The organism is Corynebacterium sp. S7, assembly GCF_054401105.1.
In genome coordinates, this window is sequence record NZ_CM136760.1 from 626,169 (window position 1) to 681,296 (window position 55,128).

General features: G+C 58.0%; 56 protein-coding genes (1 of these 56 cut by a window edge). 32 read left to right on the plus strand and 24 right to left on the minus strand.

Annotated elements, in window-relative coordinates:
- The first annotated feature begins 589 nt into the window (after positions 1 to 589).
- Together ACXZ66_RS03100 and ACXZ66_RS03105 are read left to right on the plus strand one after the other, a co-directional pair.
- Positions 590 to 1,186 (plus strand): sigma-70 family RNA polymerase sigma factor, encoded by a 597-nt coding sequence (locus ACXZ66_RS03100; protein ID WP_458750417.1) that lies wholly within the window; start codon positions 590 to 592, stop codon positions 1,184 to 1,186.
- Complete coding sequence (locus ACXZ66_RS03105; protein WP_458750419.1) at positions 1,183 to 2,112, plus strand: hypothetical protein; 930 nt, start codon at positions 1,183 to 1,185, stop codon at positions 2,110 to 2,112. The genes ACXZ66_RS03100 and ACXZ66_RS03105 overlap by 4 nt, the downstream gene beginning before the upstream one ends.
- A gap of 19 nt (positions 2,113 to 2,131) precedes the next feature.
- Here ACXZ66_RS03105 and ACXZ66_RS03110 read toward each other — a convergent pair whose 3' ends face one another.
- On the minus strand, positions 2,132 to 2,500 hold the full coding sequence (locus tag ACXZ66_RS03110; RefSeq protein WP_458750420.1) for a DUF5319 domain-containing protein: 369 nt from the start codon (positions 2,498 to 2,500) through the stop codon (positions 2,132 to 2,134).
- A gap of 145 nt (positions 2,501 to 2,645) precedes the next feature.
- Here ACXZ66_RS03110 and guaB point away from each other — a divergent pair, with 145 nt between their 5' ends.
- From guaB to guaA, 4 genes are all read left to right on the plus strand, one after another.
- A complete protein-coding gene (gene guaB, locus ACXZ66_RS03115; protein ID WP_458750422.1) occupies positions 2,646 to 4,169 on the plus strand; it encodes an IMP dehydrogenase in 1,524 nt (507 codons plus the stop codon).
- A gap of 120 nt (positions 4,170 to 4,289) precedes the next feature.
- On the plus strand, positions 4,290 to 5,423 hold the full coding sequence (locus ACXZ66_RS03120) for a GuaB3 family IMP dehydrogenase-related protein (protein ID WP_458750424.1): 1,134 nt from the start codon (positions 4,290 to 4,292) through the stop codon (positions 5,421 to 5,423).
- A 45-nt stretch (positions 5,424 to 5,468) separates the two neighbouring features.
- Entirely contained in the window at positions 5,469 to 7,340 is a 1,872-nt protein-coding gene (locus ACXZ66_RS03125) for an APC family permease (RefSeq protein WP_458750426.1), read from the plus strand.
- Between the two features lie 23 nt (positions 7,341 to 7,363).
- Positions 7,364 to 8,920, plus strand: a complete 1,557-nt coding sequence (gene guaA / locus ACXZ66_RS03130; protein WP_458750428.1) for a glutamine-hydrolyzing GMP synthase — start codon at positions 7,364 to 7,366, stop codon at positions 8,918 to 8,920.
- A gap of 106 nt (positions 8,921 to 9,026) precedes the next feature.
- On the opposite strand, the gene ACXZ66_RS03135 is transcribed toward guaA, so the two are convergent.
- Positions 9,027 to 10,142, minus strand: coding sequence for a PspC domain-containing protein (locus ACXZ66_RS03135; RefSeq protein WP_458750430.1), 1,116 nt, complete (start codon positions 10,140 to 10,142; stop codon positions 9,027 to 9,029).
- A 111-nt stretch (positions 10,143 to 10,253) separates the two neighbouring features.
- Between ACXZ66_RS03135 and ACXZ66_RS03140 the strand changes: the two genes are divergently transcribed.
- Together ACXZ66_RS03140 and ACXZ66_RS03145 are read left to right on the plus strand one after the other, a co-directional pair.
- Positions 10,254 to 11,450 (plus strand): ATP-binding protein, encoded by a 1,197-nt coding sequence (locus ACXZ66_RS03140; protein WP_458750432.1) that lies wholly within the window; start codon positions 10,254 to 10,256, stop codon positions 11,448 to 11,450.
- Between the two features lie 6 nt (positions 11,451 to 11,456).
- The gene (locus ACXZ66_RS03145; protein WP_458750434.1) at positions 11,457 to 12,107 is read left to right on the plus strand and encodes a LuxR C-terminal-related transcriptional regulator; all 651 of its coding nucleotides are present in this window, start codon (positions 11,457 to 11,459) and stop codon (positions 12,105 to 12,107) included.
- On the opposite strand, the gene ACXZ66_RS03150 is transcribed toward ACXZ66_RS03145, so the two are convergent.
- Positions 12,104 to 12,517 (minus strand): hypothetical protein, encoded by a 414-nt coding sequence (locus ACXZ66_RS03150; protein WP_458750435.1) that lies wholly within the window; start codon positions 12,515 to 12,517, stop codon positions 12,104 to 12,106. The two genes, ACXZ66_RS03145 and ACXZ66_RS03150, sit on opposite strands and share 4 nt — an antisense overlap.
- Before the next feature lie 64 nt (positions 12,518 to 12,581).
- Here ACXZ66_RS03150 and ACXZ66_RS03155 point away from each other — a divergent pair, with 64 nt between their 5' ends.
- Positions 12,582 to 12,899, plus strand: coding sequence for a hypothetical protein (locus ACXZ66_RS03155; RefSeq protein WP_458750437.1), 318 nt, complete (start codon positions 12,582 to 12,584; stop codon positions 12,897 to 12,899).
- Positions 12,900 to 12,905: 6 nt separating this feature from the next.
- Here ACXZ66_RS03155 and ACXZ66_RS03160 read toward each other — a convergent pair whose 3' ends face one another.
- The gene (locus ACXZ66_RS03160; RefSeq protein ID WP_458750439.1) at positions 12,906 to 13,613 is read right to left on the minus strand and encodes a pirin family protein; all 708 of its coding nucleotides are present in this window, start codon (positions 13,611 to 13,613) and stop codon (positions 12,906 to 12,908) included.
- 117 nt (positions 13,614 to 13,730) lie between these two features.
- Between ACXZ66_RS03160 and ACXZ66_RS03165 the strand changes: the two genes are divergently transcribed.
- Positions 13,731 to 14,450: a hypothetical protein gene (locus ACXZ66_RS03165; protein ID WP_458750440.1), complete on the plus strand. Its 720-nt coding sequence runs from the start codon at positions 13,731 to 13,733 to the stop codon at positions 14,448 to 14,450.
- A complete protein-coding gene (locus ACXZ66_RS03170) occupies positions 14,451 to 15,992 on the plus strand; it encodes a Y-family DNA polymerase (RefSeq protein WP_458750441.1) in 1,542 nt (513 codons plus the stop codon).
- A gap of 16 nt (positions 15,993 to 16,008) precedes the next feature.
- On the opposite strand, the gene ACXZ66_RS03175 is transcribed toward ACXZ66_RS03170, so the two are convergent.
- Positions 16,009 to 16,587 (minus strand): AMIN-like domain-containing (lipo)protein, encoded by a 579-nt coding sequence (locus tag ACXZ66_RS03175; protein ID WP_458750442.1) that lies wholly within the window; start codon positions 16,585 to 16,587, stop codon positions 16,009 to 16,011.
- Between the two features lie 312 nt (positions 16,588 to 16,899).
- Between ACXZ66_RS03175 and ACXZ66_RS03180 the strand changes: the two genes are divergently transcribed.
- Both ACXZ66_RS03180 and ACXZ66_RS03185 read left to right on the plus strand, forming a co-directional pair.
- The gene (locus tag ACXZ66_RS03180; protein ID WP_458750443.1) at positions 16,900 to 18,135 is read left to right on the plus strand and encodes an MFS transporter; all 1,236 of its coding nucleotides are present in this window, start codon (positions 16,900 to 16,902) and stop codon (positions 18,133 to 18,135) included.
- Positions 18,136 to 18,375: 240 nt separating this feature from the next.
- Entirely contained in the window at positions 18,376 to 19,317 is a 942-nt protein-coding gene (locus ACXZ66_RS03185) for a sucrase ferredoxin (RefSeq protein ID WP_458750445.1), read from the plus strand.
- On the opposite strand, the gene ACXZ66_RS03190 is transcribed toward ACXZ66_RS03185, so the two are convergent.
- From ACXZ66_RS03190 to ACXZ66_RS03205, 4 genes are read right to left on the minus strand one after another with little or no spacing between them, the layout of a single operon-like run.
- The gene (locus ACXZ66_RS03190) at positions 19,314 to 20,090 is read right to left on the minus strand and encodes an HAD hydrolase family protein (protein WP_458750447.1); all 777 of its coding nucleotides are present in this window, start codon (positions 20,088 to 20,090) and stop codon (positions 19,314 to 19,316) included. The genes ACXZ66_RS03185 and ACXZ66_RS03190 overlap by 4 nt on opposite strands.
- 31 nt (positions 20,091 to 20,121) lie before the next feature.
- On the minus strand, positions 20,122 to 20,802 hold the full coding sequence (locus ACXZ66_RS03195) for a methionine ABC transporter permease (protein ID WP_458750449.1): 681 nt from the start codon (positions 20,800 to 20,802) through the stop codon (positions 20,122 to 20,124).
- Positions 20,799 to 21,827 (minus strand): methionine ABC transporter ATP-binding protein, encoded by a 1,029-nt coding sequence (locus tag ACXZ66_RS03200; protein WP_458750451.1) that lies wholly within the window; start codon positions 21,825 to 21,827, stop codon positions 20,799 to 20,801. The genes ACXZ66_RS03195 and ACXZ66_RS03200 overlap by 4 nt, the downstream gene beginning before the upstream one ends.
- Positions 21,827 to 22,711, minus strand: coding sequence for a MetQ/NlpA family ABC transporter substrate-binding protein (locus ACXZ66_RS03205; protein WP_458750453.1), 885 nt, complete (start codon positions 22,709 to 22,711; stop codon positions 21,827 to 21,829). The genes ACXZ66_RS03200 and ACXZ66_RS03205 overlap by 1 nt, the downstream gene beginning before the upstream one ends.
- 140 nt (positions 22,712 to 22,851) lie before the next feature.
- Between ACXZ66_RS03205 and ACXZ66_RS03210 the strand changes: the two genes are divergently transcribed.
- Positions 22,852 to 25,980 (plus strand): error-prone DNA polymerase, encoded by a 3,129-nt coding sequence (locus ACXZ66_RS03210; RefSeq protein ID WP_458750455.1) that lies wholly within the window; start codon positions 22,852 to 22,854, stop codon positions 25,978 to 25,980.
- Here ACXZ66_RS03210 and ACXZ66_RS03215 read toward each other — a convergent pair.
- From ACXZ66_RS03215 to ACXZ66_RS03230, 4 genes are read right to left on the minus strand one after another with little or no spacing between them, the layout of a single operon-like run.
- Positions 25,977 to 26,879, minus strand: a complete 903-nt coding sequence (locus ACXZ66_RS03215) for a metal ABC transporter permease (protein WP_458750457.1) — start codon at positions 26,877 to 26,879, stop codon at positions 25,977 to 25,979. The two genes, ACXZ66_RS03210 and ACXZ66_RS03215, sit on opposite strands and share 4 nt — an antisense overlap.
- The gene (locus ACXZ66_RS03220) at positions 26,876 to 27,739 is read right to left on the minus strand and encodes a metal ABC transporter permease (RefSeq protein ID WP_458750458.1); all 864 of its coding nucleotides are present in this window, start codon (positions 27,737 to 27,739) and stop codon (positions 26,876 to 26,878) included. The genes ACXZ66_RS03215 and ACXZ66_RS03220 overlap by 4 nt, the downstream gene beginning before the upstream one ends.
- Positions 27,736 to 28,461, minus strand: coding sequence for a metal ABC transporter ATP-binding protein (locus tag ACXZ66_RS03225; RefSeq protein ID WP_458750459.1), 726 nt, complete (start codon positions 28,459 to 28,461; stop codon positions 27,736 to 27,738). Before ACXZ66_RS03225 ends, ACXZ66_RS03220 begins: the two co-directional genes overlap by 4 nt.
- On the minus strand, positions 28,458 to 29,384 hold the full coding sequence (locus ACXZ66_RS03230; protein ID WP_458751248.1) for a metal ABC transporter substrate-binding protein: 927 nt from the start codon (positions 29,382 to 29,384) through the stop codon (positions 28,458 to 28,460). The genes ACXZ66_RS03225 and ACXZ66_RS03230 overlap by 4 nt, the downstream gene beginning before the upstream one ends.
- 113 nt (positions 29,385 to 29,497) lie before the next feature.
- On the opposite strand from ACXZ66_RS03230, the gene ACXZ66_RS03235 reads away from it, so the two are divergent.
- From ACXZ66_RS03235 to ACXZ66_RS03250, 4 genes are read left to right on the plus strand one after another with little or no spacing between them, the layout of a single operon-like run.
- Positions 29,498 to 30,163 (plus strand): metal-dependent transcriptional regulator, encoded by a 666-nt coding sequence (locus tag ACXZ66_RS03235; protein WP_458750460.1) that lies wholly within the window; start codon positions 29,498 to 29,500, stop codon positions 30,161 to 30,163.
- Positions 30,164 to 30,201: 38 nt separating this feature from the next.
- Positions 30,202 to 30,651, plus strand: a complete 450-nt coding sequence (locus ACXZ66_RS03240) for a PH domain-containing protein (protein WP_458751250.1) — start codon at positions 30,202 to 30,204, stop codon at positions 30,649 to 30,651.
- Positions 30,648 to 32,036 (plus strand): PH domain-containing protein, encoded by a 1,389-nt coding sequence (locus tag ACXZ66_RS03245; protein WP_458750461.1) that lies wholly within the window; start codon positions 30,648 to 30,650, stop codon positions 32,034 to 32,036. The genes ACXZ66_RS03240 and ACXZ66_RS03245 overlap by 4 nt, the downstream gene beginning before the upstream one ends.
- A gap of 3 nt (positions 32,037 to 32,039) precedes the next feature.
- Positions 32,040 to 32,702, plus strand: a complete 663-nt coding sequence (locus ACXZ66_RS03250) for an MOSC domain-containing protein (RefSeq protein WP_458750462.1) — start codon at positions 32,040 to 32,042, stop codon at positions 32,700 to 32,702.
- 18 nt (positions 32,703 to 32,720) lie between these two features.
- Here the strand turns inward: ACXZ66_RS03250 and ACXZ66_RS03255 are convergent, their stop codons facing one another.
- On the minus strand, positions 32,721 to 33,191 hold the full coding sequence (locus ACXZ66_RS03255) for a tRNA (cytidine(34)-2'-O)-methyltransferase (RefSeq protein WP_458750463.1): 471 nt from the start codon (positions 33,189 to 33,191) through the stop codon (positions 32,721 to 32,723).
- A gap of 24 nt (positions 33,192 to 33,215) precedes the next feature.
- On the opposite strand from ACXZ66_RS03255, the gene ACXZ66_RS03260 reads away from it, so the two are divergent.
- Together ACXZ66_RS03260 and ACXZ66_RS03265 are read left to right on the plus strand one after the other, a co-directional pair.
- Complete coding sequence (locus ACXZ66_RS03260) at positions 33,216 to 34,076, plus strand: bifunctional methylenetetrahydrofolate dehydrogenase/methenyltetrahydrofolate cyclohydrolase (protein ID WP_458750465.1); 861 nt, start codon at positions 33,216 to 33,218, stop codon at positions 34,074 to 34,076.
- Between the two features lie 2 nt (positions 34,077 to 34,078).
- Complete coding sequence (locus ACXZ66_RS03265) at positions 34,079 to 34,402, plus strand: DUF3017 domain-containing protein (RefSeq protein ID WP_458750466.1); 324 nt, start codon at positions 34,079 to 34,081, stop codon at positions 34,400 to 34,402.
- Between the two features lie 9 nt (positions 34,403 to 34,411).
- Here ACXZ66_RS03265 and metX read toward each other — a convergent pair whose 3' ends face one another.
- Together metX and ACXZ66_RS03275 are read right to left on the minus strand one after the other, a co-directional pair.
- Positions 34,412 to 35,554 (minus strand): homoserine O-acetyltransferase MetX, encoded by a 1,143-nt coding sequence (gene metX / locus ACXZ66_RS03270; protein ID WP_458750467.1) that lies wholly within the window; start codon positions 35,552 to 35,554, stop codon positions 34,412 to 34,414.
- Positions 35,555 to 35,608: 54 nt separating this feature from the next.
- Entirely contained in the window at positions 35,609 to 36,931 is a 1,323-nt protein-coding gene (locus tag ACXZ66_RS03275) for an O-acetylhomoserine/O-acetylserine sulfhydrylase (protein WP_458750468.1), read from the minus strand.
- A gap of 232 nt (positions 36,932 to 37,163) precedes the next feature.
- Here ACXZ66_RS03275 and ACXZ66_RS03280 point away from each other — a divergent pair, with 232 nt between their 5' ends.
- Positions 37,164 to 37,412, plus strand: a complete 249-nt coding sequence (locus ACXZ66_RS03280; protein WP_458750469.1) for a hypothetical protein — start codon at positions 37,164 to 37,166, stop codon at positions 37,410 to 37,412.
- Positions 37,369 to 38,448, plus strand: coding sequence for a hypothetical protein (locus ACXZ66_RS03285; RefSeq protein WP_458750470.1), 1,080 nt, complete (start codon positions 37,369 to 37,371; stop codon positions 38,446 to 38,448). Before ACXZ66_RS03280 ends, ACXZ66_RS03285 begins: the two co-directional genes overlap by 44 nt.
- 40 nt (positions 38,449 to 38,488) lie before the next feature.
- Here the strand turns inward: ACXZ66_RS03285 and ACXZ66_RS03290 are convergent, their stop codons facing one another.
- Positions 38,489 to 39,085 carry an MBL fold metallo-hydrolase gene (locus ACXZ66_RS03290; protein WP_458750471.1) on the minus strand — a complete coding sequence of 199 codons (597 nt, stop codon included), beginning with the start codon at positions 39,083 to 39,085 and terminating at the stop codon, positions 38,489 to 38,491.
- 68 nt (positions 39,086 to 39,153) lie between these two features.
- Entirely contained in the window at positions 39,154 to 41,370 is a 2,217-nt protein-coding gene (locus tag ACXZ66_RS03295; RefSeq protein WP_458750473.1) for an NADP-dependent isocitrate dehydrogenase, read from the minus strand.
- A 206-nt stretch (positions 41,371 to 41,576) separates the two neighbouring features.
- Here ACXZ66_RS03295 and ACXZ66_RS03300 point away from each other — a divergent pair, with 206 nt between their 5' ends.
- Both ACXZ66_RS03300 and ACXZ66_RS03305 read left to right on the plus strand, forming a co-directional pair.
- Positions 41,577 to 42,473: an exodeoxyribonuclease III gene (locus ACXZ66_RS03300; RefSeq protein ID WP_458750474.1), complete on the plus strand. Its 897-nt coding sequence runs from the start codon at positions 41,577 to 41,579 to the stop codon at positions 42,471 to 42,473.
- 73 nt (positions 42,474 to 42,546) lie between these two features.
- Positions 42,547 to 43,353, plus strand: a complete 807-nt coding sequence (locus tag ACXZ66_RS03305) for a trimeric intracellular cation channel family protein (RefSeq protein WP_458750475.1) — start codon at positions 42,547 to 42,549, stop codon at positions 43,351 to 43,353.
- On the opposite strand, the gene ACXZ66_RS03310 is transcribed toward ACXZ66_RS03305, so the two are convergent.
- Positions 43,350 to 44,063 carry a hypothetical protein gene (locus ACXZ66_RS03310; RefSeq protein WP_458750477.1) on the minus strand — a complete coding sequence of 238 codons (714 nt, stop codon included), beginning with the start codon at positions 44,061 to 44,063 and terminating at the stop codon, positions 43,350 to 43,352. The two genes, ACXZ66_RS03305 and ACXZ66_RS03310, sit on opposite strands and share 4 nt — an antisense overlap.
- 173 nt (positions 44,064 to 44,236) lie before the next feature.
- On the opposite strand from ACXZ66_RS03310, the gene ACXZ66_RS03315 reads away from it, so the two are divergent.
- Both ACXZ66_RS03315 and trpS read left to right on the plus strand, forming a co-directional pair.
- A complete protein-coding gene (locus tag ACXZ66_RS03315) occupies positions 44,237 to 44,494 on the plus strand; it encodes a hypothetical protein (RefSeq protein ID WP_458750478.1) in 258 nt (85 codons plus the stop codon).
- A gap of 80 nt (positions 44,495 to 44,574) precedes the next feature.
- Positions 44,575 to 45,585, plus strand: a complete 1,011-nt coding sequence (gene trpS, locus ACXZ66_RS03320) for a tryptophan--tRNA ligase (protein ID WP_458750479.1) — start codon at positions 44,575 to 44,577, stop codon at positions 45,583 to 45,585.
- 29 nt (positions 45,586 to 45,614) lie between these two features.
- On the opposite strand, the gene ACXZ66_RS03325 is transcribed toward trpS, so the two are convergent.
- The gene (locus ACXZ66_RS03325; protein ID WP_458750480.1) at positions 45,615 to 45,911 is read right to left on the minus strand and encodes a hypothetical protein; all 297 of its coding nucleotides are present in this window, start codon (positions 45,909 to 45,911) and stop codon (positions 45,615 to 45,617) included.
- Positions 45,912 to 46,068: 157 nt separating this feature from the next.
- Between ACXZ66_RS03325 and ACXZ66_RS03330 the strand changes: the two genes are divergently transcribed.
- Positions 46,069 to 47,154: a YhjD/YihY/BrkB family envelope integrity protein gene (locus ACXZ66_RS03330; protein ID WP_458750482.1), complete on the plus strand. Its 1,086-nt coding sequence runs from the start codon at positions 46,069 to 46,071 to the stop codon at positions 47,152 to 47,154.
- On the opposite strand, the gene ACXZ66_RS03335 is transcribed toward ACXZ66_RS03330, so the two are convergent.
- Complete coding sequence (locus ACXZ66_RS03335) at positions 47,114 to 48,394, minus strand: D-alanyl-D-alanine carboxypeptidase family protein (protein WP_458750484.1); 1,281 nt, start codon at positions 48,392 to 48,394, stop codon at positions 47,114 to 47,116. The two genes, ACXZ66_RS03330 and ACXZ66_RS03335, sit on opposite strands and share 41 nt — an antisense overlap.
- A gap of 169 nt (positions 48,395 to 48,563) precedes the next feature.
- Between ACXZ66_RS03335 and ACXZ66_RS03340 the strand changes: the two genes are divergently transcribed.
- The gene (locus ACXZ66_RS03340; RefSeq protein WP_458750485.1) at positions 48,564 to 49,280 is read left to right on the plus strand and encodes a VIT1/CCC1 transporter family protein; all 717 of its coding nucleotides are present in this window, start codon (positions 48,564 to 48,566) and stop codon (positions 49,278 to 49,280) included.
- 15 nt (positions 49,281 to 49,295) lie between these two features.
- On the opposite strand, the gene ACXZ66_RS03345 is transcribed toward ACXZ66_RS03340, so the two are convergent.
- From ACXZ66_RS03345 to ACXZ66_RS03355, 3 genes are read right to left on the minus strand one after another with little or no spacing between them, the layout of a single operon-like run.
- Positions 49,296 to 50,534 (minus strand): hypothetical protein, encoded by a 1,239-nt coding sequence (locus ACXZ66_RS03345; RefSeq protein ID WP_458750487.1) that lies wholly within the window; start codon positions 50,532 to 50,534, stop codon positions 49,296 to 49,298.
- Between the two features lie 21 nt (positions 50,535 to 50,555).
- Positions 50,556 to 51,500: a C40 family peptidase gene (locus ACXZ66_RS03350; RefSeq protein WP_458750488.1), complete on the minus strand. Its 945-nt coding sequence runs from the start codon at positions 51,498 to 51,500 to the stop codon at positions 50,556 to 50,558.
- The gene (locus ACXZ66_RS03355) at positions 51,497 to 51,796 is read right to left on the minus strand and encodes a hypothetical protein (protein WP_458750489.1); all 300 of its coding nucleotides are present in this window, start codon (positions 51,794 to 51,796) and stop codon (positions 51,497 to 51,499) included. Before ACXZ66_RS03355 ends, ACXZ66_RS03350 begins: the two co-directional genes overlap by 4 nt.
- 69 nt (positions 51,797 to 51,865) lie before the next feature.
- Here ACXZ66_RS03355 and upp point away from each other — a divergent pair, with 69 nt between their 5' ends.
- The 4 genes from upp to ACXZ66_RS03375 form a co-directional block, all read left to right on the plus strand.
- The gene (gene upp, locus ACXZ66_RS03360; RefSeq protein ID WP_458750490.1) at positions 51,866 to 52,501 is read left to right on the plus strand and encodes a uracil phosphoribosyltransferase; all 636 of its coding nucleotides are present in this window, start codon (positions 51,866 to 51,868) and stop codon (positions 52,499 to 52,501) included.
- A 125-nt stretch (positions 52,502 to 52,626) separates the two neighbouring features.
- On the plus strand, positions 52,627 to 53,061 hold the full coding sequence (locus ACXZ66_RS03365) for a helix-turn-helix domain-containing protein (protein WP_458750492.1): 435 nt from the start codon (positions 52,627 to 52,629) through the stop codon (positions 53,059 to 53,061).
- A gap of 102 nt (positions 53,062 to 53,163) precedes the next feature.
- Positions 53,164 to 54,366, plus strand: coding sequence for a M20 family metallopeptidase (locus ACXZ66_RS03370; RefSeq protein ID WP_458750493.1), 1,203 nt, complete (start codon positions 53,164 to 53,166; stop codon positions 54,364 to 54,366).
- A 59-nt stretch (positions 54,367 to 54,425) separates the two neighbouring features.
- Positions 54,426 to 55,128, plus strand: the 5' end (the start) of a protein-coding gene (locus ACXZ66_RS03375) for an NAD(P)H-quinone dehydrogenase (RefSeq protein ID WP_458750494.1). 704 nt of this gene lie beyond the right edge of the window; only the first 703 of its 1,407 coding nucleotides appear in the window; the start codon lies at positions 54,426 to 54,428; its stop codon lies off the right edge, out of view.

The following is a 55,128-nucleotide window of genomic DNA, read 5'->3' on the forward strand; positions in this document are numbered from 1 at the left end:
ATGTTGATGTGGGCCTTAGGTACTGCAGTGAGCTCACGAGTGTGTTCGCGCTGCGACCCGTGTTGAAGTGTGGTATTTCATGGTTAACAATTGGTTGAATTTTTGTTGCCGGAAGTTTGATAAGGGGTTCCCTAAGCTTGAAAAGCGCTCTTGACCTGCGTGAATATCTCAGGTTAAAGGTGGGTGAACTTTTGGAAATTGCTGGAAAACCCCTCTCAACTGCCTTGTAAAGCGGTCTGCAAATTTTGTTATAGGGGGCTGTGGCAACCCGAGTTGGCACCGGTTGTGTCGCTTTCCGCTAACAATTTGACAACGAGCACCGCTGATTGGGCAGTTCCTACGCAATTCACAGATTTGCGTCATCTCTCGAGCGGGATTTTTTGTCTAGTTCTTCTGCTGGTTTTGCGGCGGGGGAAATTGCGGAAAATGCCTCGAGAGCTGGGAAGATTATGCGGAAGGGGAGCTTCCTTTGTGGTGCAGATAAGGCTTTGTCGAGGCCACAGGGTATGATAAGAACTCGATTTGACTGATTGATTCGTTATATCAATGACCTGAAACAATCATTTCCAGCACCTGTTCATTTCCGAAGATGCAAAGTAGGACTATCGTGTCAGACTCAACCGCCGACGAACGGCTCGCAGAGCTCGTTCCATTGGCCGCCGAAGGTGACCGGCGTGCATTGCAGGAAGTAATTCGTATCGTTTACCCGAAAGTGCTGCGCTATACCCGTGCCAGGATTGGCGGTGGACGTACTCCCACGGCGGAGGACACAGCTCAGGAAATCTGTCTCGCGGTGTCGCAGTCAATCGGGAAGTATGTTGATCGAGGAAAGCCCTTTATGGCTTTCGTGTACGGCATTGCATTCAACAAGGTTGCAGATGCGCATCGAAGCATGTCGCGGGACAAATCTAACCCCACCGAAGAGGTCCCGGATGGGGAATACACGGGGACCACTCCGGAGGAGTCCGCGCTTGTTCAAGATGGAAGTAACAGAGTGAGGGAGTTGCTCGATTCACTAAGTGAGAAGGCCCGCGACATTATTATTCTGAGAGTATTCGTGGGTCTGTCTGCAGAAGAAACTGCGGATGCAGTAGGAAGTACGGCTGGGGCAGTGCGAGTAGCACAGCACCGGGCACTTGCTTCATTACGGCAGTCCTTAGAGCAAGAGAAAGAGTCAAACAAATGACTAAGCGGCGCAATGAGAATGCGAATAGCGACATCTCCGATCAGCTCAAACCGTTGATCGACGATGACGCATTCTTGACGTCCTTGTCGCGCGGGGTGGACCCCTCCGACGGCGAGGACGAATTGGCGCAGCTTCTGTTAGAGCTGCGCAAGGATATCAACGGGCAGATGCCACCTGCACCGGTGATAGAAGGTGCTGAGGAATCCTCTGGGGAAGTAGCCGAGGCAGATTCCGAGGAAGGCGCCGAGGCTGCTCCAGAAAATCGCTCTGAGCGGGGTGGCGCCACTGTCGTGCCAATTGGTTCTGCGTCGAATACTCGCCGAGTGAATCCATGGCTGGCTGGATTTGTTGGCGCAGCAGCGTCGGCAGTAGTTGTTGTTGGTTCCGGTGCTGCGCTCTATAACGCCACCCCGGGTTCCGCACTGTGGCCTGTGTCCTCCGCAATTTACGGTGACCGTACGGCCGTGGTGGAACTCGCGGGCACTTTGGAGGAAATGCAAACCGCTACAGACCAGGGTGATGAACCTCGTGCGCGCGAGTTGTTAAACCAGGCGCGCACCATCGTTGGGGGTATGCAAGAAGTCGCCGACCCGGCAGCGGCTGAACCTCGGACAACTCAGTCCAAGGGGTCGGGTACTTCCGAGACTGTAACGGTCACCGTGACTGAAACGCCACGAAATCCTGCTTCGTCATCGTCGAATGGAACCGCTCCGGCTGTAAATGAACCTTCGGTAGCTACCGTGACCGAGACCGTGGCCCCAGCGCCAGGTACCCCAGCAACTGTGACGCAGACGCAGACCCAAACTCAGGTGCAAACGGTATATGTCGAAGCGCCAGTGCGGGAAAACCCACTGCCAAGTACGTCGGCACCGGTTGAAGTGCCACCGCAGACTCCGGCAGCTCCAGTAGCACCCCAGCAGTACTAACAAGCAGAACTAGCTAGTACTAGCGGGACTCCAACCCGTCGAGGTAGCCCAAGGCGTAGTCCCACGGGACGTACGCGTTGGGGTCCGGCTCCACGCTGGGCTCGTGTACGGGAGGGATCTGGTTACCCAGTGTGGCCACCATGTTGGTTTCCATGATCTCCCAGTCGTAGTAATGCATCTGGTCGCAGTCTTCGCATAAGAAGTAGATTCCCAGAATGCCGCGTGGCTTGAGTACTTGCTGGAATTCGCGCACGTGCCGCAGATCCTCGAGGACTGCGGCGCGTTCATCGTCGCTAAGCGGCTCGATGTGCTCTTCCTCCAAGAACGAGGCCGGATCATTAGGATCGTCGGCAAACGGATCGCGGGGCATCATGGAGTCATAGTTCACACTGGTCACCCTATTGTTTGAAGTGCCATAGGGCAATTTGCCAGCGCACAAGTCGACTTGCATGCGGGCTAGGAAACTTAGGGGGATAGGCACTAAGGTAAGGGCAAGCGAATTGTAGGTGTCTGTGATAGGAGAGCGTAAAGATATGACTGAACCACACGTGTTTACCGGTGGAGATGACCCAACCAAGATTGCATTGCGTGGGCTGACCTTTGATGATGTTCTTCTTTTGCCAGCAGAATCGCACATTGTGCCGGGCGAAGTGAACACCTCTGCGCAACTGACTCGCAAGATCCGCCTGGGCATTCCAGTGGCATCGGCTGCGATGGATACTGTCACCGAGGCACGCATGGCCATCGGCATGGCTCGCCAGGGAGGCATTGGCGTGCTGCACCGCAACCTTTCTGCGGAAGAGCAGGCCGAGCAAGTAGATATTGTGAAGCGTTCCGAGTCCGGCATGGTCACCAACCCAGTTACCGCGCGCCCAGACATGACCATCGAGGAAGTCGATGCATTGTGCGCGCGGTTCCGCATTTCTGGCCTGCCTGTCATCGACGATGAGGGCAAGCTGGTTGGCATTATCACCAACCGTGACATGCGCTTCGAATCGAACTTTGAGCGCAAGGTCTCCGAGGTCATGACCCAGATGCCACTCGTTGTGGCCAACGAGGGCGTGTCCAAGGAAGAAGCACTCGAGCTGCTGAGCACCAACAAGGTGGAGAAGCTGCCGATTATTGATAATGAAGGCAAGCTCACCGGTCTGATCACGGTGAAGGACTTTGTCAAGTCCGAGGCTTACCCGAACGCTTCCAAGGATGACGCGGGTCGCCTCCTTGTCGCAGCAGGCATTGGTACCGGCGAAGATTCTTACTCCCGTGCAGGCCTGTTGGTCGATGCAGGCGTGGACGCGCTCGTGGTTGACTCCGCTCACGCACACAACAACCGCGTCCTGGAAATGGTCGCGCGTGTGAAGAAGGACTTCGGCGCAAACGTCGAGGTCATCGGTGGCAACCTGGCTACCCGTGAGGCATCCCAGGCCATGATCGATGCGGGCGCAGATGCCATCAAGGTCGGTATCGGCCCAGGCTCGATCTGTACCACCCGCGTTGTTGCAGGTGTGGGTGCTCCTCAGATCACCGCGATCCTGGAGGCTTCCGTTCCCGCTCGTGCAGCAGGCGTGCCAATCATCGCCGATGGTGGCATGCAGCACTCCGGCGACATTGCTAAGGCCATCGCGGCTGGCGCATCTACCGTCATGCTCGGTTCGATGCTTGCAGGTACCGCCGAGGCTCCAGGCGACATCGTCGTTGTGGGCGGCAAGCAGTACAAGCGTTACCGCGGCATGGGTTCCATGGGCGCGATGCAGGGCCGTGGCCTCTCCGGCGAGAAGCGCTCCTACTCCAAGGACCGTTACTTCCAGGCTGATGTGACCAGCGAGGACAAGCTGGTTCCAGAAGGCATCGAAGGCCGCGTTCCTTACCGCGGCACGATTGATGCCATCACCCACCAGATCGTTGGTGGCCTGCGCGCTGCAATGGGCTACACCGGTTCTTCGTCCATCGAGGAGCTGCAGACCAAGCAGTTCGTCCAGATCACCACCGCTGGTCTGCGTGAATCGCACCCACACGACATCACCCAGACCGTCGAGGCACCGAACTACCACAGCTAGTTTTTCGCTTCACGACGATTACCAGCCCCCTTCTCGCGCATTCCGCGCAGGAGGGGGTTTCGGTGTTTTGTTTGAGGCCTATCCCACCTGCAGGTGAAGCGGGGCCGTAGAATAGGGCCCATGCGTGATTACGTAGAAATCGGAATTGGGCGCGAAGCCCGCTCAACCTACCACCTCAGCGATATCTCTATCGTGCCTACCCGCCGGACCCGCTCGTCCAAGGACGTGGACACCACCTGGCACATTGACGCCTATACGTTCGATATCCCCGTGGTTGCTCACCCCACCGACGCGGTGGTCAGCCCTGAGTTTGCCATTGAAATGGACAAGCAGGGTGGCTTGGCAGTGCTCAACGCCGAGGGCGTGTACGGCCGCCACGCTGATGCCGATTCCGCAATTGCCAAGATCGCCGAAGCAGTCAAGAAGGGTGACCAGGCTGCAACCCGCGCGCTGCAGGAACTGCACCAGGCACCTATCGATCCTGATCTGCTTACCGAGCGCATCACCCAGATCCGCGAGTCCGGGGCAACTGTTGCCGTGCGTGTGAGCCCACAGTACGCCCGCGAAATCGCACCAGTGGTGATCAAGGCGGGCGCCGAGCTGCTCTTTATTCAAGGCACGATGATTTCCGCCGAGCACGTCCAGGAAGGCGGGGAACCGCTGAACCTGAAGGAGTTCATTGGGTCCTTGGAGATCCCCGTCGTTGCCGGTGGCGTCTCCGACTACACTACTGCGCTGCACCTGATGCGCTCCGGCGCTGCAGGCATCATCGTTGGTTCGGGCGATACCACCTCGGAAGCCGCCCTCGGTATTGGCACCCCAATGGCGACGGCGATTGCCGATGCGTCTGCCGCGCGCCGGGAATACCTGGACGAAACCGGTGGGCGTTACGTTCACATCATCGCCGACGGTGAAATTGCCCTGTCCGGCGATATCGCCCGCGCTATCGCTTGTGGCGCCGACGCCGTCATGCTGGGTGCTCCACTGGCACGTGCCACGGAGGCTGCGGGCAAGGGATTGTACTGGCAGTCCTCGGCAGCACACCCACAGTTCCCTCGCGGTTACGTTGAAATGACCGAGAACTTTGATGCCGACAATGAAGAAAATACGGCATCGCTCGAGCAGATACTCCACGGCCCGTCCTCTGATCCTTTGGGCATGTACAACCTGGTAGGAGGCCTGCGTCGCTCAATGGCCAAGTGCGGATACACCGATGTGAAGCGCTTCCAGAAAGTGCAACTTTCGCTGAACTAGCGGGGCGTATTGTGCGATGGGGCGCATAGGCGTATTTTTCCTTATGTGGCTATTAGAGTAGGCAAGCCCTACCGACAAGTCCGCCGAGATAACTTCACTACGCGGCCCGCTAAAGAGCGGGATTACCCCTGGTGGAAAGTGATGTGCCTTTCTGGCGTTGATTACTTTTCCACCCTTGGCTATCAGCCAAGTATCGCAATTATCGCAGTGGGAGCGTTGGCACCGCCCGCTACGCTGGTTCTCGTTTTGGTGACCTTGTTCTGCGCGGTTCCTGTCTACCGCATGGTTGCTCGGCATTCGCCAAACGGATTGGGATCGATTGCCCTTATCGAGCGCCTGACTCACGGCTGGAGCGGCAAACTGATCGTCCTTGTGCTGTTGGGATTCGCGGCCACTGACTTCATGATCACCATCACGCTTTCTGCGGCTGACGCTTCGGCGCACATCCTGCACACCACGGAATCCTCGTGGCAGCTTCCCCTGACCATCGGCCTGATTGTCTTGCTGGCCTTGGTGTTTATGAAGGGCTTCAAGGAAGCGGTCTCGGTGGCCGTGGTCTTGGTCACCACCTATCTGTCGCTGACTTTGGTTGTGCTCGGCGTTGGAATCTATCAGCTGTTCAAAAATCCAGAACTGGTAAGCAACTGGGCAAACGCGCTGGCACATTCACACGCGAGCCCGTGGGCCATTGTGCTGATCTCGCTGCTCGTGTTTCCGAAGTTGGCACTGGGTCTGTCCGGGTTTGAAACCGGTGTCTCCGTGATGCCACTGATCCGCGCCAAAGATACCGAGGAGCGGATCCACGGTGCACACAAATTGCTCACCACGTCTGCACTGATCATGTCCGTTTTCCTCATCTTGTCCTCCTTCGTGTCGGTGGCCTTGATCCCGGCAACCGAATTCCAGACAGGTGGCGCTGCCGAAGGCCGCGCGCTTGCGTGGGTGGCACACAATTATCTCGGCAGTGGCTTTGGTGCGGTCTACGACATTTCCACCGTGGCCATCTTGTGGTTCGCGGGTGCATCCGCCATGAGTGGTCTGCTCGCCTTGATCCCGAAGTACCTGCCACGCTATGGCATGGCACCTAGGTGGGCGCAACGCTCCCGCCCGATGGTTGGGGTTCTTGCGGCGGCGGCAATCGTCGTCACGCTCGTGTTCCAAGCAAGCGTGACGCAACAGGCCGGGGCGTACGCGACGGGCGTCTTGGTGGTGATCACCTCGGGTGCGATCGCTGTAACGCTGTACTCGCGGGGCAAGGCACGGGCATACTTCGCAGTGGCTTCCGCGATCTTTGTGGCGACGACGGCGGCGAATATTATCGAGCGCCCCGATGGCATCCGCGTCGCAGCCTTCTTCATTGTTTGCATTTTGGTGTTCTCCTTCATCTCGCGAATGTGGAGGGCCTATGAGCTGCGCGACGTTGGTGTTGTCTGGGATGAGAAGGCCGAGGCGATCCTGCAGGCGCACACCACAGGAAGCCGGCTGAATATCATCCCATTCGCTCCCTACCAGGGCGAAGGAAACGAAGCAGATGACCTAAGTGCGAAGGATCGTGAGATCCGAGTGAACAACAATCTCGACGACGAATCCGTGATCTACCTGGAAATCAAGCTCCGCGACCCATCGGCCTTCTCCGGGAAACTCTATGTGCGAGGGTGTACCGACGAGGATGGGCACGCAATCTTGTCGGTTGAAGCCTCCTCGGTGGCAAACTCGCTGGCTGTAATCGCGATCCATATTGCCCGGAGCTTCGATGTCGTGCCGACCCTCTACTTTGATTGGGCGCCTGGCAGCCCACTGTTGCAGACGCTGCGTTACGTCTTTATTGGTAAGGGGCAGGTGGCTACGGAGACACGCGAGATTCTGCGCCGCGCCATACCCGATGAGACGAAACGACCTAGAATTCACGTGGGCTAGGGGCGTGCACTAGACTTTGGGGCGTGAATACACCTAATCCTCGCCCCGTGCTCGTCGTCGATTTCGGCGCACAGTACGCTCAGCTGATTGCTCGCCGTGTGCGTGAGGCCCGAATCTATTCCGAGGTCATCCCGCACACTGCCACTGCAGAAGAAATCAAGGCAAAAAATCCCACCGCTTTGGTTCTCTCTGGTGGTCCATCGTCGGTATATGAGGATGGTGCACCGAAACTAGACCCAGAAATTCTTGAGCTTGGCCTGCCAGTCTTCGGCATTTGCTACGGCTTTCAGTCCATGACGGCAGCCCTCGGCGGTACCGTGGAAAAGACGGGTGCCCGCGAGTACGGCCGTACTCCGCTGACTGTCAAGGGTGGCGTGCTCCACGCTGGCCTGGAGAGCGAGCACTCGGTGTGGATGAGCCACGGCGATTCGGTTACGGAGGCACCAGAAGGCTTCACCGTCACCGCAACTTCGCCTGGTGCGCCGGTGGCTGCGTTCGAGAACGTGGACAAGAAGATGGCCGGTGTGCAGTACCACCCAGAGGTCATGCACTCCCCACACGGCCAGGAAGTGCTTACCCGCTTCCTCACCGAGATCGCTGGCCTTGAGCAGGATTGGACTCCGGCCAATATCGCCGAGCAGCTCATCGAGCAGGTCCGCGAGCAGATCGGTCCTGAGGGCAAGGCCATCTGTGGTCTGTCCGGTGGCGTGGATTCCGCAGTGGCCGCTGCCATCGTGCAGCGCGCCATCGGTGACCGCCTGACCTGTGTATTCGTTGATCATGGCCTGCTGCGCCAAGGCGAGCGCGAGCAGGTAGAAAACGATTACGTGGCTGCTACCGACGTTCGCCTGGTCACCATGGACGAGCGCGAAAACTTCCTGAACAAGCTCGCCGGTGTCACCGACCCAGAAGAAAAGCGCAAGGCTATCGGCGCCGAGTTCATCCGTGCCTTCGAGCGCGCCGTTGCTGGTGTGCTCGAAGGAGAGCAGGTGGATTACCTGGTGCAGGGCACCTTGTACCCAGACGTAGTTGAGTCCGGCGGCGGCACTGGTACCGCGAACATCAAGAGCCACCACAACGTGGGCGGCCTGCCCGACGATGTCGAGTTCGAGCTCGTCGAGCCACTACGCCTGCTGTTCAAGGACGAGGTCCGCGCCGTTGGCCGCGAGCTCGGCCTGCCTGAGGTAATCGTGAACCGCCAGCCATTCCCTGGTCCTGGCCTGGGTATCCGCATTATCGGCGAGGTCACCGGCGAGCGCCTCGAGGTGCTGCGCAAGGCGGATGCCATCGCCCGCGAGGAGCTGACAGCGGCTGGCCTGGACAACACCATCTGGCAGTGCCCAGTCGTGCTTTTGGCAGACGTGCGCTCCGTGGGCGTCCAGGGCGACGGCCGGACCTACGGCCACCCGATCGTGTTGCGCCCTGTGGCCTCCGAGGATGCCATGACCGCGGATTGGGTCCGCGTTCCTTATGACACGTTGGAGACCATCTCTACTCGCATCACCAACGAAGTCGACGAGGTCAACCGCGTGGTGTTGGACATTACCTCCAAGCCACCGGCAACCATTGAGTGGGAGTAAATCGTCGTAAAGCCGCTTTACAACGATGAAGCGCGCCGGGCAGCAGGGGTCTTTCGATCCTTGCTGCCCGGCGCGTTTTTGTGCCTAGAGGAGATTAGTCCGGAGATTAGTTGCGCACCAGGATGTCTCCGAGGCTGTTATCGATGCGCACAGTGAGCGTGCCGCCTGCCGCATCCGGGTTGACCATTCCGGGGCACGAGGCGGTGCCCACGCTGGTGGTGCATTCAAATTGAGTGCGGACTTCTTTCGGCGGGGTGATGGAGGTTTCGCCGAGGCTGTTTTGGATGGTGATCGTGTGATCGGCATCCAGCGGTGGCAAGTCCGCCATGTCCACCGTCAGCTGGCCGAGGCTGTGATTAATGTTGACCAAGTCTGCCTCGCTGGACATGGTGACCATGCGGTCGCCGGTGGTATCGCCGACCTCGACGTTGCTGATGATGCCGAAGCCTGCGGCCGACAGGATCAGAATCACAGCGGTGGTGGTACCGATGATCCAGGCCCAACCGTTCCTGCGCTTCTTCGGAGCTTCCGGCTCCGGCTGCGCTGGCTCGGGCAGATCCCACAGCTCAGGTACGGTGCCCAGCGGGTCCCAGGCAGGAGGCGTGGTGCGCCCGACCTCGGGGTGAGGGTAGCCGTCCACGGGCTTCAGGGTAGAGAAGTCAGGGGTGAAGCTTTGCGACGATTGCCCTTCCCCCGGGGCGCCCTTGCTTGCGGCCTCTTCTGGTTGGTGATGAGGCTGCTCCGGCGGGTCAGCCAACAGCCCTTCCGGTGCTTCCGGAGTGCGCTGATGCAGGAAGTAGATCATTGCGGCGAAGGCGACGATGGTGAGAAGCCCGGTCAGCGAACTCGAGTTAGCGCTGGATCCGCCGAGCAGGCCGATGGACATAATGGAGATGAAGACGATGAGGACCCAGCCAGTTTGGCGTTCCTCCTTTTCAGTAGGGTTGAGGGTGTCTTTTTGGGCAGAGACTGCGTCCCAAGGCGATGTGGTCATGCCGTAGCGCGGCATTACCAGCATCAAAATCAGGTAGACCAGTAGGCTGCCACCCCACATGAAGAAGGTGACAACGAACAGGATGCGCAGCAGGGTAGGGTCGATGCGGTAGCGGGCTCCAAGACCTTCACAGACGCCGCCAAGGTAAGCGTTTCCGCCTTGCTTCTTGGGAATGCGGGGTGGTCGGGTGGCCCAGATGTCTTTGAGGGTGTCGTTGAAGGTGCTCATGCTTTAAGTTTGGCTCAGTGAGGTGGGTTTTTGAATCGGGATCTGCCCTGAAATTTGGCGTCAGGGTTTACCCCGATTCTTTTTCACAGGTGGCATGGAACAATTATGTGTATGTCACAACGATCCCCGTATATCACCGCGGAAAAGCCGATGCTGTACCCGCGCTACACCCGTCCGAAGAATGGGCGAGTAGTAGCGGGTGTTTCCGCGGGCCTAGCGCAACATTTGGGCGTTGATGTCGGTTGGGTGCGCGTTGCCTTTGTTATTTCCGCCTTTTTGTCCGGCGCGGGCGTAGCCGTCTACGCCCTGATTTGGATGTTCTCTTCGCCTAATGAGCGCGATGAACCTGTGCCCTCGAATCACAAGATGGGCATGGCTTCCTACGTTGCGCTGGCAGCGGTTGGTGTTGTGGGTGCGGTTGCCACCAGTGGGCTGCTCAGCGGCGTCAATGCATTTGTTTTGGTTGCGCTCGGCGTGGTGGCAGTGGGTGCCTTCCTCACCTGGCAGGCCTTTGACCGTGGGCACAGGTCCGTGGGCAACGTGGTCGCACTCGTTGCTGGTGTGGCCTTGGTGTTTGCAGGAATCATTGCCATGGCAGTGTTGTGGGAGGACGGAGGATTCGCCGGCGCGGTCGCCTCGGTGTTCCTTACCCTGCTGGGCGTGGGAATCTTGGTCATCCCTTTGATGATGCGCCTGACCTCCTCCCTTGTCAGCGCCCGCGAGGAGAAAGCAGTGGCGAACCAGCGCTCCGAAATCGCAGCTCGCTTGCATGACTCGGTGTTGCAGACCCTTGCGCTGATTCAAAAGCGTGCCGATAACCCCGAGGAAGTGGCACGTTTGGCCCGTGGGCAGGAACGAGAGCTACGCGCCTGGCTCTTCGACGCGGACGAAAAGGCATCAACCACAGTCTTTGCCGCCTTGAACAAGGCTGCTGGCGAGGTAGAAGATCTTGTTGGGGTGCGGATCAGTCCCGTGACAGTAGGGGACGACGTGGGTTTTAGCGAGGAAACTGAACCTATTGTGTTGGCTGCCCGCGAAGCAATGTTGAATGCAGGAAAGCATGCAGGCGTGGACACGCTCGACGTATATGCCGAGAATCTGGCAGGCGAGCTGACCATTTATGTACGCGATCGTGGCTCAGGCTTTGATCCCGAGGAGATTCCCGAGGACCGCCATGGTGTGCGCGATTCCATAATTGGCAGGATGGAACGAGCAGGTGGGGATGTGAGAATTCGCTCCTCAACTACTGCTTCTACAACAGGGGCGTCACCCGGGACCGAAATTAAGCTCAGCTTGCCGGTAACCTAATGAACTATGGTGCGAGTTTTCCTTGTTGATGATCATTCCGTGTTCCGAGCTGGCGTGCGTGCTGAGCTCGCCGACAAAGTAGACATTGTTGGTGATGCTGGTACGGTGCGCGAGGCCGTCGCGGGCATCAACTCCACTCGCCCTGACGTCGTATTACTTGATGTGCACATGCCCGACGGCGGTGGCTTGGCAGTGATCAAACAGACCACCGTTGATTCGAAGTTTTTGGCTCTGTCGGTCTCTGATGCGGCAGAAGATGTCATTGCGCTTATCCGTGCCGGGGCCAGGGGCTACGTAACGAAAAACATCGACGGGGTCGAGTTGGCCGAGGCCGTCAATCGCGTCAACGAGGGCGATGCCTATTTCTCGCCGCGCCTGGCAGGTTTCGTGCTTGACGCTTTCGCCTCGGGTGGCGTGGTGGAGGACCCAGTTGGGGAACCCGAAAAGATCGATGACCCTGTTGTCGACGCGTTGACCAGGCGCGAGCTCGAGGTGCTACGCCTCCTTGCGCGTGGCTACACCTACAAGGAAATCGGCGAGGAGCTATTCATTTCCGTCAAGACGGTGGAAACGCACGCATCAAACATCTTGCGCAAAACCCAGCAATCCAACCGCCATCAACTTACTCGCTGGGCAGCTGATCGCGATCTGGATTAGGCGTAGGCCAGCTTGCGCGTGCCGTCGACATGCGGATAGAGCACCCACGCCACCCCAGCGATAGCAATGAAAACAAGGACCACTCCCCACAGTGGCCACGGAGCCAGCACTGGGGCGAGCATCAGCAGGAGCCACCACACCATCAACGGCACGATCTGGCCGATGGTGGGGAAAGTATCCACATTGTTGGCCAGCGCGAAGTATTTCATTTCACGACGATAAGGGTGCAAAAGCGTCAGCACAATTGCCAAAACGGCAGCAGTACCAGCGAGACCCACGCGCAGCCCGATCGACCATGGCCCCACCATGATGGCAACAGAGGCGCCAATAAGAATTGATCCGATCCCGCGGACCAGTGTGGGAGTAGGGATGGGAGTCTTATGGGATTTCATGTCACCGTAGGCCGTCATAGAAATTAGGCTATCAGCTGAGAAAAGCGTTGCCTGGAGTGGGCAACCCTGCCATTATTTCTACATGGGAATCATTGTTGCAGCGACTTTTTTGATTGTGGGAGCCATTCTGGCCGTCTTTGTCACGGGTCGATTTAGCGCGCGCGACCCCTATGGTGTGATTCCGTATTTCATTGGAGATCTTCTTTGGAGCGATTTCCCGTGGTACACGGCGCGTAGCCTGGGATATTTCTTCTTGATGGTGGCCACGGCGCTGGCCTACCCAAGCATTGGGTTGTGGTCGTTTCTGCTCATGGCGCTGGGCGCGTTGCCGTCGCTGATGATGACCCGCGAGCATAACCGCCGTGCGCGAAGCGCGTGGTGGCGGGAATCCTTCGATTAAGTGGCGTTAGATGCCACGTTCCATCACCCAGACCAGCACCTCGCCGGAACCGGTGACGCTGAGTTTTTCTACGTCCCTGAGGCGGAGGGCGTCGCCAGCGTGCAGTTTCAGGCCGTTGACTTCAGCATTGTGCTTTGCGACGAAGACGCGGACGAAGGCCCCACCTAAAAGTTCGCGTGGGCGATCGTCGTGAAGCCTTGCGACCCATAACGCAGCTCCGTGGACCCCTAAGGGAAGGGGCGAATTGGGGCCGGCGACTTGGATGAAATCGCCGGATTGCAGGGCCTCGTTGTAATCGTGGTGGTCATGCGATGGTGTTGTGCCTAAGACATCGGCGGGGAGCCAGCTTTGGACCACCCGGACTTTCTGTTTACTGGTGTAGCCCGCGGCGTTGACCTCGGAGTGGCGGACGCCGGAACCTGCGCTGATGTGTTGGGCCATGCCGGTTTCGACGATGGTCGATTCGGTACTGCCTGAATCACGGTGTTTGAGCGCGCCCTCGAGGACCCACGTAATAATTTCGGCGTCCTGGTGATGATGCATGTCGAAGCCTTCGCCGGGGGAGACGACGTCGTCGTTATGCACCATGAGCAGGCCAAACGCATTAGCGGCAAGATTGAAGTTGCCGGTGGCGAGGAAAGATTGGCGCGAGTCAACGGCCGCATCGCGCCAGAGGTGACGCTCCGACGCGCGGATAATCTCCGATGTTGTCATGTACGCAACACTAGCAATCGGCTGCGTTTATGGATAGGGGATCGCGCTAGGGTGTGTAGAATATGTGTTCGAGCAGGGGTGTTGCGTGTGTCGAATTAGGGGAGCATACTACAAAGTGTGGAGGGAACACACGTTCGGAAAGCGGAGGAGTTTGGCGATCTTGATGGAGAGCTCAGTAGGGCTGACAAGATCGCCACTTTGCGCTCCCGTATGGCCGCTTTAGGTGGGGAAGTTCCTGAACAGGTTACCGAAACTACGGATGTTCTCCCTGTTGGCGATGGCCTGCAGCGCCTCTTGCCTTTGGGCGGTTTACCTCGGAGATCGGTCACTCATTTAAGCGATACCCCAGCTCTTGTGGTGGAATTGATTGAGCAGGTCACCTCTCGTGGCGGGTTTGCTGGCGTTGTGGGATGGCCGGACCTATCGTATGCGGGCATTGGTGAGCTGCAGCGCGTTGTTGCTGTGCCTGACCCGGGCACAGAACCCCTGTCTGTTGCCTCTGTCTTGGTTGAGGGCCTCGATCTTGTTGTGTACCGCAGTTCTGTCGAACTAACTCTTTCGCCAGTACGTGCGAGACCAATATTGGCTAAACTTCGGGCTGGTCACGCAGGCCTAGTGCTGGTGGGCACCAAGGTGCAATCACCTGCGTTGACGGTATCGGCGCAGGTGGCTGATTTCCGTGGGATCGGGCAGGGCAGCGGAAGAATCACGGGGATGGACTTGAACGTTCGGGCGGAGGCGAAAGGCCACCGGCCCTCCTCCGGCGTGCTTACCGTTGGGCGTGCAGGTGAATCTGGTGTGGCTGGAGCGCGCAGACATCTTCGGGCGGTGCGCTAAATGCGGGTGGCTGCGCTATGGTTTCCGGACTGGCCGATTCAGGCTGCGCGTTTGAGCGCGGAGGATAGCCTCGTTGAGCCCTTGGCTATTGGCGAGCAGCACCGGATTAAAGTGTGCTCGTCGGTGTCACGCGCCCAGGGAGTGCGGCGCGGAATGAAGGTACGCGCAGCCCAAGCGGTCTGCCCGAGTCTGACGGTGTTGGAAAACGACACGGATCGTGACGGGCGGATGTTTAGCTCGCTGGCGGCAAGCTTTGACGATGTGGCTTCGTCTGTTGAGGTGCTCCGGCCGGGCCTCGTCCTGGTAGACGTGGCTGCTGCGGCGAAATTTCATGGCAGCGAAGCCACGGCGTTAGAGATGCTCCTTGATGCAGCTGCGCGCAAGGGGATCGATGCGATGGCCGGTGTCGCCGACGAAATTGCTACGGCGATTATCGCCTCGCGTTCAGGGCAGATCGTCGCGGCAGGCCAATCGGCGAGCTTTCTTGCCCAGCAACCGGTTTCCGTTTTGGCCGCGGAAGCAGCCCTGGGAATAGACCCGGAACTTGTGCGTTCCTTGAGCCAATTAGGGGTGCGCACCTTAGGGGATCTGGCGCAGTTGCCCTCCACAGCTGTGTCGACCCGCTTCGGCGTGGGAGGTATCACCTGCCACAAAATTGCCCGCGCCGCACCCGACCGGCGGGTAGCACCCGAGCTGCCCATGACAGACCTTGCAGTTGGCCTCACCCCAGAGGACCCGATTGAACGCGTCGATGCGGCCGCCTTCGCCGCGCGTGGTTTGGCGGCCGCGCTCCACGAGAAACTCTCGGCCGTGGGAAAAAACTGCGTGCGCCTGAAAATCATCGCGGAGCTGACAAACGGAAAGCAGGTGGAGCGCGTCTGGCGGACCAGGGAAGCACTGACCGAGGCTGCCACCGCTGACCGTGTGCGCTGGCAGCTCGACGGGTGGTTGACCAGCGGTGGGGCGGGAGCCATCGAGTCTTTGATCTTAGAGCCCTTGGAGTTGGCCGCGCCCGAACCTGTCGGTGAACTCTGGCGTGACGGCACAACAACAGATGCTGCGCGCCGGGTCGTCGAGCGGGTGCAGTCCACACTTGGCCTCGACGCGGTAGTACAGCCTGTGTTAGTTGGTGGGCGGGGAGTCGTTGAGCGGATCGAGTTGGTGCCCTTCGGGGAGCGCGCCCCAGAACCTGCGGAAGGGGAATGGCCGGGTGCCATCCCAGCACCTTTACCGGCGCGCTTAGGCGGAGGCCCAGCACACCCAGCGGCGCGCGTTGTTTTGATCGATGCTCAGGCACAAAAGGTGGGGGTGACCGCGGAGGCCGTCCTGAGCTCGCGGCCCTATGCGTTGGGGTGGGGCAAGAAGCACTACCTTGTTAGCGCATGGGCTGGTCCCTGGCCGGTTGACGGCAGTTGGTGGGAAGCACACCCGCGGAAGGTTGCGCGCCTGCAGGTCGTCGGAAAGCGAGAAAATGAAGCGCAACAAGCGTGGCTGCTGTTGTGGGTGCAGGGCGGATGGCGGATTGAGGCGATGTATGGATAGGTATAGATAGGTATGGCTAGTCTGTGCGGAAATCAATCACGAGGCGCAGCGGATCTTCCAACACCTGCACCGAATATGGCTTTTCTTTGTCCACGCCGATGATGAACTGGGTGCGGTCGACGCTATTGGAAGCCTTGACCACCTCGACCACGCAGCCGGTTCCGGCGATGGTATGCAGCTCGGGGGCTACCATGCCGAGCTCTTTGGCAGGGACAATACCGTCAATGTTGACGTTCAAGAAGGCTTTACCCTTCACCGGAACTGCGGAACCGGAAACTTGCTGAGCAGGGGAATTGACGTAGTCAACGTACCACCCCGGATGGCCAGTGCCAGCAAAGTCGAACACAACACGGTCGAAATGTTCGTGCGCACCAGTGCGCACATTGGTCACCACAAGTTGGCTTGGGGCCTCGGGTCGCTGGGACTTTTCCGTCAAACTGGCATCGCCGAGTGGCCGCACACCGGCAGGGGTGTCGGTACCACTCGGGCTGCTGACGGCTTGGGTTGCAATGGTTCCGTCATTTGCGCAAGCCGAAACTACAAACGCCGTCGCGAGTGCGACGACGAAGACTGCAGAACGGCGAATCGTAAACACGATTACAAAGGCTAATATTCATGCCCCTAAATGAGAAACCAGAACGGGTTGAAACTAAAAAAAGTAATCAAAACGTTGTGGAGTAACTCCCTTAAACCATCGGGGCGATGGTGTATCGCGTGATCTGTATCGGGATGGGGCAATTCCGGTCGCATGTCACGGAGGCCTATGTCAGATGATATCCGGATTTACTATATCCACTTTCGTGATAGTGTAAATAATCGGATAGATCGTATCCACTTGTGATTGGCTTGGTCTCCCCGCGGGATCGTGCCATTGAAGGATGAGACATAACGTCACTGAAAGGCACCCATGGCTTCAACAACAGATAAATCCTCAACCGAGCGCTTCCCCTGGCTGGTGATTTTGACGCTTGCCTCGGCGGGCTTCCTTGCCCTTGCCGTAGAGCTAAGCCCGGCAGGTCTATTAACCCAGATGGCCCCGGACTTGAACGTCAGTGTTGCCATGGCTGGCTCGTTGACCGCGCTATATGCACTTGGCAATGCAATCCTCACGCTGCCGCTGACCGCTCTGATGATGCGGTTCTCTCGCCGAGTCGCCCTTGCCGGTACGTTGCTCGTTTTTGTGGCCGGAAATGTCGCGGTGTTCCTCGCCTCGGATCTGGAAACCGCCCTAGTAGGTAGGTTCATCTCCGGTGGCGCGCACGGGGTACTCATGTCGCTCGCGCCTGCCGTGGCGATAGGTGTCGCCGGACTGAAACATGAGCGCCTAGCGCTGAGCATTGTCACCGGAGCGAACACCGTTGGTATCGCCCTCGGCGCCCCATTGGCTTCTGCTGTGGGTACCGCCTTTGGATGGCGAGTGACTTTCTTCGCAGCTGCTTTGCTGTCGCTTGTCTGTGCCGTCCTGCTGGCAGTAAAAATCCCCCCGCTGCGCGTCGAACAGACTCAGCAAATGGGGTTGATACAGACGATTCGACAGCCGGGTGTCTTAAGGATCAGTGCCGGGTGGATGCTGTTAATGCTGGCCTACATGTCTGTGATCACCTACATCGACCCCTACCTTGATGAACTCGACGCGCCACCGCAGTTAACTAGTTTGTCTTTGTTTGTCTTTGGTACCGGAGGCATACTCGGCGTGTGGCTTGGAGGCCGGATCGCGGCACGCTCACGCTTGGCCTCGCTGATAGTCATGCCTGTGCTGATGGCCGTGAGCCTGTTACTAATGTCCATCGGGATTAGGAGCATCCCTTTCATCCTCGTCCTGCTGTTCGTCTGGGGGATCGGATTTTCCGGCCTTGTCATGGTGTGGCAGCAGACTCTACTGCTGGTTGGATTTCGATCCCCGGAAAAGTCGATGAGTATCGGCGTCGTCCTCAGCCAGGCTGGTATGGCTGCAGGATCTGCGCTTGGTAGTGTCGTGCTCACTCAAGCCGGGGTCTTGGCGTTGCCTCTGGTCGGTGCCATCATCTCCATTGCGGCACTGGCCTTACTGATAGGGATCCGACCTGTCCTTACTGCGGCTGAGACCGAACGGGCCGCGACGGCGACCGGGAGCGCCCCCGAAACGAGCACGGCGACCGCCTAAAAATAAGCTGAAGATGATCTGAAGATAAGACAGTCATCGCTTACCGCACGGTGACGCGCTGTGAACCATTCCGATGCGAGGTGATTTCGTCGAATGCTCGCCACGGGTATGCCTTGGAACGCTAAGGCCGGGAGCGTGCATCGCAGTTAGATGGTGGCGTGCGACGGGCAGCAGGGCGAACCGCAATGCGGTAAAGTGGTCTCCTTACTACTTAGGGCAAAAGCAACTAGGCTGGGGCATATGACCACGGCGACACCCAATGAGCAGGAAAACTCGCAACTCCGCTGCTCGGACGTAGCACCAGAACCACTACCGGGGACCGCAAAGCAAGCAAACGTCTACGTGATTTTCGAGTGGCCCTCAAGCTGGAGCCGCGATGTATTAGATGGTGGCACCCTCGGCGAGGAATTCACCGCCCGCCTCAAAGCGCACCTGAAAAAGTATGGGGCAAGCCTCCAGCTGATTCGCCACCCAACAAGGGAGCGGCGCCAAATCACTGATCACCACCTGTACTTGGTGTTCGCCGAGGAAAATATTATGGAGGTCACGCACGTCGATTCCCCGGAAGCAATACTTGAGCTGGACCTTTCAGGACCGGGCCGCAATAACTTAGAACAGCGCACCCGACCACTGGTGCTAATTTGCACCCACGGCAAACGCGATGTCTGCTGCGCGATCAAAGGCCGCCCGCTAGTTACCGAGCTGGAAAAGCGCTACCCATTTTCCGAAAATGGCGACATTGTGTGGGAAACCTCGCACACCAAGGGCCACCGTTTCGCCCCCTCGATTTTGTTGATGCCGTGGGGATATAGCTTCGGGCGGATGAATACCCAAGCAACGGAATCGATGATTGGCGCTGCCCTCAACGGTGACTATTTCGTTCCAGGCAATCGTGGCCGTGGCACATTAACTCCCACAGGCCAGGTCGCTGAAAACGCCGTGGCAGCCAAGGTTGCGGGCGAGGGCAGAACCGTGAAGTACGGGCAATTTGCAGTCACCGCAGACGAGGTAGTCGCCGCTGCGGGCACTGCCAAGGTCACCGTTGCCGATTCCGCCTCAGGCCTTAACTATGCCGTGGTTTTGACCACGCGCACCGTCGACGGAATCATCTCCTCGTGTGGCGCCGAACCCAAGCAGGGCGAGGTCTGGGACGTGGAATCCGTAGCAGTGCTCGAGAGCTAAATGTACTCATGTAGCGCGTCGGCGACGTGTTCAATCACGTGGTCCGTGGCGTTTTGCACATCCTCTGGTGAAAGCGTGAAACTATGCGAATGATGCGCCACCTCGTGCATCGGTAGATCGTTCCACGAATCACCGAAGGTGTAGAGCTCATAGGAATCAATTCCCGCCAGCTCCATAGTTTGCACAATGCCACGGCCCTTATTTACACCAGGGGCGATGATGTCAATGAACTCATGATTCGTGGTGTAGGTGGCGTGCGGAAGTTGCGTGTGAATCCGCTCAATGAGTTCGATGCGCAGCGCCGGGTTATCAGGAACCCACAGTGGCACCACACCAAACTGATGGTCGGTGATATCGGCCGTGGTCATTGGAATGAACCCCTGCGCCAAAGAACTTCCCACGCCCGGAACAGAGGTGTTGTTGGTAAAAATGCCGTCGCGGCGCCCAAAAGTTGTCCCGTACACCGCGATGCCTTCGACGCCTTGGAATTCCTTGACCGCATCATGCACCATCTCCGAGGCGATCGGGTGCCCGAACAACAGCTCGTCGCCACGCGTTGTTGCTGCTCCGCCGTTCGAGAGAATGTTGTAGTCGAAGGAGATATCAATTCCGGTTAGGGCACGGCTTAACGACGAGCGCGACCTCCCGGTTGCAGAAATAGCAAGATGCCCGGCGCTTCGCCAGGCATCTATTGCAGCGATGTCCTTGGCCGCGATGTCTCCGCCGCGGCGAAGGGTTCCATCGATGTCAAAGGCAGCTACTTTCACGGTCATGCGTGTCAGTGTATCTTCTTTGGTGAGATTTTTAACGTCGCATGATCTTCTTGGACAGCCAGTTACCCAGGAACTGGGCGAGCTGCACGATAATCACGATGACAATCACGGCAGCGAATGTGACCTGCGGTTCGAACGAACGGTAACCGTAGACAATAGCGAAGTCACCCAAGCCGCCACCTCCGATATAGCCGGACATTGCGGACATATCAATCACCGCGATGAAGATGAAGGTGTAGCCCAGGATCAAGGGGCCAAGGGCTTCGGGCAGGATCACCGAGGTGATGATCTTCCACGGGCCAGCGCCCATGGAACGGGCTGCCTCAATTACACCGGGGTCAATGGCCACGAGGTTTTGTTCAACAATGCGAGCCACCGTAAACGTGGCGGCGAAACACATCACAAAGGTTGCGGCGTTGGTGCCAATCGACGTACCTACCACCGCCACCGTGACCGGGTACATCATGGCGATCATGATGATAAACGGAATCGGGCGGAAGAAGTTGACCAAAATGTTGATGGTCCAGTACACGAAGGAATTCTTCAAGATTCCGCTCGGGCGAGTGGTATAAAGCAGCACACCCAAAAGCAGACCGAAGAAGCCGCCGACAACCATGGTGATAGCCACCATGTAGAGGGTCTCACCGATAGCCTGGACGAATACTGGCCCCAAGCGGTCCCAGTTGGGCTCGGCTAAGATCATTTCATTCATCGCACAATCTCCTGGATATCGGTGGTTTTCTGCAGTGAGGCGTAGAACTGTTGCACCGCAGCATCATCGCCGCCGAGACGCACAGTCATTTTGCCGAAGGAGTGTTGCTGCAAAGTTGTGACGCCACCATGCACGATGGAAATCGTGCCACCGTGCTCTCTGAGTGTGGCGGAGGCCTCAAAGAAGCCGGAATCCTCCGTCAGATCAATAGTGAACAGGCGCCCCTCGTGGGCAAGCAAGTCTTCTGCCTCGACCAAGTCTGGGGTATTGCGTAGCGACGAGGAAACGAACCGCTGTGCCACATGGGTTTGCGGATTAGAAAAGACCTCGTAGACGCTGCCGTATTCAACGATGCGGCCTTCCTCCATCACAGCAACCTTGTCGGCGATGGAACGGACGACATCCATCTCGTGGGTAATGACCACGATGGTGAGCCCTAGTTCTTCGTTGACGCGGCGCAGAAGCGTGAGGACTTCGTGTGTTGTTTCCGGATCGAGGGCGCTTGTTGCCTCGTCGGCAAGCAAAAGCGTGGGATTGGTAGCCAGCGCACGGGCGATGCCGACACGCTGCTTCTGGCCACCCGAGAGCTGCTCAGGGTAGCTTTTCCCCTTGTCACTCAGGCCGACGAACTCCAACAAGTCCTGGACGCGGGCTTTGCGCTGCTGCTTGTCCATCCCCGCGAGCTTGAGCGGGTACTCAATGTTGCCCGCCGCGCTGCGCGAGGAGAACAGGTTGAACTGCTGGAAAATCATGCCGATATTGCGACGCATGGTGCGCAGCTTGGACTCTGGCATACCAACGATGTCAGTGCCGTCGAGCAACAGTGAACCTGATGAGGGCGTATCCAGCCCGTTGATGAGCCGAACCAGTGTGGACTTACCAGCACCGGAGTAACCGATGACACCTAAGATTTCGCCTGGTTCGACAGTGAGATTGATATTATCGAGTGCCCGGACCTCGCTGGATCCGGTGGAGAACACCTTCGTGATGTCCCGGAATTCAATCCGGGTGCCGGTCGAGCTCACTACTTTGAAGCCTCCTCGAGGCGTGCGAGCACGTCATTGAGTTCGGACTGGTCACGGGTGACCTGGACTGCTGAGCCCTCGGAGTCCTGGGCAACAGCCTCGGTAACCTCAGGGGAGTGCCACAGCTCGACCAACTTGTTCAAGGTTGGGTCGCTGATGTCCTCGGCGCGGGCGGCGAAAACGTTGATGTATGGCTCCGCCTGGGTGGAGTTTGGATCATCCTGGAAGACTGCCTGATCTGGGGTGATGCCTGCGCGACCAAGCCAGGAGTTGTTGATGATGGCTGGGCGACCTTCCTGGAATACCGTTGGGGTCTGTGCCGCATCAATAGGGGTGATATCCACCTTGGATGCCTCAGTGTCGATGTCTGCTGGGGTTGGATCAGTCAGATCCGCTTCCTTCAGCGTGACAAGGCCAGCCTGGACCAGCACGTTGATGGCACGACCCTGGTTGGATGGGTCATTTGGGATGGCGATATTTTCGCCCTCGATGCCGTCCAGGGAGGTGTGATCCTTCCAGAACAGTGCCAGTGGGTAGATCTCGGTGGAGCCCACAATCTTAAGGTCCTCGCCGGAGCCGACGTTGTACTCGGCGAGGTACTTGATGTGCTGGAACTTGTTCACGTCCAGCTCGCCCTGTGCGAGGGCCTCATTGACCGGCGCGAAGTCAGAGAAAGGAATGATATCTAGCTTGATGCCTTCTTCAGCTGCGAGATCGGAAAAGACGGACCAAGCCTGCTGATCAGCATCAGTGGTGCCGATCTTGATGGTGGTTTCGCCCGAACCAGATGCACCATTCGAAGACGAATCGTTAGAGCAAGCCACGAGGCTGGTAGCTGCGATGGCGGATGCCGCGACTGTTGCGACAAAACGGGTCAAACGCATCGTATTCTCCCTGTAGGTAGATGGATTGGAAGTGATGGGCAATAACCTAGCACTTACTGGACAGCTTAGTCTAGTCGCCTTGGTCCTCCGTGATATTTCCACTATGGCACATATGTTCTAATAGTGCTAGCCTAAAACGCATGAGATTTAATGGAGGCGCGCCGCTGTCGTGGTCGCGGTTAGAGCGGATTTTGTCGGGGCGTCCATCGCCCACGCCAGTGTCCGTTGACCACTTGTCTCCAGATCTTGGGGGTGTACAACCCCGCGTGCAGGCAACGGTCCCGTTCGCTGAATTGCACGCTGTTTCGTCGTATAGCTTTTTGGGTGGAGCCAGCGAGCCGGAAGATCTTGTTGTCCGAGCGAAAGAGCTGGGCCTGGAGGCGTTGGCCCTGCTGGACCGGGATGGTTTTTATGGGGCGGTGAAGTTTGCGGAAGCCGCAGCGAAGGTGGATCTGCCCACAATATTCGGTGCCGAGCTGACTCTGGGCGATAAGGTGCTGCCCGTGCTGGCCAGAAATATTGAAGGCTATAAGCGCCTTTCACACCTTATTACTCAAGCCCGGATGGTCACCCGTGAAAAAGATGAGGTGCGTTACCCGTCGCTGGAGGGCATTGCCGAGCAGCTCGGCGGTCAGTGCTATGTCCTGGTGGGGTGGCCGTGGGCGGGGGAAATCGATCGTGTGGTCGAAGTTTTTGGGGTAGACAGAGTGGTTTTGGAGTACGAGGTATCTATGACCCCGGAAGACGCGGATCACCATGCCTTGTTAGACGAGTATCCGCACGTGCCCAGCATCCTCACTGCCCAGCCGGCTGCCGCTACCCGGGAGCACTCCCGGCTTGCTGCGGCGAAGCGTGCGCTTGGCAGGAGGCAATCGCTGGCCCATGCCCAGGGGCATTTGCATCCGATGGGCGCGAACTGGCTGCGCTCCGGTGAACGGATGCTGCAGATGGCGCCGGAGCGTCGCGCCCAGATTGACCGCACGGTAGACATTGCCCGTGAATGTGCTTTTACCCTAGATCTCATCGCCCCGAACCTGCCACGGTTTTCCACCCCGGACGGGCACGACGAAATGAGCTGGCTGACACACCTTGTGCGCGAGCGTAGCCAGGTGCGCTATGCCTCGCGCCCGGCGCAGGTGCGCGAGAAGGCGATGAAACAGATTGACTATGAGCTCGGTGTTATCGAACAGCTCACGTTCCCAGGCTATTTCCTCATTGTGAATGACCTGGTGGATTTCTGTCGCGAGAACAATATTTTGTGCCAGGGGCGTGGCTCGGCGGCGAACTCCGCGGTGTGTTTCGCCTTGGGCATTACTAATGCGGAGCCGATCAGCGCGGGCCTGTTATTCGAACGGTTCTTGTCCCCGGAGCGTGACGGGCCACCGGATATCGACATAGATATTGAATCCGGCCGTCGCGAAGAAGTCATTCAGTACGTGTACACCAAGTACGGTCGCGACAATGCGGCGCAGGTAGCCAACGTAATCACCTATCGCACGAAGGGGGCTATCCGCGATGCCGCGCGTGCCTTGGGGTATCCGCAGGGCGCGATCGATTCGTGGGCGAAGGGTTTAAGCGATCCGCCGGACAAGGTCACCGAACTTGCAGCCGAGTTTAAGGGCCAACCCCGCCACCTAGGAATTCACTCCGGGGGCATGGTTATTTGTGATCGTCCGATTGCCGATGTCGTGCCCACCGAATGGGCACGGATGGATAATCGTTCGGTGGTGCAGTGGGATAAAGACGATTGCGCCTCGGCAGGCCTAGTCAAGTTCGACCTTTTGGGCCTTGGCATGCTCGAGGCCCTGCACCACATGATCGACTTGGTGGAGCAAACCACGGGCAAGCGAGTGGAGCTCTGGGAGCTGGACTTGGCCGATTCCAAGGTCTACGACATGCTGTGCCGCGCCGATGCCGTGGGTGTATTCCAAGTGGAGTCGCGCGCGCAGCTTTCTACCTTGCCACGGCTCAAACCCCGGAAGTTCTTCGATCTGGTCGTCGAGGTGGCCTTGATTCGCCCCGGCCCGATCCAGGGTGGGTCCGTGCACCCGTACCTGCGGCGTCGCAATGGGGAAGAGGAGGTCACCTACGATCACCCGGTGTTGGAGAAATCCCTGGGTAAGACTTTAGGTATTCCGTTGTTCCAGGAGCAGCTCATGCAGATCGCTGTGGATGCGGCGGGCTTTTCGGGCACGGAAGCAGACGCTTTACGACGAGCGATGGGCTCCAAACGCTCACCGGCAAAGATGGAGGCCCTGCGCCAGCGCTTCTTCGACGGATGTTGGACAACTAACCAGATTGACGAGGAGACTGCGCTGCGTTTGTGGAACAAAATTGTGGCTTTCGCAGCCTACGGGTTCCCGGAATCGCACTCGCAGTCGTTTGCCTCCATTGTGTATTTCTCCGCGTGGTTTAAGTGCTACTACCCGGCCGAGTTCTGCGTGGGGTTGTTGCGCGCCCAGCCGATGGGGTTCTATTCGCCCCAGTCGCTGATTCAAGATGCCCGTCGGCACGGGGTAACCGCGCTACCGGTGAGCGTGAATGATTCAGGGAAGGAAGCCCGCGTGCTGGACTCAGCAACGATTCGGGTGGGGCTCAACCTGGTGAAAGGCCTGGGTGACAAAGCCGCCGAGCGGATCGAGGCGCACCAACCGTTTACAGGAATCCCGGATTTGTCGCGCCGGGCAGACCTGTCGGTGGAACACGTTGAGGCCTTGGCCAAGGCTGGCGCGTTGGATTGTTTCGGCGTGGACCGCAGGCAAGCCTTGTGGCAAGCAGGTGTGGCAGCCACGGAGCAGGAGGGCATGCTGCCGAACTTGTCTGCCATCGAGGCACCCGCGTTGCCGGGGATGACCGCACTTGAGCTCCTTGCCGCGGATGTCAGCTCGACGGGGGTCACTCCTGATACCCAGCCGGTGGCGTTTGTGCGCGATACGCTCACGCAGCGTGGTGTGCTTTCCGCGGAGCAGCTGCGTCATGCCGAAGATGGCTCGAGGATCCGCGTCGGCGGGGTGATCACGCACCGTCAACGCCCGCAGACCGCTTCCGGGGTGACATTTTTGGGCATGGAGGATGAAACCGGCCTGATCAACGTCATGGTGTCCCCGGGCCTGTGGAAACGCCAGCGGATTCTTGCCCGAACATCGAAGGCGCTCGTGGTGCGGGGCATCGTGCAAAACGCCACTGGGGCAGTCACTGTAGTGGCGGACAAGTTGGAGCCGCTTGAACTCAGCGAGGTGCTCTCTCGTGGTTCGCGTGACTTCCGTTAGGCACGAGCGTTCGTCCCCACGAGCAGTTCATCTTCGGCTTTCTGGGTCTTGGCCCGTCGTTTTTGGAGAAATTTTGTTCCGAGCAAGATTCCGATGAACACCAAAGCATAAAAGACAGCCAGCGTTGAGGACGTGGCTAAGTCAAACGAATATGCAATGAGGAACCCAACGATTGCGCCAAGGAGGGCAATCCCGAGCGTGACCCATATGAAGTGAGAAATCCTTCTTACTAAAAGGGAAGCACTTGCTGAAGGGGCCACGATGAGAGCTAAGACCAATAGAGCACCCGCTGCATTGAATGCTGCAGTGACGGTGACTGCTACCAAGAACATAAAAGTAGCTGAAAGCATCCGGGTTGGAATCCCCGAAACCGCGGCGAATTCAGGATCAAAGGTGGTGGCCACCATTTGCCGCATCGTCAGTTTTAGAAATACGGCATTGAGAAGCAGTACAGACGCCATGACGTACATATATGAAGGGCCGAAATCGTATCCGCCTATGATCACACGGTCGAATGCCGCAAGGTTAAGGTCGCCTACGAGCACCAAGTGGGTGTCGAGGTGGACATCGGAGAATTGTGAAGAGACCAGGATGACTCCTAGGGCGAACAACGCGGGAAAGAGAAGCCCTTGGGAGGAATCGCGAGTGACTAAACCTGTTCCATACAGCCACTCAGCGCCCCAGACCACCAATAGCCCGGCTAGGGCTGCTCCGATGATTAATACGGGTGAATCCAAGTTTTCGGTAATGGCGTACCCCACCACAATTCCGGGAAATGCGGCGTGGCCGATTGCGTCGACAAGCATGGAATTCTTCCGCAAGACCACGAACACACCAGGAAGAGCGCAGGCAAGTGCAGTAACAACTGTCAAAAGCAACGAAGCAACGAAAATACTCATACCCGGACTGCCTTTCTGGGAGAGAAGAAAAGAGCTGCTAGGAAGATAATGGCCATCACGACAACAATGACTGGACCCGTGGGAAGCGGCCCAAATGCGATAGATAGATATGCTCCGAGCGCGGAAGCTCCTGCTCCTATCAGGGCAGATAACGTCACCATGGTGCTCACTAATCGTGAGAATTGGCGAGCAGCCGCTGCCGGAGTAATCACGAATGCAACCATGAGTACAAGTCCTACGGCTTTCAATCCGATCACTGTGGCGATTACTAGAGTGCTGAAAAACACCGCATCAGTGATGTTGCGAGAAAACCCCATCATCTGTGAATGCTCTGGATCGAAACTTGAGGCGCACAGTTCCTTCCAAAAGAGCACCATTACAACGAGTGCGAGGCCACCGATACCGAGTGAGACGGTGATATCGTCACGCGTGAGCGTCGAAGCGTTTCCGAATAGGTAGTCTTTGACTCCACCTTTGCCCGGGATTGGTCGCCGATCAATATATTGCATGAGCAGCATGCCCGCGCCGAAGAATCCCGTGAGCACAACCGCCATAGCGGTGTCTAGGGCGATCGGAGAGTTGCGTTCAATCCAATTCACGGCCCACGTGGCAAGCACACCGACTAACACCGCACCGATGATCAGGCCAAGCATTGAGCGCCCCTGTAGACCGAATGCAGAAAGAAAAAGAAAGGCAATCAATGTACCGGGCAGTGCCGAGTGTGAAATAACATCAGAGATTAGCGCCTGTTTGCGAAGGTAGGTAAAGCCACCAAGCGCTCCAGCGACGAGTCCGATCGCGGTGGTTCCCACCAGAACCATGACAAAGGTGTAGTTAGAGAAAAAGTCAGCCAGGCTCATTCCATCACCTCAACGGCACCATAAGCAGCCTGAATGGTTTCGGGGGTGAATGCGTCATGGAGCTGACCCGAGGAGACGACTCGACCTGCAGACAGAAGTGTGACGTAGTCGCAAAGATCCGGCACCGTACGTAGATCGTGGTGGACTACCACGATGGTCTTTCCCTGTGCACGCAGTTCACGGAAGACCTGCATGATGGCTCGCTGCGAGACATGGTCAACACCTTGAAACGGTTCGTCCATAAACAGTAAATCTGGGTCGCCCGCCAACGTGCGCGCGAGGAATGCTCGTTGTCGCTGTCCTCCAGAGAGCTCGCTGATTTGTCGACCTGCTAGATCAGAAATTGATACTGCTTCCATTGCCACGTTGGCTCGGGCGCGTTCCGATTTACCCGGGCGGCGAAACCAACCGAGTTTGCCGTAGGTACCCATAAGAACCACTTCTTCAACGGTGATCGGAAAACTCCAATCAGCGGAAGTGTGCTGTGGCATGTAGCCCACACGTTGACGCACGTTATCGAGAGGTTCCCCGAAAAACGACACGCTGCCTGATCGGGCCTTGACTAATCCAAGCAGGGACTTAATCGTCGTTGATTTCCCTGATCCATTAGGTCCCACAATCCCCATGACCACTCCGCTTGGCACGGTCAAGGAGACATCGCAGAGTGCGTGCACATTGTTGTAATCGACGGTAAGTCCCCGCGCTTCAAGAGCGAACGTCACGACAACCCTCCCAAGACGGTATCGGCGTTATGGCGCAAGGCTCCTAAATAGGTGTCCACTGGCTCCGTTGGGCCGAGTGAATCTGCAAAGAGTTCTTCGGTGGAGATTTCAACTGTCCATCCGCGGGATTCCACCGCTTCTTTCAGTGCCGTGATGGCTTGGGGATTTGCCTGATTATCTTGGAAGATCACAGGCACTTCGTTGTCTGCAATGTAGTCAGCAAGTTCGGAAAGCTCGCTGGCGGACAGGGCTGCCTCAGTTGAAATGAAATCGGTTGCGCGAACCTCGAGGTTGAAAGTTTCACCGAAGTAGGCAAATGCGTCGTGGCCGGTGACCAGGATTCGTGGTTCTGGAACAGCGGACATGTTGGCGGAAACGTCTGCATAGGTTTCGGAAATTTCCTCGTTGTATGCGTCGGCATTGTTGGCGTATTGCTTCGAATTCTCCGGATCTATCTCGCCGAGTTTGGCCGCAATAGTATCTACAACTTGTTGCCATGCCTCCGGACTATTCCAAATATGGGGGTCGTACAGAGTTCCGTCCCCACTGAGTAAAAGATCTGGCGCGACGGTTTCAGCAACAGCAGTTTGTTTGTCGCCAAACGACATGAGCTGGTCTTGCATTTGAGCCTCGAGGTGGAGGCCGTTCCACAGCACGAGATCAGCATCGTTCATGTCTTCAATATCTCGGGTAGTTGGCTGGTAGGTGTGGGGGTCGCCACCAGGGCCGACCATCGTGATGATTTCTACAGAGGGAGCGATGTTCGAGACGGCATCGGCAATATAGCCGGTGGTTGCAAAGACACTCAGCGGTTCGACTCTGCTCGCATCGGAAGTCTCAGTGCCGTCGACGGCGCACGCGGTGAGGGTGAGGGAGAGGGCCCCGACAGCGAGAAGTGACGAGGCGCGCCATGGAAAATTCATGCTCATACTATCCAATCTTTTGATTGCCGAAAATAGAAGTTCAAACCATTGAACTTAACTTAGGCTAGGCTATGAACAGTTGGAGACGCAAGTGGTCGGCTACTGTGAGATGCATGCATATCCGCGATTTGCCTGAGCGCTCCCAGGACTACATAAAGGTCATTTGGGATATCACTGAATACTCGGACCAACCAGCGTCTTTAGGCGAGATCGCGCAACGCATGGAGCAAAAAACATCTACCGCATCAGAGGCAATTAAGCGGCTAGGTAAACTCGGTCTTGTCAGCCATGAGCCGTATTCGGGAATCCAACTAACAAAGGAAGGAACCGACCTGGCAATCCAGATCGTGCGGCGCCATCGCCTCGTCGAGACGTTCCTTGTCACTGTTCTGGGATATTCATGGGACGAAGTCCACTCCGACGCGGACTTGCTTGAACACGCCGTCTCAGATCGGTTATTAGCGCGCATCGATGCAAAACTTGGACAACCCGCATTCGATCCTCACGGAGATCCGATCCCCACCGCCGATGGGTACTACCCTGAGATCTCCACCCGCGCATTGGTAAAGGTGGCACCAGGAACGACGGTAACCATCGCGCAAGTTAACGACGACGACCCGGAACTTCTACGCTATCTGGCATCGCACGGCCTGTCGCTGGGGTCGCAATTGACCGTCATCGCTCCGGTAACCGCTGGAATTCTGCAGGTTGAAAATGAACAAGGGGAGAAGATTCCATTGGCAGAAACAACTCTTCGATCCATAAGGGTGAAACCATGACTCCACGTACCTCAGAAGCCGCTGCACCAGCCGAAGAAATGAACCCCGTTTCCCCGAAGCTGACATATGTCAATTACATCAACAGCCTCACCTGGGCTCTCATCTTCGCGGCCGGTTTCTTGTTTGCCTACCTGAGGTGGGAGGGCTGGTGGTGGCTGGGTCTCGTCGGCATCGCTGTGTTGGTAGCTTGGGAGCTCTGGATCATCCCGGCGCGCGTGCGCTTGCATCGCTGGAAAGAAACCGACGACGAGCTCCTAATCACCAAAGGAAAACTCTGGCACGTTTTCACAGTGGTTCCTTATGGGCGCATCCAATTCGTCGACGTCACAGCAGGCCCCGTCATGCGCGCCTTCGGCTTAAAAAACGTGGTCCTGCACACTGCCTCGTCGACCTCGGACTCTACGGTGCGTGGACTGCCCGCTGCCGAAGCAGATGCCTTACGTGAACGCCTCACCGTCAAGGCTCGCGAGAGGATGAGCGGACTGTGAGCGAGCAACCCGAATACCGCAGGGTCCACCGCATTACACCCCTGCTGAAAATGTGGACGGTTCTCTTCGCCGTCCTCGCGGTGGTGATTGCAAACATCAACGAGGCGATGATCGCACGCGTGACGGGCTTAATCGGTAACCGCGGCGTACTGATCCCCATTGTTGCCGGTATCGGAATCTTCGTGGTGTTTTGCGTTGTGGTGTTTTTGGTGTCGCAAATTTGGTGGGCAGCCACCGGCTATCGCCTCGATGACGAGGGCGTTCAACTCAAACGCGGCGTCATCTCCACCCAATTGCGCAGTGCACGGTATGACCGCGTCCAAGCTGTCGATGTCGTCGAGCCGTTCATCGCCAGGATTTTCGGGTTAGCATCCGTCCGAGTAGAAACGGCCGGCGGCAACAAATCCTCCATCGAGATCGGTTATCTGCCACGCCAAGAGGCAGAGGAGCTGCGCGAAGAGATATTCGCAAGAGTGCGTGACGACGAGCACGTGGCCCTCGAACCCACAGAACCCACAGAAGACACCGAGCCCACCGAAGACACAAAAATCGACGATTATGTCGTCGAGCCCATCCCCATCTGGCGCTCGATCGCAGGAACAGTGCTGCGCGGCACCACCATCTTCGGAATTGTGTGGACGATCTTCTCCCTGCTCGGTCCACTTTCTTTTACCGCCGCGGTTCCCGTGCTGCTGGCAATCGTGGTTCCCGTCTGGGGCATGATTAACCGCTCGTGGCGCTTCAATGCCCGTCTCGATGACGACGCAGTTTTACACCTCGCCTACGGCCTCGCTTCGCGTCGTCGACAAGCAATCCCTTTGGCTCGCATCCATGCGATTTCTATCATGCAGCCGGTGCTGTGGCGACCTTTCGGATGGTGGCAGGTGTCGGTGTCCGTGGCCGGCTACGGCGCGGAATCGCGCGAGGGGGCGACCTCGCGGATTCTGCCGGTGGGCTCCCGCGAGCAGGCGATGGCCCTGGTCGCGAAAGTCGGGCCGCTTGAGCGCGAGGGCCTGGAAACGTTCGCGGCACCTGAGGGGGCGACGCATCCCACGTACGCTTCGCCACGGAGGGCTCGGTGGGCATCGCCGATTGATGCGCATCGCCAGGCAACCACGCTGCACGATCACGTGGTCATCGTGCACCACGGGTTGATCGTGCGCAGAGTGGCGTTGATCGAGGCTTCGCACATTCAAGAGCTCAGTTTGCGACGAGGCCCACTACAAAACGCGCTGGGGCTCTCCACGGTGCGGATGGACTTGGTGCCCGGGCCGGTAAGCATGGCGGGGCGCGACATGGATCAAGAGCAGGCGCGTGAACTCGTGGATCTGCTGCGCCACAGGAAGCTGCCGGAGTTAACCCCGCTGGCGCCCGATTACACTTGAGCCATGGAAATACCCAGAGTTCTAAGTACAAACACGGCCCGCCCGATGCGTGATCCCGGTGGGGCCGACCGTGTCTCGGGGATTCACAAGGTGCCGGTGGACAACCTTTCTGTCAGCGACCCGGGGCCTGACTACGGCGATGGCTCAGGTGTAGCCGGTGATGTAGTGGGAGATACTGAGCATCACGGTGGCCGTCACAAGGCGGTGTATGCATTTTCTCGCGAACGCCTGGACTCGTGGCAAAAGGAGCTGAACCGAGAATTTCCCGACGGGGCGTTTGGCGAAAACTTGACCACCATCGGCATCGATCTTGCCCAGGTACTAATCAACCAACGCTTCCGCATTGGCACGGCTGAGCTCGAGGTTTCCGTGCCGCGTTCGCCATGCAAAACCTTCGCCGGTTGGATGGGGGAGGCGAGTTGGCAGAAGCGGTTTACAGCCTCGGGTGATTGCGGGGCCTACTTCCGCGTTTTGGTGCCCGGCGTTATCGCCCCGGGCGATGAGCTCATCGCACTGGATCGGCCTGAGCATGGAATCACCATGGGCATTGCGTTTCGAGCCAAGATGGGCAATCGCGATCTGGCCCGAAAGGTCTGGCAGGCCCAGGTTATGCCGGACATGTTCCAGGCGCGGATGGACAAGCAGTTCGCGGGGGAGCGGGCTTAGTCGTGTGACCAGGTAGGCTTAGACTCCGCCCTCAAAACCCATCTGGCGCCACGCCTCGAAGGTAGCCACGGCCGCGGAGTTCGCCAGATTCATCGAGCGGCGCGCGGGCAGCATAGGAATGCGCAGCTGGTCGGTCACACGAGGATGCTCGGAGTGTTCCTTTGGCAGGCCCGTGGGTTCGGTGCCGAACAAAAGGGCATCGCCGGGCTGGTAGGAAATCGTGTGGTAATAGGTGGTGGCGGTCGTCGTAAAGGCGAAAATGCGTGAGTCGGGAAGTGCGGCGAAGCATTCGTCGATATCTTTGTGAATCACCAGGTCAGCCAAGTCGTGGTAATCCAGCCCGGAGCGGCGCAAGTACTTATCTTCTAGGGAAAACCCGAGTGGTTCGACGAGGTGCAGCCTCGCACCGGTGATCGCCGCGAGGCGGATCGCGTTGCCGGTGTTGGAAGGAATTACGGGATTATCGAAGATGACATGCAGTTGGGACACGCGGTTCAGTCTAGGATAGGGGGCGTGACTGCTATCAAATTGGATGGAAAACTATACCGCGACGAAATCTTCGCAGACCTAAAAGTCCGCGTCGCTGCGCTTCGCGAACAAGGCGTGACCCCAGGGCTGGCAACGGTGCTGGTGGGCGATGATCCGGCATCGCAAAATTATGTGCGGATGAAGCACGCAGACTGTGAGATGTTGGGCATTCGCTCGATTCAGAAGCAGCTGCCAGCGGACGCAACGCAGGAAGAGGTTGAGGCGGTCGTCGATGAGCTCAACGCCGACGACACTGTCACCGGCTACATCGTGCAGCTCCCACTGCCGAAGCAAATCGACGAGAACGCAATCCTCGAGCGCATCGATCCGGCCAAGGACGCCGATGGCCTGCACCCAGTCAACCTGGGCAAGCTCGTGCTCATGGAAGATGCGCCACTGCCGTGTACCCCGAACGGTTCGATCCACCTGCTGCGTCGTTTCGGCGTTGAGCTCGACGGCGCGAAGGTTGTTGTGATTGGTCGCGGTGTCACAGTTGGTCGCCCGATCGGTCTGATGCTGACCCGTCGCACCGAGAACTCGACGGTGACCCTGTGCCACACCGGCACCAAGGACCTCAAGGCTGAAACCGTCAATGCAGACGTGATCATTGCGGCTGCTGGCAAGCCACATATGCTCACCGCCGACATGGTCAAGCCTGGTGCAGCCGTGCTCGACGTGGGAGTCTCGCGCGTTGATGGCAAGACCACCGGCGATGTCCACCCGGACGTGTGGGAAGTTGCTGGCGCCGTATCCCCGAACCCGGGCGGCGTTGGCCCTTTGACCCGTGCATTCTTGGTGCGCAACGTTGTTGAATCTGCCGAGCGTCAGGCTGGATTGAGCTCGTAATAGTGCAAAACCTCTCGCTAGCTAACCCGCATGACCTGAACAACCCGCCCTCGAAGGTGCCATTGCGCATTCAGAAACTAGGCGTAGCGGTGCTTCTGGTCGGGTTAGCCTTGAGCGCGATCTTTGCGTTTACCGAACACTGGCGTCGCGCAACCTTCGGCTTGGGCATCTGCATGATCTGGGTCGCGCTACTGCGCGTGTTCTGTGATTCGCACGTCATCGCGCTAATTGCGGTGCGTTCGAAGCGCTTCGACGTGATCTATTCCGCAGCTCTGGGCTTGGCCATGGTGTGGCTATCCATCTCCATTGACGCGCTGGGCAGTTAAAACCGGCAGTTAAATTTCGTAAACTCCCAGGTCCTCGGCCAGAGCCGTCGACGACGGGAACTGCTGTGTCAGCGTGAGGAAGTTCCGCAGAATCCGATCCATCTGCCGAGTCTCCACCAAGAAGGCATCGTGGCCCACAGGCGAGACCACCTTCGACATAGCCAGCAGATTGCCCAGGTTCCGCGAGAGGTGTTCCTGCTGGTGGTACGGGTACAAAATATCGGTATCCACGCCAACCACCATCGTCGGCACCAGCGAACTCGCCAGCGCCTTGTTCAGGCCGCCGCGTCCGCGGCCGATATCGTGGCGGTTGAGCGCATCAGTCAGCGCCACATAAGATCCCGCATCGAAGCGTTCGACGAGCTTGTCGCCCTGGTAATCCAAGTAGCTTTGTACGGCGAAGCGCTGCTTGTCCGAGCGGAACGCCCCCAGCGGGTTTTCCCCGGCCTGCGGGGTTGTGCCGAAGCGCTCGTCGATCTCCTGCTCCCCGCGGTACGTCAAGTGCGCTATACGACGAGCTGCCGCCAGCCCCGCTTCAGGCTGCGCGCCGGTGTCATAATAATCCCCGTCGGCCCAATTCGGGTCGCGCTCGATGGCTGAGATCTGTGCTGATTGGATACCAATTTGCCACGCACTCGAGCGCGCCGACACCGCAATCACGCAGGCATAGCCGACGACCTCAGGGAAGGTCACTGCCCACTCAAGGGAACGTGCCCCGCCCATCGAGCCACCGAGAACCGCATGAATTCTGGACAGGCCCAGCGACAGCAGGAACTCAAATTCCGTGCGCACCTGATCCCGGATGGAGGTAGCGGGGAAGCGTGACCCCCATGTCCCGCCGTCGGGGTGGGGGCTGGCGGGCCCGGTGGAGCCGGAGCATCCGCCGAGGACGTTGGTGCAGATCACACACCACTGATCGGTATCCAAAGCCAGACCCGGACCGACGAGGCCGTCCCACCAGGTAGCTGCGTCGGAGTCGCCGGTGAGTGCATGCTCGACAAGGAGCACATTGTTTTCGCCGTGCGGGTCACCCTTGAATTCTCCCCACCTTTGGTAAGCGATGGTGACATCGAGGATGTCGGCACCGGCCTCGGTGGTAACCGTTCCAATCTTCTGGAAGCCGAGCTCGCCCTCTGGGGAGAGTTCAATCATGGGGTGTCCTTTCTGCTTAACTATGCTGCGCTATGCCCTTTAACCGCGCGGGAATTAGATGGCAGCGAAGCCGCGCTCCAAGTCGGCGATGATATCGTCGATATTCTCGATGCCCACGGACAGGCGCACGGTTGCTTGGGTAATACCCGCACGCTCATGACCTGCTGCATCGGACTGCGAGTGCGTGGTCGAAGCCGGGTGGACAACGAGCGAGCGCACGTCACCGATGTTGGCCAAGTTGGAGTGCAGCTTCAACGCATCGATAAATGCCCACGCGTTGGTGCGATCATTCTGGTCGCCAGCAATATTAAACGACAAAACAGAACCGGTGTACTTGTAGCCCAGCTTTTCCTTCACGGAGTACCACGGAGACTGCTCAAGACCTGCGAAGTTCACGGACTCGACCTTGTCATGGTTGGCCAAGAATTCTGCCACCTTCAGTGCATTCTCGTTGTGGCGCTCGATGCGCAACGACAGAGTGTCCAGGCCCTGTAGGGTCAGCCAAGCGTGGAATGGAGACAGGGAAGCGCCGGTGTCGCGGATGACGCCAGCTCGGGCCTTCAAGGCGAATGCTGGTGCGCCGAGGTCGGCGTACTTTAGGCCGTGGTAGGCAGGATCAGGGTTAACGAAGTAAGGGAAGACTGGCTCACCATTTCGCTCAACGGTCCAGTCGAACTTGCCACCGTCGACCAAAATACCGCCGATAGCAGCGCCATTGCCGGTGTAGAACTTGGTCAGGGAAGCCACGACGATATCGGCACCGAGTTCGATTGGGCGAGCAAGGGCCGCGGTAGCCATGGTGTTGTCAACAATCAATGGAACTTGGTTGTTGTGTGCTACCTCAGCAACGGCTGGGATGTCCAGCACGTCGGCGATGGGGTTGCCAAAGGTCTCGCCGAAGAAGGCCTTGGTGTTTGGTTGTACAGCTGCCTGCCAGGATGCGGGATCGTCTGGGTTCTCCACGAAGGTGGTATCGATGCCCAAGCGCTTGAGAGTGACCTGGAAAAGCGTTTCGGTGCCGCCGTAGAGGCGAGGGGAGGTGACAATGTGGTCGCCTGCCGACGCCAAGTTAATAATTGCAGCGGTCTCTGCAGCCATGCCGGATGCGAAAGCAACAGCGCCGACACCACCCTCGAGCACAGCGATACGGTCTTCCAGAGCGCTGGTGGTTGGGTTATTCAGGCGAGTGTAGATTGGGCCCGCATCAGAGAGGTTGAAGCGGTTCTCTGCATGCTGTGCATCGTCGAACACGTACGAGGTGGTCATGTAGATCGGTTGGTTACGAGCACCGAAATCTGAGTCGACGGGCTGGCCGGCATGGATAGCCTGAGTTTCAAAAGACCATTCAGCAGCATTGGAATTGTCGTACTTTGGCACGGGTGTGCACTCCTTTTTTATAATCTGGTGATTTTTACAAATTCTAGGTCGTGGAATGCGAAAAATAAACCGCTCTGTCTATTCCGCAACGATAGGGGGTGATCCGGCCTGAATAAAATTAGACAAAGTTGTACGTCGAGGCGTATCGGAATGCAGAGCGCGTCTAGGGGAAACGGGATAGGGTGAGGGTTCAGACCCGGTGTTTCGACCGGTCAGGCGAGAGGTGGAAGCCATGGAATCGACCCCTGTTTCTAAGTCAGATGCCAATAATGCACTGGAGCCGGACCTCGCGGAGGTGCCCATCGTGGACGCAGAGGGGGAGTACTCGTCGCCTAGCGTCGTGGCTCCTTTGCTCCGGGTGGTCGGTATCTTCCTCCTGCTCACCGTGTGGGCTGTCTTCTTTGCCATTGCGTACGCCTATAACGGGCGCTACGGGGTTGACCGCGTGGATCCGTCTTCCGGAGGGCCTAGCGCCGTTTAAGTCCTTGGACTTGGAGATGGCCGACGTCATCGCCTACGCCGCGCTTTTTGTCGCGATCTTGCTGGCGGCGACAGTCCAGCTTAACTCGACGGTAGCCGCTGCGGACTCCATTTCCGACAAGCGCCCCACCACGAAGGAGGAGGCCCGCACGCAGCAGCGCGACCTGCAAAACTACGCCAACCAGGCGGAACTGGCGCTCCTAGTCAGTTTCGGGGCGGCCTTCGCTGTCCTCCTGCTCACGGTCCTATTCGGGCTCGCGGAGATCGCCGAGGATGGAGAAGGTGGTGCCAACACCGTAGACATCCACGGTGTTGGCTGGGCAGGGTTCGCCCGGGCCCTCCCCGGGCTTACTCACCCGCGGATCATGTTCATGTATTTGGTCAGCTTCTTGCTGCTTGTGACCACCATTGCGTCCATGCCCGAGTGGAAGAGCACGGGGCTCTTCCAACGCCAGGTCGAGGCCAATGCCTGGCAGGCACGCGAACGCCTCGCGCGCATCGCTGAAGAGCACGACCTTGACAACGTCGACGGGATCCGCCTGCCTGCCGGGATGCGGGTCGCGGCCCTGGCCGGTTATTTCGTCTACTTCAGCGCCTTCGCCCTGGTGCTCAACCTCTCGCTGAGCCTGTTCGCTGGTGACGAGGGTTTCCAGGGTGTGTTCGGGGCAGGGCACTTCCGGTTGTTCATCGGCTTTACCATCATTGCCGGGCTTTTGTCCCACGGCGTCGGCAGCGTCATGCTCCGGATCTTCCACCTGCACGGCGGGAACAGCGCGTTCTCGGTGATTTCCATCGCGCTGCTGTTTATCGGCGTGCTCTTCGTCGTGTGGGCGGAGGGCATCGGCTGGACCGTCGGCTTCGCCGTGGCGATGGCCGCCTACCTAGCGTTGTGGGTCTTTCTCTTCTGGCGCGCCGCCAACGTTCTCGACGAAAAGACTCCGGCGACCTGGGAGTTCTTTGTCAATCCGCCGAAGTACACCATCGTGCGCCGCTATGAGGCGATCAGGCGCTCCGCGGCGATTCTCGACGAGCGTTAGCTAGGCCGCCACCAACACAAAGCGTGACTAGGTAGGGCCCCTATACGTCTACCTCGACCCCATGCTCCACGCGCTGGTAACCGGGTACCTGGAGGTTCTTCATCACGTTGTCGTAGAGATTCTTGCCTTTGTCTGACAGCACCTCGTCGTGAAATGGCAGGGTGGTCGTGGCGCCGATGCCGCGAGCCCAATCGGCGGCATACTCGCCCTTGACCCACGGGCATGCAATCGGCATCAGCAGCACGCGAACGCCCTCGAGCTCGATGAACTCATCGCCGGGGTGGAGCACACCGTCGATGAAGTAGCCAACGTTTTCTGGTCGCGGCAGATCCGGGTGAATCACCTCATGGATTTCGCCGACCACCTGGATTTCCTGACCGAGCACAGTGATCGTCTCGCCGGATTTCACAACCGTTCCAAGACCAAGCTTTTCGACGACCGACTGTGGCCCCCAGACCGGCAGACCGGAGTCACGAATCGCTTCCTCGTCGCAGTGATCGGGATGGATATGGGTAACAAGAATCGCGTCGGCGTCGTCGAGACGCGGATCGTCTGTGAGATTTCCTGGGTCGATGACGATGCGACCTTCGGGTGCAACGACTTGGACTGTGGACTGGCCTAGCAAAGTGAGTTTCATACCTCAAACACTAACGAAAAAGCGGGACCCCTTCAGGGCCCCGCTCGATCTGTGAAAAGGTCGAAGTACTACTTCTTCAGCTCGTCAATGACCTTGTTGAAGGCTGCGGAAGGACGCATAACCGCGGTGAGCTTCTCTTCGCTAGGCAGGTAGTAACCACCCAGGTCTGCAGGGGAGCCCTGCACGTCGAGCAACTCCTGTGCGATCTGCTCTTCGCCAGATGCGAGAGCCTCTGCGACTGGCTTGAAGGTTGCAGCCAAGTCAGCATCCTCGGTCTGTGCAGCCAGCTCTTCAGCCCAGTACTTTGCCAGGTAGAAGTGGGAGCCGCGATCGTCGATCTCGCCGACCTTGCGCGATGGGCTCTTGCCCTCGTTGAGCAGGGTTTCGGTTGCGCGATCCAGAGCGTCAGCCAACACGCCAGCCTGAGCATTGCCGTTGTTGTTCTTCTCGTGGCGGAAGGACTCAGCCAGCGCGAGGTACTCGCCAAGCGAGTCCCAGCGCAGGTGATTTTCTTCCTGGACCTGCTGGACGTGCTTTGGAGCGGAGCCGCCAGCACCGGTCTCGAACAGGCCGCCGCCAGCCATCAGTGGCACAACGGAGAGCATCTTTGCGGAGGTGCCCAGCTCAAGAATTGGGAAGAGGTCGGTGTTGTAGTCACGCAGGACGTTACCGGTCACAGAGATGGTGTCCTCGCCCTTGCGGATGCGGTCCACGGTGACCTGGGTGGCCTCTACAGGGCTGAGGATGGAGATATCCAGGCCCTCGGTGTCGTGGTCGCCCAGGTACTTCTCAACCAGGGAAGTCATGTTGCGGTCGTGGGCGCGCTCTGGGTCGAGCCAGAAGATGGTCTTCATGCCCGACAGGCGTGCACGGTTGACAGCAAGCTTGACCCAGTCACGGATTGGAGCATCCTTGGTCTGCACTGCACGCCAGATGTCGCCCTCTTCAACCTCGTGCTCATGCACGATGTTGCCAGCGGAATCGACAACCTGCATGGTGCCAGGGTTAGCAACCTTGAAGGTCTTGTCGTGGGAGCCGTACTCTTCAGCCTTCTGAGCCATCAGGCCAACGTTTGGCACGGTACCCATGGTGGTGGGGTCGTAAGCGCCGTTGGCCTGGCAGTCCTCGATGACGGTCTGGTACACGCCAGCGTAGGAAGAGTCTGGGATAACAGCCAGGGTGTCCTGCTCCTGGTCATCTGCGTTCCACATGTGGCCGGAGGTACGAATCATGGCTGGCATGGACGCATCGACGATGACGTCGGAAGGAACGTGCAGGTTGGTGATGCCCTTGCTGGAGTTCACCATTGCCAGGTCTGGTCCGTCTTGCATGGCCTGCTCGAAAGCAGCCTTGATCTCTGCGCCATTGTCCAGGTTGTCCAGGCCAGCGTAGATAGCGCCGAGGCCGTTCTCGCCGTTGAGGCCAGCTGCAAGCAGCTCCTCGCCGTACTTGTCGAAGACGTCCTTGAAGAAGGCGCGGACAACGTGGCCGAAGATGATTGGGTCGGAGACCTTCATCATGGTTGCCTTGAGGTGGGTGGAGAAGAGGATGCCCTGCTCCTTGGCCTTTGCAACCTGCTCGAGCAGGAATGCGTCCAGTGCCTTGGCAGACATGAAGGTAGCGTCAAGCACCTCACCTTCGAGGACCTTGAGGTCGTCCTTGAGGACCTGGGTGGTGCCGTCGGCAGCAACCAGCTGGATCTTCAGGGTGTCTTCGTTGTCCATGATGACGGACTTCTCGTTGTGGCGGAAGTCGTTGTCGTCCATGGTGGCAACAGCAGTCTTGGAGTCCTTGGACCATGCGCCCATGGAGTGTGGGTGCTTCTTCGCGTAGTTCTTCACTGCCTGTGGAGCACGACGATCAGAGTTGCCCTCACGCAGCACTGGGTTCACTGCAGAACCAGTGACCTTGGAGTAGCGGGACGCGATGTCCTTTTCCTCTTCGGTGGAAGGGTTGTCTGGGTAGTTAGGTACGTCGTAGCCCGCAGCCTGCAGCTCGGCGATGGCAGCCTTGAGCTGAACCAGGGATGCCGAGATGTTTGGCAGCTTGATGATGTTCGCTTCTGGGGTCTTCGCCAGGTCGCCGAGGGCTGCCAGCGAATCATCCAGTTTCTGGTCTTCGTTCAGACGCTCAGGGAACTGTGCGATGATGCGGCCTGCCAGCGAAATGTCGCGGGTTTCAACGTCCAGGCCTGCGTTTGAAGCGAAAGCTTCAACGATCGGCTTGAACGAGTAGGTTGCCAGCAACGGAGCCTCGTCTGTACGGGTCCAGATAATCTTAGCCAATGTCACTCCCTATATAATTTATTAGCAATTCGCCGTCTACCTTACCTGGATTCAACAGAATGGACGTACTGTTAAGTCAGTTTAGGGGCGAAAGTGTGGTAGATCCCACGGTTGAAGAAGAAACGTGGTAGGTCACAATCGACTACAAGGTGCCTGAAGAGACGAGCTTCGGGTCGTGTCGAAGGCCTCGGCTACCATAAGCAACCATGAGTGTGACCATCGCAAGTGTGAACGTAAACGGCATCCGTGCCGCAACAAAAGTCCGAAGCGACATCAACCCTGGCATGATTGCCTGGCTTGATTCAACCCCAGCCGACATTGTGCTGATGCAAGAAGTGCGCGCCACCGAGGAGCAATCGCAGGAGGCGCTCGCCCCGGCACTGGACAATGGCTGGCATCTTGCCGTCGCGCCCGCAGAGGCGAAGGGCCGCGCCGGTGTGGGTATTTTGTCGCGTACGCCTTTAACGGATGTGGAAGTGGGATTTGGCAGTTTTGTTGATTCCGGTCGCTTGATCACCGCCACCGCCGGTGACGTGCGGGTGGGCAGCCTGTATCTGCCTTCCGGCAGCACAGGCACTGAGAAGCAGGACGAAAAGTACCGTTTCCTTGACGAGTTCGAACCGAAACTAACGGAGCTCGCCGAAGCGAACCCCAACATGATCATCGCGGGTGACTGGAATATCTGCCACCGCGAGCAGGACCTGAAAAATTTCAAGACGAACCAGAAAAAGTCTGGTGTGTTGCCTGATGAGCGTGCGTTTATGGACTCCGTCTTTGGTTCCTTCCCAGATGAGCAACCGCAGCCTAAACCCACAGCAGGTCAGTACTTCGGGGCGGTGGAGTACAAGTCAGGGCTTCGTCGTGAAGCGAATGAAAACCCACAGTGGTTCGACGTCGCGCGCCGCCTGCACCCCGAGGACGCGCCCTACACCTGGTGGACCTACCGCGGCCAGGCATTCAACAACAATGCCGGGTGGCGCATCGATTACCAAGCGGCCACCAAGGCCATGCTCGAGCGTGCGGAGCGGACCTGGGTAGAGAAGGTCCCCACCGTCGAGGAGCGTTGGAGCGATCACGCGCCGTTGCTAGTAACTTACGCATAGGAATGTGCATAGGAATATGTATGGAGCGCTGAAGGCATTTTTGCGCTAACGGCTAAGCAACTTGGGGGAATGGATGGGAGACTTCGACACCGCTGACCTGCTCACGGTGCTTTTCGTGATCGGCATTATCGCCGAAGCAATGACGGCAGCGGTGGCGGCCGGTCGCATGAGGATGGACTTGTTTGGCGTGGTCGCCCTGGGTGCGCTCACGGCGCTCGGCGGTGGCACGGTCCGCGACGTTATGCTGGACAGTTATCCGCTGACCTGGGTGGAACAGCCGCTCTATTTGCTCGTTGTGGTGGTCGCTTCGGTAATTACCGTGCGGATTAGTTGGCTGATGTATCAGCTGCGGAAGTTTTTCATGGTCGCTGACGCGGTCGGCCTGTCAGCCTTTGTGGTGTTGGGCGCGCAGACGGCAATTTCGGAAGGCCATGGCATCATCATCACCATTGTGGCCTCGGTGGCCACGGGTGTGTCCGGCGGTGTTTTGCGCGATGTGCTCTCGGATCGCGTGCCACTGGTGTTTCGCCAAGAGCTCTACGCCTCCATCGCGGTGATGGGCGCGCTGTTGTACATGTTCCTCTTGTGGGTCAATGTGCCAGAATGGGCTACCGCGCTGATCACCGTGGCCTTCGTGTTTATCACCCGCCTGCTCTCGCTGAGGTTCAACTGGTCGCTGCCGGTGTATGTGTACGACGACGAAGAGGTGGCCAATTACGATCCGCGCACCCGACTGTCGTATCAAGTGCTGCGGCGCCAAGCGAAGCGTCTGCCAGGAGCGCGGCGGATGGTACGCAAGGTGCGCAAGATTCAGGAGACCAAGCCGACACGGCAGAAAAAGCGTGACGACGAAGGCCCTGAACCCGAGCCCGCCACTTAGAGGTTGGTGGCCGCGGAGCACGCCTTAGCAATAATCCGCGAGCTCAGGACAAGGATGATGGCCCCGCTAATTCCAAGCAACAGAAATTGCAGCACTGGTGTGGTGGTGAGATGCATCGTGGGGAAGCCTTGGTTCCGAGGGATAAACACCCAAAGGATGAGGGCGACCACAATCGGGATAAGTACCAATGCCGCCACAAATCCCACAACGCGCCTTATCCGGCCCGCAAGCAGGCCCAGCGCGATACCTGCAACGGCAGCCACGAGCCCTACGAAAAGGGTTAACACAAACGTCAGCGTCACCGTTCCCGCATCTTGGCCGGAGCGGTTGGCCACGTAAGGCGCCCCGTTGGTATCCATGGTCCACGTGTCGCCGTAGGTGATTAAGAACCGGTCAAACCAGGTGTAATAAGGACGGTTTCTTTGCATGATCACGGCAGCTGGCGTGGTGGTTGCCGCGATGATCAGCGCGCCTCCGGCACCTAGCATTTGCCCGCCACGCAGCCAACGACGGAAATCCATGCCGAGTTGATTCTTGGCCTCCCACTTTCGCGCTAGATACGCCATCACCACGACAATGCCGACCATGGCTAGGTAGGTCCACAACTCGCCGTCGAGGAAGAAAAATCGCCCGGCACCCGCGACGAGCCCGATGAGAAGGAAACCCAACCAGGGAAGTGCCACGTGGGTGGGGCTGATGAAGTTCTTCATCGCGCGGCCTTTCGTGAAGCGGTTCTGTCAATGCGGCCCGCATGAGTGGTTAGTCAGCGATCTGTTGGTATAGGGTTTACCACTCATGTGGGTAACCTTAGGCTATTGTGCCTGCACCGCAAGGACCTGGATAAATATAGATTTACCGGGGCATATAGGTTAAAATATTAAATATGGTACTCGTAATCATCGAACTTCTGGTAGCGTTCCTCATTCTCACCCTTTCCATCCTGGGCATCATGTTTAACTACACAGTAATCGGATGGATTGGTCTGGCGTTGTCGCTGGTTGTACTGGGGCACGTCTTCTACCTCGTGTCCACTGGCAAGATTAAAACTCCTCGCGGTCTTGCAAGTGGCGTCCCAATTTATGACGGTCGCGAGGACGACGCTTCTCACTACAAGCACCAGGGTGAAACCACAATCCGGTAATCCTGTCGCTGTAAGTAGCTTCAAGTTGCTTGTCGGGTTAAAGTGTCGCGCGTAGCGTGGCCTGACTAGACTTAACGGGCATGAGTGAAAAGCAACGCGTACTTTCCGGTATCCAGCCAACAGCCGATTCCTACCACTTGGGTAACTATCTCGGAGCCCTGAAGCAGTGGATCGAGTTGCAAGAAGAGTTTGACGCGTTCTATTTCATCCCCGACCTGCACGCGATCACCGTCGAGCAGGATCCGCAAGAGCTGCGCCAGCGCACCGTTGCCGGTGCAGCGCAGCTTATTGCACTGGGCATTGACCCAGAAAAGTCCACTCTTTTCGTCCAGTCCCATGTGCCTCAGCACGCTGAGTTGACCTGGGTATTGCAGTGTCTCACAGGTTTCGGCGAGGCATCTCGGATGACGCAGTTCAAGGACAAATCCCAGAAACAAGGCCAAGACCGCACGACGGTCGGCCTGTTCACCTACCCAGTTTTGATGGCTGCCGATATTTTGCTGTACAAGCCGCAGCTGGTTCCAGTGGGTGAAGATCAGCGTCAGCACTTGGAGCTGACCCGCACTCTTGCCGAGCGTTTCAATTCCCGCTACGGCGAGACCTTTGTTGTGCCGGAAGCATTCATTCCGCAGGGTTCCGCAAAGATCTACGACCTGCAGGATCCAACCGCGAAGATGAGTAAGTCGGGAGCGAACCCGAAGGGCATTATCAACCTGCTCGACGATCCGAAGGTTTCCGCAAAGCGCGTACGCAGCGCTGTTACGGACAACGACGGCGTGATCGCCTTCGACCGCGAAAACAAGCCAGGCGTATCTAATCTGCTCACGATCCAGTCCGCGCTGACCGGCAAGAGCGTCGATGACCTCGTTGCAGGTTACGAAGGTCAAGGCTACGGTGCGCTCAAGGTCGATACGGCTGATGCACTCGAGGCGTTTACAACGCCCCTAAAAGCGCGTTACGACGAGCTCATGGCCGACCGCGGTCAGCTAGAGGACATTCTCGCCCAGGGCGCCGAGCGCGCCCGAGAAGTTTCCGAGCCCGTCCTCGAGGATGTTTACGAAAAAACGGGCTTCCTGCGCTCAAAGCGCTAGAAGCCCGCGGTGCTTGCAAAAGCTAGGGTTTAGATGCCGCCCTCGCGACGACCGACGCGGCGGCTATTCTTGCCCGAAAGCACGATGGTAACAATCAACGACACCACTGCAAGTACCGCAATGATGACGTAGAACCACTCCCACTGCAGGCCGCTGCTGGCCCATGCACCGTAGTTTGGGTGTTTTTCGCCGGCCTGCTGCGCGAGTACTGCCAGGTCTGTGGCAGATGCGGTTGCAGCGCCGCCGAGTGCAACAATAGAGCCGGTCAGGCCCGCTGTGCCGAGGGCGACAGGGCTAATACGCTTCTTATCATTACGACGTGCCATGGGATGTCCCTTTCGAAGATTAATTTAGATACGTTCCTCACGTTATCCTACGTCGTGAATCCCAATTGTTACAGTTTGCTGTCTGGACACTGGCCCTAAAATGTTTAACATCAATAGGGTCTTATTGGAATTTTCGGAATATTTCGGAAGGACGAGCATGGCTACACGGACGGCGCCTAATGCCGAGAAAACCGATGAATACGGAATCGAACGTGTCCACAAGGATGACAAAGGTGCCGTAGATAAGGTGCGTGAAAAGGCACCTATTCTTGATCACCTCATGCGGATGAATGACCGCTTTGGGGAATCCGGAGGCAACCAGTACTCGGCGGGTATTACCTACTTCTCCGTGATGTCGGTGTTCCCCCTGGCCATGTTGCTCTTCGGCGGGTTGGCTATTTTCCTAGATAGTAGCCCTGACCTGTTGCAACAAATTCAGGATTCCATCACCAGCTCCCTGCAAGGCGATTTGGGCACGACGGTCAACAGCATCATTGATCAGGCCATCGCCCAGCGCAACGCCGTGTTGGGTGTTGGTGCGCTGACGGCTATTTGGTCGGGCCTTGGGTGGATGAATAATCTGCGTGCTGGCATCGGCGCGATGTGGAATCTATCACCCAACAAGGGCGGTAACTTTGTTTTAGTAAAGCTTTGGGACCTCGTTGCTCTGATTGGCCTGCTTATCGCACTGAGCGTGGCCTTCCTTGTTACCGCGATCGGTTCGTCAGGGGCAACGTCGTGGGTGCTGGAACAAATCGGCCTCGGGGGCCTGCCTGGGCTGCGCTGGATTATCTTCGGCGTGGCCGTTCTGGTTGGTATTCTGGCGAACTTCCTTGTCATGGTGTGGCTGATTATTTATCTGCCGCGCACCAAGGTGCCACGCAAGTCCGGCCTGCAAGGAGCATTCCTCGGTGCGATTATCTTCGAGGTAATTAAGCAGCTTTCCACAGTGATCGTCTCATCGGCGGTGAGTAACCCGGCGGGTGCAGCCTTCGGCCCAATTATCGCGTTGATGGTTGTGCTGTACCTGATTTGGCGCGTGGTGTTGTATGTCTCCGCGTGGACGGCAACTACTACTGAATCCCTCGAGCAAGCCCCTGTGGATGCTCCGGATTCTGCTGTGATCCACGTGCGCCACGAGGTGCAGCAACAACCAGTGGCCAACAACGGAAAGTCGCTTGGAATCGGAGTGGCGCTTGGTGCTATTGGCGCCGGTGTCGTGGCTTTACTCCGGAGGAAGTAGTTGCCTTTCGTGCCCGCAAGCCTAAAGCTGCCAGCACAATAGCTGCTACAGCGACGATGGCAACAGCAGCAATTCCAATCTGATTGGACCTGTGAGTGTCACTCGTGTTGCTCGAAGCCTGCGCTGGAGCCTCCGGGGCAGGGGTTTGCTGGACAGCGCCTACGTTTTGCCCCGCAGGTGCGTTGTCCTGATTCAAGGTGGCTACTTTATCTGCGCTGGTGAAGTTGTACGCCTCGTCGATAAGCGATTGTGCTTGCTGCCAAGGGCGAGCCTTTTCCACGGTGGTGTCGAGCAGGATCGCCATGATGCGGTGACCATTCCTGTCCAAGGCGCCGACAAACGTGTGGTTCGCATCGTCGGTGAAGCCGGTCTTGCCGCCGATTCCATCGGGATCCATGAGGAAGAGGTGGTTGTCGTTGCCGACTTCGTAACCTGGGAGATCGCCGTAGCCGGGGAAGGGGTAGCTCTCGGTGCTGGTGATCTTGTCAAAGGTCGGGTTTTTGTAGGCTGCTTGGTAAATTTTCGCCAGATCCCAGGCAGTAGTTTGCATGCCGGGGGCGTCAAGGCCTGAATATGTGGCTACGCGAGTCTCTTCGGCACCGAGTTCTTTTGCCAAGGCGTTGACTTTTTCCAACGTCACGGCATCTCCGCCCAACTCCTGTGCGAGAGCGTGCGCGGCGTCGTTGCCTGAGGCCAGCAGCAATCCGTAAAGCAGCTGCTCCACGGTGTACTGTCCGCCCTCACCGATGCCCACCGCGGAACCATCTTGCGAGGCGGACTCCTGTGACACGGTAATGACCCGATCCATCGGTAGGTCCCTGATCACGGTGAGCGCGAGCAGCACCTTAATGATCGAGGCAGGGCGATACCGGCCATGCGGGTCTTTCATTGCGATGACATCGCCGGTATCTATATCGGCAACGATCCAACTGGAGGCCAAGACACTATCTGGGACTTGGAAACCATCGGGCGCAATCACACCGCAGGGCCCGTCATAGACAGGTGGGATCGGAGTCGGAGTGACACCGGCGACGGGTGCCTCCGAGGTGGTGTGCGCCTGGGGCGGGGAAATCCGGTTGGGACACTGATTGGTATCGGGTGCGGTTTCACGGGTGGATGAAGAGATCGAAGTATCCACTGGAACCTCGGGGACGACAGCTTCTTGCGCGCCAGCCACTGGGGTGACGGCAAGAAACGTGGCACAAGCCAAAGTGGCCGCAAAGTAAGAAACAGTCTTCATTGGGACGTAATTCTAGACCTCTTGTGAGCGAGACTGCAGAATGGCTCGCAAAAGACATACCAAAGCAGGAATATTATAGGTAAGCCTTACCGAAAACGTACTGTGACCTGCTATTTGGATAGGGTAACCTTCGTTGTTGACTGCTGGATTATGGGCTAAAACTATAGGCATGAGTGATCTAGCAACCCAGACGCCGGCTGAAGAAACCGGCGGACTAAATGAAAGACTAAACAAACTACGTGCAGGCGTGCTCGGCGCCAACGACGGAATCGTCTCTACCGCAGCAGTCATCGTCGGCGTGGCCGGCGCAAGCTCTGATATCCGCGCGATCGCAACTGCAGGTATCGCTGCAGTTGTCGGTGGCGCAATCTCCATGGCACTGGGCGAATACGTCTCGGTGTCCTCGCAACGCGATGCAGAAAACGCACTGATTGCCAAGGAACAGCGCCTCCACGACGAGGACCCAGAAGGCGAATTCGAGGTGCTTGTCCAGGAATATGAAAAGAAGGGGATCTCGCGCAAAACCGCAGAACAGGTAGCAAAGGAAGCCACCTCGCACAACCGCCTAGCTACGCACCTGGAGATGCACTACGGCATCGATCAAACTGACATTGTCAGTCCATGGTCGGCGGCGATCTCGTCGTTCTTCTCGTTCTTCCTCGGCGCAATGCTGCCTATGCTGGCTATCTTGTTCCCATCGGATACCTGGCGTGTGCCGTTCGTCTTCCTGGTTACCTTGATAGCGCTGGCGATCACCGGCGTAATCTCGGCACGCCTGGGCGGTGCAAACCAAGGTAGGGCAGCCTTCCGACTGGTCGTCGGCGGTTTGCTCGCCCTGATCCTGACCTGGGCTGTGGGCTGGTTGTTCGGCACATCCGTGGGCTAGGAAAAAGAAGTCACTCTAAAACTTGGAGAACCGCTTGATCAGCATGTTCTCCAATTCCTTCCAACCCTCAACCTTGTCGGTAAACGGTGCGGAAGGAACATAACCGGCCTGCTCATTCGAGCCGAGCATGTATCCGAGGTATTCCTGCATCCGCGGGTTTGCCAACAAGAAGGAGTTCAAAGAATCATCCTGAGCCCAATCGGCGGCATCAGCGATCAGCTCATAGGCCTTGCCCAGCTGCTGTGTATCTACAGCATCTGGGCCTTTTTCTATATCTTCGGCAATGCCATTGAAAGAGTAGGAATTATCCCTGTGCACGGTAAATTCCAGTTCGCCGGAGTGCGCCGCGCTGACCAGATCGTCCCACGTGGACACATTTGCTAGGTCGTGCTCAGTATTGTCCAGCATCCAACGCACCAGCTGCTTGCCGGTTGGGAAGGTGAAAATCTCACCGAACCGGCCCAAGAACACAGGATCGCCCGCTAGGTAGGTGCGAAGTGTGTAGACGCTTTGGCCCTGGATGGTGATCTTCAGCGGGTCGATGCCAGCGGCTGCCCATGCCGACGTGTCATAAGGATCCGCGGCGGCGCGCTCCGCTTCGAGTTGAGCCTGGGCCACTTTTTCTGCTTCCTTGCGGTCCTTGCCGGCCTGAATAATTCGGGTGGCAGCAGCGTTAATAGATGCCTGATCAAAAGAGGACGTTTCGACGACGCGGATAACCTCGTCGAGTGACTTGACCACCTTTTCCCAATTGGTCAGCACGATGCGACCCACTGCGGACCATTCACCAGCGCCCTGTTCGCCGTTGTAGTGGTCGGACCCGCGAGTCACGTTACCCAGAAGCGAGTGTGAGGCGAAGAAGATAACGGCCTCCTCGGCGCCTCCTACCTCTGCAAGCGAAGCAGAGATCTTAAAAATCCGCGCCAGTGTGGAAACATTGTCGTGGCTCGGGCGATCAGCAAGCAGCAAGGGCGCACCGATAATGTCGTAGTACTGCTTATCGGTGGGGACCACGCGGTCTGCGCCCATGGCGGTGAAATCGGCCCAGTTGGGGTGGGAAGCTAAGTCATGGCGCGTGTTACTTTCGAGGTGAACAAGCAATTCTTCCGGGGTGTGGAAAACCAAAACCTTAGTGTCATCGCCGTAGAAGGCCTGCCATTCGGAGCCACCCTCTTTCCACGTGGGGGCCCACAAGGTGTAAAAGTCACCTTCGGTCAATGAGATTTTTACAGGGAGAATCGCGCGCGTGCTCATAGACACCGACTCTACTAAACGTTAGCCCGTCGGTCGCCAGAAGCCCTGAAAGCCCATCCCAATATTTTCCGTGCGTACCGGGTTCATCTGCACGGGATCACCAGCCTCAATCATCATGCCGTCCTCCGCATACATGGCAACATGTCCGTCCCACACCACCAAGTCACCGGCCTGCAATTCCTCGTAGCTGACTTGGCGGCCGACGGCTTGGCTCTCTGCGGTACGAGGGATCTCTACACCGGCTTGGCCATAGGCCCAGGAGGTCAGCCCGGAACAATCGAAACCGCCAGGTTGGGAGCCACCCCAGACATAGGGTGTGCCCAACTGGTTTTTCGCAGCAGCAACGGCTGCTTCGCCCGCGGGATTTCCACCGGAGTTTTCCGGAGGCGTTTCCACAGGTGGTGCGGGCTCTACAGAAGGTACGGTTTCTGGCACCGCCATCGAGGCTGCATCAAATACAGGAATAGGGTCAGAGCCAGATAAAGGGCTGTCTGCAACGCCCGCACTTACCGGTGCAGCCACCGGCTCTGAATCCGAGACCAGTGATTCCAATTGTGCAGCAATCGGTGCTAGTTCTTCCTCTAATTGAGAGAGGCGTTGTTCTGCTTCAGCCAGGCTGCGCAGGCCCTGAACTGATACCTCGATAGTTGCAGCTGGTGCTGTTAGCGGGTTGCTCAGTGCACCCACGCGCGAGGTGGCGTAGCCCAGGAAATCTTGGGCTATGGACCATAAATCTGTGCCTGCGGAAAGAATGGGGCCGGTGGAGGAGGCCACGGCCTCGTCGATAAGCGTGCCTGTGTGCTCTAACTGCTCAACGTGGCGGTAGAACAAACTCGGGTTACCGCCGACGATGTCGGCTAAAGGTAGCGCCGCATCGAAGCTGGGCAAGTTGCCTAGGGTGGTGGCGGGCAGTGGTGAGGGGATTTTCTGGGCGATCTGTGAAATCGGGGAGATGAGATCGATCATGGAGCCAACCCCTGAAGTTCCTGGCCCAACGCTTCATCGGACGCGATCGCGCGGTGTGCCAGCGTGGTCATCTCATCGGCGTGAAAATGCGTGCGGGCATGGACCTGCGTGGACTCGGCGTTGTAATGCTGCCATGCCCGGGTAAGCGCCTGACTAATGCGGGCCAATGGGCCGATGCCGGCAAGAGGTACCTCGGGTGCTTGGGGCAGATTGGCGGCATCACCGCGCAAGGAGGCAATCAGGGAGTGGGAAAGTGCAGGATCTAGGTTTAAAGCAGTATCCGGAGAAGTGTTCATATCTACTTAGACGGCATTTTTCAGGGATCGGTTCCATCTCCTAGACAATTTGCTTCTAGCATGTAGTGCATGGACATTACTGTGGTTGATCACCCCCTTGCCGCTTCCCGGCTGACCATCATGCGCGACGAGCGCACCGACAACGCTGGTTTCCGCGCTGCCCTCGCCGATCTCGGCGCCATGTTGATCTATGAAGCCTCCCGCGATCTAGAAACCGAGCACTTTGAGTGCAAAACCCCCGTGGCCGTGGCCGACGGTGTGCGTTTGAAGAATCCTCCGATCATCGTGCCCATTATCCGTGCTGGTCTCGGCATGATTGACCCAGCGCTGTCGATGATTCCGGATGCGCAGGTGGGCTTTATCGGCATGGCCCGCGACGAAGAAACTCACGAGCCTGTGCCTTATCTCGAGGCGCTTCCCGACGACCTCACGGGCCAACCGGTCTTCCTTGTCGATCCGATGCTGGCCACGGGCGGTTCGTTGATCCACTCGCTCAAGCTATTGGTCGAGCGCGGCGCCGATGACATCACCGTGGTGTGCATGGTCGCGGCGCAGCCTGGCGTGGACAGGTTGGAGGAATCGAATTTCCCGATCCGCTTGGTCACCGCAGCCATCGATCCAGAACTTAACGACGATGCCTACATCGTTCCGGGCCTCGGCGACGCCGGCGACCGCCTCTACGGTCCACGTAACATCCATCTCTAAAGCCCCACCCGTAGCCTGCTGTTTCGCTCGCCCTGTGAATATTAGTCAGCTGTTATAGCCTCGTGAAGGAAAATGAGAAGGCTATAAGTAGTACCACCTGGGGGAAGGTGACGGGGCGGGGCGTCATGTCAAGTAAAAGGGTTATTCCACATTGGGCAAGCTACGGGTTCAACCTGTCCAGCCGGATCCGCCGGCTACGCATTATGCGGGGACTATCGCAAAGCAGGTTAGCCGAGCTGTCCGGGGTCTCGCGCTCGCTGATTTCCATGCTGGAGCGCAATCACTACAACAGTGATCGCAGTGCCGATCCCACGCTGTCTACTATGTACAAGCTGGCCGCGGGGCTCTCCGTTCCCCCGGCCGTGCTCTTGCCCGGGGTGGCGCAAATGGTTGAAGAACACTGCCCCGATAACGCAGGTATCTCCGAAACGGGTGCACAATCGCTGCCGAAAATGAATCTCCAGTGGCCTCGCACGCGGGAAGATACGGCGCGCTACCACCCGGATTTTATTGCCGAAGGCCGCCGCGGCCAGCGACCACGGTTTCGTATTTGCTACTAAAAAGTTAACCTGCAAGCAGAGCAGTTAACCATACCGCTTAGTCTAGTTGTAGACTTCCTATCCAAGAGGTTTTATTGATCAACGCGGTAGGAGAGTGCACAAGTGGGTATCGCAGCCGAAGTTCAGAGTTGGTTGCTTGAGCATGGCGATCAGGTAATTTCATGGCGCCGTCACCTGCACTCCCACCCCGAGTTGTCCAACAAAGAGTACGAAACTACCGACTTCATTGAAGCAGTGCTCATGGAGCACGGTCTCAGCCCGGTACGATTCCCAGGCACTGGCTTATACGTCGATCTTGGCCCGACCGGGGAGAATCGTCTTGCCTTCCGCGCGGACATCGATGCCTTACCTATCCATGAGATCACCGGCCTTGAATACGCCTCGACTCACCCCGGGGTCTCGCACTCATGTGGCCACGACGTGCACACCACCATCGCTCTCGCGCTTGCTTGTGCATTGTCCACAATTGAGCTGCCACATGGCGTGCGCGTGATTTTCCAGCCCGCCGAGGAGATCATGACAGGCGGAGCCGCAGACGTTATTGCCCACGGCGCGCTCACCGGAGTCGGGTCCATTTTTGCCTTGCATGTCGAGCCGAAATTGAAGGTAGGAAAGGTCGGTGTACGCACCGGAGCGATCACTTCAGCCACTGATGTGATCACTCTCAATGTCCGTGGCGCAGGTGGTCATACCTCACGTCCGCACCTGACTAGCGACGTGGTGTACGCACTGGGTGCGGTGATCACTCAGCTCCCAGCTTTGCTCTCGCGCCGGGTCGATCCGCGCACCGGCACCGTCTTGGTGTTCGGTCAAGTCGAGGCAGGCTTCGCACCGAATGCAATCCCACAATCCGGACGCATTCGCGGCACGCTGCGCACCGCCGACATCACCACGTGGCGCGAATTGGAGCCACTCGTTTATGCCTTGATCGAATCCATCATTGCGCCCACTGGCTGCACGTTTGAGCTGGAATACCAGCGTGGAGTGCCACCTGTGCTTAACGACGACGTCGCCACCGCACTTCTCGCCGAGGCCGGTCGGGCAGTAGATCCGCAAGGGGTTGTTAACGCGCCGCAGTCTTCTGGCGGCGAGGATTTTTCGTGGTATCTCGAGCACGTCCCGGGCTCGATGGCACGGTTGGGATGTTGGTCGGGCGAGGGCGACCAGCAGGATTTGCACCAGGGCGATTTGCTTGTCGACGAGCGCGCGATCGGTGTCGGTATCCGCCTATTCGGCTCGGTGGTGGAACGTTTTGTTGCAAAACAGTCAGAGCCTGGGGATTTCGACGGCGGCTTACTTCACTAGTTGCTTGAAATATCGCTACACTAGTCACGGAATTTAAAGACAAAAAAGGAGATATCCCTGTGTCCAAAAAGATCGTGATTATCGGTGGCGGACCCGCCGGTTATGAGGCCGCCCTTTCTGCAACAAAGTTTGAGGGTGACGTCACGCTGATCGAGGAACAGGGCATCGGAGGCTCTGGAGTCCTCAAGGATGTAGTCCCTTCCAAGAGCTTTATCTCCGGCGCAAACATTAAGACCGACTTGCGCCGTGCCGACGATATGGGCCTTAACCATGGTCTTGGAACTGCGGACCTGTCGCTGCAGGCACTGAACAACCGCGTCATGGCGCTGGCCTCTGAACAGTCCCGCGATATCCGCGAACAGCTCACCCGCCTAGGCGTCAATCTGATCTCCGGCCGAGCACGTTTTGCCGCTAATCAGTCGGCACATACCACTCACTCCGTTGAAGTGATGCCGCATGAAGGCGACGCCTACGTTATGGAAGCCGACATGGTTCTCGTGGCCACCGGTGCTTCGCCTCGCGAGCTTGACGGCGCAAAGCCAGACGATGAGCGCATCTTGACTTGGCAGCAGGTCTACGACTTGATGGAGATGCCAGAGCACCTCATCGTGGTTGGCTCCGGTGTCACCGGTGCGGAGTTCGTCTCCGCATTTGCCGAGCTCGGCGTCAAGGTCACCATGGTGGCATCGCGCGATCGCATTTTGCCTCACGACGACGCGGATGCCGCCGACGTGCTGGAAACAGTTCTTGCAGGTCGTGGCG

What these genes read in the sequence shown, in the direction of transcription:
- metX (WP_458750467.1), bottom strand. Translation starts at nt 35,554, where the DNA reads ATGATTGAACTCTCCCCAGAGGGCGAGCTCGGCTTCCAGAAGATTGGA.
- ACXZ66_RS03345 (WP_458750487.1), bottom strand. Translation starts at nt 50,534, where the DNA reads ATGAGCACGCGCGCGATTCTCCCTGTAAAAATCTCATTGACCGAAGGT.
- ACXZ66_RS03230 (WP_458751248.1), bottom strand. Translation starts at nt 29,384, where the DNA reads ATGAATTTTCCATGGCGCGCCTCGTCACTTCTCGCTGTCGGGGCCCTC.
- ACXZ66_RS03325 (WP_458750480.1), bottom strand. Translation starts at nt 45,911, where the DNA reads ATGGCACGTCGTAATGATAAGAAGCGTATTAGCCCTGTCGCCCTCGGC.
- ACXZ66_RS03350 (WP_458750488.1), bottom strand. Translation starts at nt 51,500, where the DNA reads ATGATCGATCTCATCTCCCCGATTTCACAGATCGCCCAGAAAATCCCC.
- ACXZ66_RS03365 (WP_458750492.1), top strand. Translation starts at nt 52,627, where the DNA reads ATGTCAAGTAAAAGGGTTATTCCACATTGGGCAAGCTACGGGTTCAAC.
- ACXZ66_RS03170 (WP_458750441.1), top strand. Translation starts at nt 14,451, where the DNA reads ATGCGGGTGGCTGCGCTATGGTTTCCGGACTGGCCGATTCAGGCTGCG.
- ACXZ66_RS03215 (WP_458750457.1), bottom strand. Translation starts at nt 26,879, where the DNA reads ATGAGTATTTTCGTTGCTTCGTTGCTTTTGACAGTTGTTACTGCACTT.
- ACXZ66_RS03145 (WP_458750434.1), top strand. Translation starts at nt 11,457, where the DNA reads ATGGTGCGAGTTTTCCTTGTTGATGATCATTCCGTGTTCCGAGCTGGC.
- guaB (WP_458750422.1), top strand. Translation starts at nt 2,646, where the DNA reads ATGACTGAACCACACGTGTTTACCGGTGGAGATGACCCAACCAAGATT.
- ACXZ66_RS03250 (WP_458750462.1), top strand. Translation starts at nt 32,040, where the DNA reads ATGGAAATACCCAGAGTTCTAAGTACAAACACGGCCCGCCCGATGCGT.
- ACXZ66_RS03140 (WP_458750432.1), top strand. Translation starts at nt 10,254, where the DNA reads ATGTCACAACGATCCCCGTATATCACCGCGGAAAAGCCGATGCTGTAC.
- ACXZ66_RS03305 (WP_458750475.1), top strand. Translation starts at nt 42,547, where the DNA reads ATGGGAGACTTCGACACCGCTGACCTGCTCACGGTGCTTTTCGTGATC.
- upp (WP_458750490.1), top strand. Translation starts at nt 51,866, where the DNA reads ATGGACATTACTGTGGTTGATCACCCCCTTGCCGCTTCCCGGCTGACC.
- ACXZ66_RS03240 (WP_458751250.1), top strand. Translation starts at nt 30,202, where the DNA reads ATGAACCCCGTTTCCCCGAAGCTGACATATGTCAATTACATCAACAGC.
- ACXZ66_RS03330 (WP_458750482.1), top strand. Translation starts at nt 46,069, where the DNA reads ATGGCTACACGGACGGCGCCTAATGCCGAGAAAACCGATGAATACGGA.
- ACXZ66_RS03105 (WP_458750419.1), top strand. Translation starts at nt 1,183, where the DNA reads ATGACTAAGCGGCGCAATGAGAATGCGAATAGCGACATCTCCGATCAG.
- ACXZ66_RS03150 (WP_458750435.1), bottom strand. Translation starts at nt 12,517, where the DNA reads ATGACGGCCTACGGTGACATGAAATCCCATAAGACTCCCATCCCTACT.
- ACXZ66_RS03190 (WP_458750447.1), bottom strand. Translation starts at nt 20,090, where the DNA reads ATGACCGTGAAAGTAGCTGCCTTTGACATCGATGGAACCCTTCGCCGC.
- ACXZ66_RS03310 (WP_458750477.1), bottom strand. Translation starts at nt 44,063, where the DNA reads ATGAAGAACTTCATCAGCCCCACCCACGTGGCACTTCCCTGGTTGGGT.
- ACXZ66_RS03340 (WP_458750485.1), top strand. Translation starts at nt 48,564, where the DNA reads ATGAGTGATCTAGCAACCCAGACGCCGGCTGAAGAAACCGGCGGACTA.
- ACXZ66_RS03210 (WP_458750455.1), top strand. Translation starts at nt 22,852, where the DNA reads ATGAGATTTAATGGAGGCGCGCCGCTGTCGTGGTCGCGGTTAGAGCGG.
- ACXZ66_RS03205 (WP_458750453.1), bottom strand. Translation starts at nt 22,711, where the DNA reads ATGCGTTTGACCCGTTTTGTCGCAACAGTCGCGGCATCCGCCATCGCA.
- ACXZ66_RS03195 (WP_458750449.1), bottom strand. Translation starts at nt 20,802, where the DNA reads ATGAATGAAATGATCTTAGCCGAGCCCAACTGGGACCGCTTGGGGCCA.
- ACXZ66_RS03155 (WP_458750437.1), top strand. Translation starts at nt 12,582, where the DNA reads ATGGGAATCATTGTTGCAGCGACTTTTTTGATTGTGGGAGCCATTCTG.
- ACXZ66_RS03315 (WP_458750478.1), top strand. Translation starts at nt 44,237, where the DNA reads ATGGTACTCGTAATCATCGAACTTCTGGTAGCGTTCCTCATTCTCACC.
- ACXZ66_RS03355 (WP_458750489.1), bottom strand. Translation starts at nt 51,796, where the DNA reads ATGAACACTTCTCCGGATACTGCTTTAAACCTAGATCCTGCACTTTCC.
- ACXZ66_RS03120 (WP_458750424.1), top strand. Translation starts at nt 4,290, where the DNA reads ATGCGTGATTACGTAGAAATCGGAATTGGGCGCGAAGCCCGCTCAACC.
- ACXZ66_RS03100 (WP_458750417.1), top strand. Translation starts at nt 590, where the DNA reads ATGCAAAGTAGGACTATCGTGTCAGACTCAACCGCCGACGAACGGCTC.
- ACXZ66_RS03235 (WP_458750460.1), top strand. Translation starts at nt 29,498, where the DNA reads ATGCATATCCGCGATTTGCCTGAGCGCTCCCAGGACTACATAAAGGTC.
- ACXZ66_RS03160 (WP_458750439.1), bottom strand. Translation starts at nt 13,613, where the DNA reads ATGACAACATCGGAGATTATCCGCGCGTCGGAGCGTCACCTCTGGCGC.
- ACXZ66_RS03220 (WP_458750458.1), bottom strand. Translation starts at nt 27,739, where the DNA reads ATGAGCCTGGCTGACTTTTTCTCTAACTACACCTTTGTCATGGTTCTG.
- ACXZ66_RS03300 (WP_458750474.1), top strand. Translation starts at nt 41,577, where the DNA reads ATGAGTGTGACCATCGCAAGTGTGAACGTAAACGGCATCCGTGCCGCA.
- ACXZ66_RS03135 (WP_458750430.1), bottom strand. Translation starts at nt 10,142, where the DNA reads ATGAGCACCTTCAACGACACCCTCAAAGACATCTGGGCCACCCGACCA.
- trpS (WP_458750479.1), top strand. Translation starts at nt 44,575, where the DNA reads ATGAGTGAAAAGCAACGCGTACTTTCCGGTATCCAGCCAACAGCCGAT.
- ACXZ66_RS03335 (WP_458750484.1), bottom strand. Translation starts at nt 48,394, where the DNA reads ATGAAGACTGTTTCTTACTTTGCGGCCACTTTGGCTTGTGCCACGTTT.
- ACXZ66_RS03290 (WP_458750471.1), bottom strand. Translation starts at nt 39,085, where the DNA reads ATGAAACTCACTTTGCTAGGCCAGTCCACAGTCCAAGTCGTTGCACCC.
- ACXZ66_RS03280 (WP_458750469.1), top strand. Translation starts at nt 37,164, where the DNA reads ATGGAATCGACCCCTGTTTCTAAGTCAGATGCCAATAATGCACTGGAG.
- ACXZ66_RS03180 (WP_458750443.1), top strand. Translation starts at nt 16,900, where the DNA reads ATGGCTTCAACAACAGATAAATCCTCAACCGAGCGCTTCCCCTGGCTG.
- ACXZ66_RS03185 (WP_458750445.1), top strand. Translation starts at nt 18,376, where the DNA reads ATGACCACGGCGACACCCAATGAGCAGGAAAACTCGCAACTCCGCTGC.